58 protein-coding genes and 1 pseudogene (1 of these 59 only partly in view) are annotated in these 54,176 nt (G+C 69.3%); 14 read left to right on the top strand and 45 right to left on the bottom strand.

Features of this window, described 5'->3' with window-relative positions:
• Nucleotides 1–476: 476 nt before the first annotated feature.
• Nucleotides 477–1,682, bottom strand: coding sequence for a bifunctional hydroxymethylpyrimidine kinase/phosphomethylpyrimidine kinase (gene thiD, locus DVH23_RS07945; protein ID WP_114576907.1), 1,206 nt, complete (start codon nucleotides 1,680–1,682; stop codon nucleotides 477–479).
• Between the two features lie 68 nt (nucleotides 1,683–1,750).
• The gene (locus DVH23_RS07940) at nucleotides 1,751–2,761 is read right to left on the bottom strand and encodes an AIR synthase-related protein (RefSeq protein ID WP_114576906.1); all 1,011 of its coding nucleotides are present in this window, start codon (nucleotides 2,759–2,761) and stop codon (nucleotides 1,751–1,753) included.
• A 168-nt stretch (nucleotides 2,762–2,929) separates the two neighbouring features.
• Here DVH23_RS07940 and DVH23_RS07935 point away from each other — a divergent pair, with 168 nt between their 5' ends.
• The gene (locus DVH23_RS07935; RefSeq protein ID WP_114576905.1) at nucleotides 2,930–3,445 is read left to right on the top strand and encodes a hypothetical protein; all 516 of its coding nucleotides are present in this window, start codon (nucleotides 2,930–2,932) and stop codon (nucleotides 3,443–3,445) included.
• On the opposite strand, the gene rdgB is transcribed toward DVH23_RS07935, so the two are convergent.
• Both rdgB and DVH23_RS07925 read right to left on the bottom strand, forming a co-directional pair.
• A complete protein-coding gene (gene rdgB, locus DVH23_RS07930; protein WP_114576904.1) occupies nucleotides 3,446–3,991 on the bottom strand; it encodes an RdgB/HAM1 family non-canonical purine NTP pyrophosphatase in 546 nt (181 codons plus the stop codon).
• Between the two features lie 78 nt (nucleotides 3,992–4,069).
• Nucleotides 4,070–4,348 carry a DUF5808 domain-containing protein gene (locus DVH23_RS07925; protein ID WP_114576903.1) on the bottom strand — a complete coding sequence of 93 codons (279 nt, stop codon included), beginning with the start codon at nucleotides 4,346–4,348 and terminating at the stop codon, nucleotides 4,070–4,072.
• A gap of 99 nt (nucleotides 4,349–4,447) precedes the next feature.
• Here DVH23_RS07925 and DVH23_RS07920 point away from each other — a divergent pair, with 99 nt between their 5' ends.
• Nucleotides 4,448–6,463, top strand: a complete 2,016-nt coding sequence (locus tag DVH23_RS07920; RefSeq protein ID WP_114576902.1) for a hydantoinase/oxoprolinase family protein — start codon at nucleotides 4,448–4,450, stop codon at nucleotides 6,461–6,463.
• The gene (locus DVH23_RS07915; RefSeq protein WP_114576901.1) at nucleotides 6,460–8,097 is read left to right on the top strand and encodes a hydantoinase B/oxoprolinase family protein; all 1,638 of its coding nucleotides are present in this window, start codon (nucleotides 6,460–6,462) and stop codon (nucleotides 8,095–8,097) included. Before DVH23_RS07920 ends, DVH23_RS07915 begins: the two co-directional genes overlap by 4 nt.
• 61 nt (nucleotides 8,098–8,158) lie before the next feature.
• Here the strand turns inward: DVH23_RS07915 and DVH23_RS24975 are convergent, their stop codons facing one another.
• The 16 genes from DVH23_RS24975 to DVH23_RS07840 form a co-directional block, all read right to left on the bottom strand.
• Nucleotides 8,159–8,290: a hypothetical protein gene (locus DVH23_RS24975; RefSeq protein ID WP_255565231.1), complete on the bottom strand. Its 132-nt coding sequence runs from the start codon at nucleotides 8,288–8,290 to the stop codon at nucleotides 8,159–8,161.
• 106 nt (nucleotides 8,291–8,396) lie between these two features.
• A complete protein-coding gene (locus DVH23_RS07910; RefSeq protein ID WP_114576900.1) occupies nucleotides 8,397–10,061 on the bottom strand; it encodes a bifunctional N(6)-L-threonylcarbamoyladenine synthase/serine/threonine protein kinase in 1,665 nt (554 codons plus the stop codon).
• A gap of 30 nt (nucleotides 10,062–10,091) precedes the next feature.
• Entirely contained in the window at nucleotides 10,092–10,226 is a 135-nt protein-coding gene (locus DVH23_RS07905) for a 30S ribosomal protein S27ae (protein WP_114576899.1), read from the bottom strand.
• Between the two features lies 1 nt (nucleotide 10,227).
• On the bottom strand, nucleotides 10,228–10,542 hold the full coding sequence (locus DVH23_RS07900) for a 30S ribosomal protein S24e (protein ID WP_114576898.1): 315 nt from the start codon (nucleotides 10,540–10,542) through the stop codon (nucleotides 10,228–10,230).
• 75 nt (nucleotides 10,543–10,617) lie between these two features.
• Nucleotides 10,618–11,967, bottom strand: a complete 1,350-nt coding sequence (locus tag DVH23_RS07895) for an ABC transporter ATP-binding protein (protein ID WP_114576897.1) — start codon at nucleotides 11,965–11,967, stop codon at nucleotides 10,618–10,620.
• Nucleotides 11,960–13,000: an ABC transporter ATP-binding protein gene (locus DVH23_RS07890; RefSeq protein WP_114576896.1), complete on the bottom strand. Its 1,041-nt coding sequence runs from the start codon at nucleotides 12,998–13,000 to the stop codon at nucleotides 11,960–11,962. Before DVH23_RS07890 ends, DVH23_RS07895 begins: the two co-directional genes overlap by 8 nt.
• Nucleotides 12,997–14,184, bottom strand: a complete 1,188-nt coding sequence (locus DVH23_RS07885) for an ABC transporter permease (RefSeq protein WP_114576895.1) — start codon at nucleotides 14,182–14,184, stop codon at nucleotides 12,997–12,999. Before DVH23_RS07885 ends, DVH23_RS07890 begins: the two co-directional genes overlap by 4 nt.
• 2 nt (nucleotides 14,185–14,186) lie before the next feature.
• A complete protein-coding gene (locus DVH23_RS07880; RefSeq protein WP_114576894.1) occupies nucleotides 14,187–15,161 on the bottom strand; it encodes an ABC transporter permease in 975 nt (324 codons plus the stop codon).
• 63 nt (nucleotides 15,162–15,224) lie between these two features.
• Complete coding sequence (locus DVH23_RS07875) at nucleotides 15,225–17,249, bottom strand: ABC transporter substrate-binding protein (protein WP_114576893.1); 2,025 nt, start codon at nucleotides 17,247–17,249, stop codon at nucleotides 15,225–15,227.
• Between the two features lie 223 nt (nucleotides 17,250–17,472).
• Entirely contained in the window at nucleotides 17,473–18,456 is a 984-nt protein-coding gene (locus tag DVH23_RS07870) for a hypothetical protein (RefSeq protein ID WP_114576892.1), read from the bottom strand.
• 55 nt (nucleotides 18,457–18,511) lie between these two features.
• Entirely contained in the window at nucleotides 18,512–18,913 is a 402-nt protein-coding gene (locus DVH23_RS07865) for a hypothetical protein (RefSeq protein ID WP_114576891.1), read from the bottom strand.
• Between the two features lie 51 nt (nucleotides 18,914–18,964).
• Nucleotides 18,965–21,928 carry an excinuclease ABC subunit UvrA gene (gene uvrA / locus DVH23_RS07860; RefSeq protein ID WP_114576890.1) on the bottom strand — a complete coding sequence of 988 codons (2,964 nt, stop codon included), beginning with the start codon at nucleotides 21,926–21,928 and terminating at the stop codon, nucleotides 18,965–18,967.
• A 113-nt stretch (nucleotides 21,929–22,041) separates the two neighbouring features.
• Nucleotides 22,042–22,299 (bottom strand): hypothetical protein, encoded by a 258-nt coding sequence (locus tag DVH23_RS07855; RefSeq protein ID WP_114576889.1) that lies wholly within the window; start codon nucleotides 22,297–22,299, stop codon nucleotides 22,042–22,044.
• Between the two features lie 128 nt (nucleotides 22,300–22,427).
• Nucleotides 22,428–22,676, bottom strand: a complete 249-nt coding sequence (locus tag DVH23_RS07850; RefSeq protein ID WP_114576888.1) for a hypothetical protein — start codon at nucleotides 22,674–22,676, stop codon at nucleotides 22,428–22,430.
• Nucleotides 22,677–22,758: 82 nt separating this feature from the next.
• Nucleotides 22,759–23,190 (bottom strand): PPOX class F420-dependent oxidoreductase, encoded by a 432-nt coding sequence (locus DVH23_RS07845; protein ID WP_114576887.1) that lies wholly within the window; start codon nucleotides 23,188–23,190, stop codon nucleotides 22,759–22,761.
• A 93-nt stretch (nucleotides 23,191–23,283) separates the two neighbouring features.
• Nucleotides 23,284–24,024, bottom strand: coding sequence for an SDR family NAD(P)-dependent oxidoreductase (locus DVH23_RS07840; protein ID WP_114576886.1), 741 nt, complete (start codon nucleotides 24,022–24,024; stop codon nucleotides 23,284–23,286).
• A 98-nt stretch (nucleotides 24,025–24,122) separates the two neighbouring features.
• Here DVH23_RS07840 and DVH23_RS07835 point away from each other — a divergent pair, with 98 nt between their 5' ends.
• The 4 genes from DVH23_RS07835 to DVH23_RS07815 all read left to right on the top strand — a co-directional run bounded on the left by DVH23_RS07835 (nucleotide 24,123) and on the right by DVH23_RS07815 (nucleotide 27,858).
• Nucleotides 24,123–24,572: a universal stress protein gene (locus DVH23_RS07835; RefSeq protein WP_114576885.1), complete on the top strand. Its 450-nt coding sequence runs from the start codon at nucleotides 24,123–24,125 to the stop codon at nucleotides 24,570–24,572.
• Nucleotides 24,573–24,649: 77 nt separating this feature from the next.
• A complete protein-coding gene (locus DVH23_RS07830) occupies nucleotides 24,650–25,618 on the top strand; it encodes an ROK family protein (RefSeq protein ID WP_114576884.1) in 969 nt (322 codons plus the stop codon).
• Between the two features lie 43 nt (nucleotides 25,619–25,661).
• Complete coding sequence (locus DVH23_RS07820; protein WP_232833714.1) at nucleotides 25,662–27,431, top strand: LVIVD repeat-containing protein; 1,770 nt, start codon at nucleotides 25,662–25,664, stop codon at nucleotides 27,429–27,431.
• Between the two features lie 61 nt (nucleotides 27,432–27,492).
• On the top strand, nucleotides 27,493–27,858 hold the full coding sequence (locus DVH23_RS07815) for a NifU family protein (protein ID WP_114576883.1): 366 nt from the start codon (nucleotides 27,493–27,495) through the stop codon (nucleotides 27,856–27,858).
• Nucleotides 27,859–27,949: 91 nt separating this feature from the next.
• On the opposite strand, the gene DVH23_RS07810 is transcribed toward DVH23_RS07815, so the two are convergent.
• Entirely contained in the window at nucleotides 27,950–29,197 is a 1,248-nt protein-coding gene (locus DVH23_RS07810; protein WP_114576882.1) for an aminotransferase class V-fold PLP-dependent enzyme, read from the bottom strand.
• A 116-nt stretch (nucleotides 29,198–29,313) separates the two neighbouring features.
• On the opposite strand from DVH23_RS07810, the gene DVH23_RS07805 reads away from it, so the two are divergent.
• Complete coding sequence (locus tag DVH23_RS07805) at nucleotides 29,314–29,583, top strand: hypothetical protein (protein WP_114576881.1); 270 nt, start codon at nucleotides 29,314–29,316, stop codon at nucleotides 29,581–29,583.
• On the opposite strand, the gene DVH23_RS07800 is transcribed toward DVH23_RS07805, so the two are convergent.
• From DVH23_RS07800 to DVH23_RS07785, 4 genes are read right to left on the bottom strand one after another with little or no spacing between them, the layout of a single operon-like run.
• A complete protein-coding gene (locus tag DVH23_RS07800) occupies nucleotides 29,584–30,516 on the bottom strand; it encodes an alpha/beta fold hydrolase (protein ID WP_114576880.1) in 933 nt (310 codons plus the stop codon).
• Nucleotides 30,513–31,343 carry a 3-methyl-2-oxobutanoate hydroxymethyltransferase gene (panB, locus tag DVH23_RS07795; RefSeq protein WP_114576879.1) on the bottom strand — a complete coding sequence of 277 codons (831 nt, stop codon included), beginning with the start codon at nucleotides 31,341–31,343 and terminating at the stop codon, nucleotides 30,513–30,515. Before panB ends, DVH23_RS07800 begins: the two co-directional genes overlap by 4 nt.
• A gap of 40 nt (nucleotides 31,344–31,383) precedes the next feature.
• On the bottom strand, nucleotides 31,384–31,578 hold the full coding sequence (locus DVH23_RS07790; RefSeq protein ID WP_114576878.1) for a DUF1328 domain-containing protein: 195 nt from the start codon (nucleotides 31,576–31,578) through the stop codon (nucleotides 31,384–31,386).
• 42 nt (nucleotides 31,579–31,620) lie between these two features.
• On the bottom strand, nucleotides 31,621–33,483 hold the full coding sequence (locus DVH23_RS07785; RefSeq protein WP_114576877.1) for a bacterio-opsin activator domain-containing protein: 1,863 nt from the start codon (nucleotides 33,481–33,483) through the stop codon (nucleotides 31,621–31,623).
• Nucleotides 33,484–33,561: 78 nt separating this feature from the next.
• Between DVH23_RS07785 and DVH23_RS07780 the strand changes: the two genes are divergently transcribed.
• Nucleotides 33,562–33,777 carry an HVO_0649 family zinc finger protein gene (locus tag DVH23_RS07780; protein WP_114576876.1) on the top strand — a complete coding sequence of 72 codons (216 nt, stop codon included), beginning with the start codon at nucleotides 33,562–33,564 and terminating at the stop codon, nucleotides 33,775–33,777.
• Here DVH23_RS07780 and DVH23_RS07775 read toward each other — a convergent pair.
• A complete protein-coding gene (locus DVH23_RS07775; RefSeq protein ID WP_114576875.1) occupies nucleotides 33,759–34,019 on the bottom strand; it encodes a hypothetical protein in 261 nt (86 codons plus the stop codon). The two genes, DVH23_RS07780 and DVH23_RS07775, sit on opposite strands and share 19 nt — an antisense overlap.
• 80 nt (nucleotides 34,020–34,099) lie before the next feature.
• Here DVH23_RS07775 and DVH23_RS07770 point away from each other — a divergent pair, with 80 nt between their 5' ends.
• Nucleotides 34,100–35,194, top strand: coding sequence for an archaeosine biosynthesis radical SAM protein RaSEA (locus tag DVH23_RS07770; RefSeq protein WP_114576874.1), 1,095 nt, complete (start codon nucleotides 34,100–34,102; stop codon nucleotides 35,192–35,194).
• A 1-nt stretch (nucleotide 35,195) separates the two neighbouring features.
• Here the strand turns inward: DVH23_RS07770 and DVH23_RS07765 are convergent, their stop codons facing one another.
• From DVH23_RS07765 to DVH23_RS07715, 11 genes are all read right to left on the bottom strand, one after another.
• Nucleotides 35,196–37,478, bottom strand: a complete 2,283-nt coding sequence (locus DVH23_RS07765) for a PAS domain S-box protein (RefSeq protein ID WP_114576873.1) — start codon at nucleotides 37,476–37,478, stop codon at nucleotides 35,196–35,198.
• 152 nt (nucleotides 37,479–37,630) lie between these two features.
• On the bottom strand, nucleotides 37,631–38,305 hold the full coding sequence (gene purQ, locus DVH23_RS07760) for a phosphoribosylformylglycinamidine synthase I (protein ID WP_114576872.1): 675 nt from the start codon (nucleotides 38,303–38,305) through the stop codon (nucleotides 37,631–37,633).
• A gap of 34 nt (nucleotides 38,306–38,339) precedes the next feature.
• Nucleotides 38,340–38,591, bottom strand: a complete 252-nt coding sequence (gene purS, locus DVH23_RS07755) for a phosphoribosylformylglycinamidine synthase subunit PurS (protein ID WP_114576871.1) — start codon at nucleotides 38,589–38,591, stop codon at nucleotides 38,340–38,342.
• An 83-nt stretch (nucleotides 38,592–38,674) separates the two neighbouring features.
• The gene (ftsY, locus tag DVH23_RS07750; protein ID WP_114576870.1) at nucleotides 38,675–40,147 is read right to left on the bottom strand and encodes a signal recognition particle-docking protein FtsY; all 1,473 of its coding nucleotides are present in this window, start codon (nucleotides 40,145–40,147) and stop codon (nucleotides 38,675–38,677) included.
• A 9-nt stretch (nucleotides 40,148–40,156) separates the two neighbouring features.
• Nucleotides 40,157–40,627 (bottom strand): prefoldin subunit alpha, encoded by a 471-nt coding sequence (pfdA, locus tag DVH23_RS07745; protein ID WP_114576869.1) that lies wholly within the window; start codon nucleotides 40,625–40,627, stop codon nucleotides 40,157–40,159.
• A 123-nt stretch (nucleotides 40,628–40,750) separates the two neighbouring features.
• Nucleotides 40,751–41,416, bottom strand: coding sequence for a translation initiation factor IF-6 (locus DVH23_RS07740; protein ID WP_114576868.1), 666 nt, complete (start codon nucleotides 41,414–41,416; stop codon nucleotides 40,751–40,753).
• Between the two features lie 5 nt (nucleotides 41,417–41,421).
• The gene (locus tag DVH23_RS07735; protein ID WP_114576867.1) at nucleotides 41,422–41,700 is read right to left on the bottom strand and encodes a 50S ribosomal protein L31e; all 279 of its coding nucleotides are present in this window, start codon (nucleotides 41,698–41,700) and stop codon (nucleotides 41,422–41,424) included.
• A gap of 2 nt (nucleotides 41,701–41,702) precedes the next feature.
• Complete coding sequence (locus DVH23_RS07730; protein WP_114576866.1) at nucleotides 41,703–41,855, bottom strand: 50S ribosomal protein L39e; 153 nt, start codon at nucleotides 41,853–41,855, stop codon at nucleotides 41,703–41,705.
• Between the two features lie 82 nt (nucleotides 41,856–41,937).
• A complete protein-coding gene (locus DVH23_RS07725) occupies nucleotides 41,938–42,990 on the bottom strand; it encodes an AI-2E family transporter (protein ID WP_114576865.1) in 1,053 nt (350 codons plus the stop codon).
• Nucleotides 42,991–43,038: 48 nt separating this feature from the next.
• Nucleotides 43,039–43,536, bottom strand: a complete 498-nt coding sequence (locus tag DVH23_RS07720) for a DUF5813 family protein (RefSeq protein WP_114576864.1) — start codon at nucleotides 43,534–43,536, stop codon at nucleotides 43,039–43,041.
• A 40-nt stretch (nucleotides 43,537–43,576) separates the two neighbouring features.
• Entirely contained in the window at nucleotides 43,577–43,966 is a 390-nt protein-coding gene (locus DVH23_RS07715) for a hypothetical protein (RefSeq protein ID WP_114576863.1), read from the bottom strand.
• 118 nt (nucleotides 43,967–44,084) lie between these two features.
• Here DVH23_RS07715 and DVH23_RS07710 point away from each other — a divergent pair, with 118 nt between their 5' ends.
• On the top strand, nucleotides 44,085–44,816 hold the full coding sequence (locus tag DVH23_RS07710; protein ID WP_114576862.1) for an Sjogren's syndrome/scleroderma autoantigen 1 family protein: 732 nt from the start codon (nucleotides 44,085–44,087) through the stop codon (nucleotides 44,814–44,816).
• 96 nt (nucleotides 44,817–44,912) lie between these two features.
• Nucleotides 44,913–45,764: a phosphatase PAP2 family protein gene (locus DVH23_RS07705; RefSeq protein WP_114576861.1), complete on the top strand. Its 852-nt coding sequence runs from the start codon at nucleotides 44,913–44,915 to the stop codon at nucleotides 45,762–45,764.
• A gap of 19 nt (nucleotides 45,765–45,783) precedes the next feature.
• Here DVH23_RS07705 and DVH23_RS07700 read toward each other — a convergent pair whose 3' ends face one another.
• Nucleotides 45,784–48,186, bottom strand: a complete 2,403-nt coding sequence (locus DVH23_RS07700; RefSeq protein ID WP_114576860.1) for a DEAD/DEAH box helicase — start codon at nucleotides 48,184–48,186, stop codon at nucleotides 45,784–45,786.
• 124 nt (nucleotides 48,187–48,310) lie between these two features.
• Between DVH23_RS07700 and DVH23_RS07695 the strand changes: the two genes are divergently transcribed.
• On the top strand, nucleotides 48,311–48,781 hold the full coding sequence (locus DVH23_RS07695) for a TspO/MBR family protein (protein ID WP_114576859.1): 471 nt from the start codon (nucleotides 48,311–48,313) through the stop codon (nucleotides 48,779–48,781).
• Here DVH23_RS07695 and DVH23_RS07690 read toward each other — a convergent pair whose 3' ends face one another.
• From DVH23_RS07690 to DVH23_RS07675, 4 genes are all read right to left on the bottom strand, one after another.
• Nucleotides 48,782–48,994, bottom strand: a complete 213-nt coding sequence (locus tag DVH23_RS07690) for a hypothetical protein (RefSeq protein WP_114576858.1) — start codon at nucleotides 48,992–48,994, stop codon at nucleotides 48,782–48,784.
• A gap of 40 nt (nucleotides 48,995–49,034) precedes the next feature.
• Nucleotides 49,035–49,610 carry a dolichol kinase gene (locus DVH23_RS07685; RefSeq protein WP_114576857.1) on the bottom strand — a complete coding sequence of 192 codons (576 nt, stop codon included), beginning with the start codon at nucleotides 49,608–49,610 and terminating at the stop codon, nucleotides 49,035–49,037.
• A 54-nt stretch (nucleotides 49,611–49,664) separates the two neighbouring features.
• Entirely contained in the window at nucleotides 49,665–51,413 is a 1,749-nt protein-coding gene (glyS, locus tag DVH23_RS07680; RefSeq protein ID WP_114576856.1) for a glycine--tRNA ligase, read from the bottom strand.
• A 170-nt stretch (nucleotides 51,414–51,583) separates the two neighbouring features.
• Nucleotides 51,584–52,435 (bottom strand): CBS domain-containing protein, encoded by an 852-nt coding sequence (locus DVH23_RS07675; RefSeq protein ID WP_114576855.1) that lies wholly within the window; start codon nucleotides 52,433–52,435, stop codon nucleotides 51,584–51,586.
• Between the two features lie 95 nt (nucleotides 52,436–52,530).
• On the opposite strand from DVH23_RS07675, the gene DVH23_RS24180 reads away from it, so the two are divergent.
• Complete coding sequence (locus tag DVH23_RS24180; protein WP_198667872.1) at nucleotides 52,531–52,707, top strand: hypothetical protein; 177 nt, start codon at nucleotides 52,531–52,533, stop codon at nucleotides 52,705–52,707.
• A 34-nt stretch (nucleotides 52,708–52,741) separates the two neighbouring features.
• On the opposite strand, the gene DVH23_RS07670 is transcribed toward DVH23_RS24180, so the two are convergent.
• From DVH23_RS07670 to DVH23_RS07660, 3 genes and pseudogenes are all read right to left on the bottom strand, one after another.
• Entirely contained in the window at nucleotides 52,742–53,263 is a 522-nt protein-coding gene (locus tag DVH23_RS07670) for a hypothetical protein (protein WP_114576854.1), read from the bottom strand.
• A gap of 38 nt (nucleotides 53,264–53,301) precedes the next feature.
• Entirely contained in the window at nucleotides 53,302–53,736 is a 435-nt protein-coding gene (locus tag DVH23_RS07665; RefSeq protein ID WP_114576853.1) for a hypothetical protein, read from the bottom strand.
• A 2-nt stretch (nucleotides 53,737–53,738) separates the two neighbouring features.
• Nucleotides 53,739–54,176 (bottom strand): annotated as a pseudogene (locus DVH23_RS07660) (ABC transporter ATP-binding protein) (it continues 902 nt past the right edge of the window).

Raw genomic sequence — 54,176 nt, 5'->3', positions numbered from 1 at the left:
CTCCAGAGGTCGGGACCGGTGGTGATTTCGTCGCCATCGCCGCCCGTCCAGACGACCCCCTGGAGGACTGCGCCCTAGTGAAAGAAATATTATTTCTCGTCGAACACACCTATTCTAATATATTAACCGAGTCCATGGCGCCGAGGATCCGAGACGTCGTGAGGACAACACCAACCACGAACGGTGGTGATCGTCGAACGGTCGATAGAGGGGCTCGGTCCAACGGTCCGGGAGGTCCCGGGGAGTTTCGCGAAACAAATCGACAAGCTGCCCGCCCCCTCTATCCGTGTTCGTACGCTTCCGGCGTTCGTCCGTTCCGGTGGAGCGCAGAAGACGGGGCGAGAGAACGTCCCACGACTCCCCAACGCTGGTCTCGGTTCCCACGTTTCGACGTTTTCCCCGCCCTATATGACTGTTTTTAAATATAGATCGAATTCGTATGTTTCTTCGACTGGAGGGGAGTTCGCCGGCCCTCGCTACCGCTCGGAGGGGTCGGCGACGGCCCGCCGGAGCTCCCCGGCATCGGCGGCGAACAGGACCGTCCGTTCGGCCCCGGCCACCGCGACCGGGGATCGGTCGCCAGGGAGGTCGAACGGCCCCTCCGAGGGGTCGGTATCGCTCTCTACGACCGGCCGGGCGGGAGCCGCGCGTCTCCCGCCGACGATGGCCACAAAGCGGAGGTCGGGCCGTTCCTCCCGGGCAGCGAGCAGCGCGTTCGCGGCGTCGGTCTCGAGGCCGAACCGGGGTCGAGCGCCGTCCGCGACGGCGACGTCGTCGACGTTCGCGGCATACGGCGTCGCGCCGGCGACCGCGACGCACTCGCCGTCCGGCTCGGCCAGTGCACCGACCGCCTCCGCGACGTCGGCTCTCGCGGCCGCGTTCCGGAGTTCGAGTGCGTGGTTGACCGCGCCCGGCCCCCCTCCGACGTCGTAGTGAAAGCGGACGGCCCGCGAGAGGGCGGCGACGGCCGCCTCGACGGCCGCCCGGAGGTCGTCGCCGGCCGCCAGCCGGGCGGCGACCGCCGCCGAGAGCGCACAGCCCGAGCCGTGGGTCGCGTCCGTGTCGATCCGGGGATGCTCCATGGTTCGTGCGCCCTCGCCGTCGACGAGGACGTCCGAGATTCGCTCTCCGGGAAGGTGGCCGCCGGTGACGAGAGCGGCCCCCGCGCCGAGGTCGCGGAGGTCCTCGCCGGCCGCACGCGCGTCCGCCGGACTCGTGATCGTTCGACCAGTGAGAACCTCGGCCTCGTCGGCGTTCGGCGTGACGAGCGCCGCCTCGGCGATCAACTCCTCGTAGGCGCGTTCGGCCGCGGGCTCGAGCAGCCGGTCGCCGGAGCTCGCGACCATCACGGGGTCGACGACGAGCGGGAACCCGAACTCTCCCGCTCGCTCGGCGACCGACTCGACGATCTCGGCCGTCGCGAGCATCCCCGTCTTCGCGCCGGTGATCGCGAAGTCGTCGCGGACGGCCGAAAGCTGGGCGGCGACCTCCTCGGCGGGCAACGGAAACGAGCCCTCGACGCCGCGGGTGTGTTGGGCGGTGATCGCTGTGACGACGGAGGTGCCGTAGACCTCCTGGCCCGCCATCGCGGCGAGGTCGGCCTGGATCCCCGCGCCGCCGCCGGAGTCGCTGCCGGCGATCGTGAGCGCGACCGGTCGGGAGTCGGGATGGGGTGGGAGCATGGCTGCCCTAATCTCCGGTTGTACAAGTCAGTGGTGGTCGCGCTCGCGCCGACGGGGAACCGACGCGGCTACGACCCCGCCGCGAGCGCGGCGTACACCGCCCAGGAGGGGTCGCGCTCCGGGGGAGCGACTCGCTCGCCGTCGGCGACGACGCCCTCGCCCTCCTGGACGCGGCCGATCTCGGCGACGGCAGTGTCCCGGGCCTCGAGGGCCTCGACGACTCGCTCGACCCCCGAAGGGTCGACCGCGAGCAGGAGGGTGCCACAGGAGGTCGCCGCCCAGGGGTCGAAGTCGAAGTGGTCCGCGACCTCCTCGACGCCCGGCCGGAGCACGACGGCGTCCCGATCGATCTCGAAGCGGACGCCCGCGCCCGCCGCCATCTCGTTCATCGCGCCCGCGATCCCGCCCTCCGTGGCGTCGTGCATCGCGCTTACCGGACCTGCCGCGGCGGCCGCGAGGGCGTCTCTGGCACAGTGGACGTCCTCGATACGGTCGCGAGCAGCCGAGAGAACCGAGTCGGGAAGATCGATCCGGTCGGAAAAGAGCGTCGCGAGCACGCCGACGGCCTCCGCGGCCGGACCCGTCGTCAGCAGCAGGCGGTCGCCGGGGCGGGCGCCGTCGGGGCGGATCAGCTCCTCGGGGTCACCGACGCCGAACACCGTGGCCGCGCCGATCCAGGGGTACGAACACTCGGAGTAGCGGGCGGTGTGGCCGGTCGCGACGGCGATCCCCATCTCCCGGCACTCCCGGTCTACCGTCTCCCAGACGGTCGCGAACTCCTCGTCGTCCATCTCCGGCGGGAGGGTAAACGAGATCGAGAGATGCGAGGGCGCCAGGCCGCTCACCGCGACGTCGGCGATCACGAGGTCGAGCGCGAACCGTGTCGCGCGTTCGAACCCGAGCACGGGGAGAATCGAGATCGGGTCGGTCGCGACGGCGACCGCGCGGCCGCCGACCGAGAGCAACCCGAAGTCGATGCCGTGGGTCGGACCGATGCGGACGTCCTCGCGGTCGGCACCCAACTTCGGGGCGATCCGGTCTTCAAAGAACGCGCGGTCTACCTTGCCGAGGTCGGTCACGCCCGAACCGAGGCAGGGGGGCGCCTTCACCCTATCGACGGAACGCTTTTTCGCCCGCCCCACCCACGACCCGTATGGATAGCTGGGCGGCGCTGTTCGAGCGGGCGGCCGACGTCGAGGTAGACGCCGCGAGGATCCAGGAGGCGATCCGCGAGCGCGAGGGGAGCGATGGCTGAGGGAGCCGACGGCGATCGTTTCGACGACGCCGGGCGCGACGACCGGCCGGACCCGACCCGCGTCGTCGCCGACAGCGGGGTCCTCGCCGCGGACCTCCTCGTGGGAGGTGCCGCCCGCGAGGCCCTCGATCACGTTCGGGCCCACTCCTGGATGGGCCTGGTCGCGAGCGACCCGCTCCTCGAGGAAACCGAAGAGCTCGTCGCCACCCTCGCCGACGCGGACCTCGCGGCCGCCCACCACGAGCGTCTGGAGGCCGACCGGGTCGCGGTCACCCATCCCGAGGACGACCACCCGGCGCTGGCCTCCGCGTATCACGGAAACGCAGCCCACCTGCTCACCGAGAGCGAGGAGCTCGCCTCGCCGGGGGCCGGCATCGCCCTCCAACCCCACGTGCGGGTGAGCGTCCGCCCGCCCGACGCCTTCGCCCGGCTGTTCGACCCCGAGTCGCTCTACGAGGCCGAACGCGGGGGCGAGTATCCGGGCCCCGACTGCGATCCCCGGGCCTGACTACCGCTCGCGACCGGCGTACCACTCCGCGAACGCCTCGAGGGCGCGCCCGCGATGGGAGACGGCGTTCTTTTCGGCGGTGCTCATCTCCGCGAACGTCCGTCCGTCGTACTCGAAGACCGGATCGTAGCCGAACCCGTCCTCGCCCCGCGGAGAAACGATCGTTCCGCCGACCGAGCCCTCGAACGTCTCGACCCCCTCGCCGTCGGCGTAGGCGACGACCGTCCGGAAGCGTGCCCGGCGATCCGCGTCGTCCTCCAGCAGCCGCGGGATCGCCTCGATCCCCAGCGTGTCCTCGACGTACGCCGAGTACGGCCCCGGGAACCCGCCGAGGGCCTCGACGGAGAGCCCGGTGTCGTCGACGACGACCCCCTCCTCGCCGCCGAGGTCCGCGAACGCCTCCCTCGCTCCTCGTGACGCGATCACGCCGACGTCGTCGGCCTGGATCTCGGGATAGTCGTAGTCGACCTGCTCGACGGCCTCCGTGAGATACTCGCCGGCCTCCCGTACTTTCCCCTCGTTTCCCGTGACGAACCGAACGGTCATGGGTGAAGTCGGACGGGTCGACCCAAGTCGGCTTCGGTCCCGCCGTCGGCCGACGGCGCCCGGTAGAAAGGCGTCGCCTTACTCGTCGTCGACGATGACCTCGACGGGCTCTTCCTCGTCGGGGACCTCGCCGGCGGCGTCGGTCCCGCCTTCCTGCCAGAGGAGGACAGCGGCGACGCCCAGCACGATCCAGGAGCGCCAGTTCGCCATGTTGAGGGTGTAGCCGACGCCGAAGGGCTTCTCGACTAACATCCCCTGGCCGGGCTGCCAGTACGCGGAGAGCATCCGTCCCAGGCTCGGTCGGTCGAAGTTGTACGGCACGCCGAAGATCTCGCCGGACGTCGGTTTCTCCACCATACCCTGCATTGAACCTCCCCCGATATGAGTATTCGGTTGTCCGCGGGCGGGTCGGGGCCGGTGGGACACGTTTTTGTCCCGGAGCCTCCCGGATATCCCATGGAAACCGGGACCGCCCGAATCGGGGTCGACGTCGGCGGGACCTTCACCGACGTCACCCTCCGGACCGGCGACGGCTTGGTCACCGCCAAGGTGGCGACGACGCCCGAGCAGGCCGACGGCGTCATGCGGGGGATCGAGGTCGCCTGCGAGCGGGGCGGAATCGTCCCCGCGGGGATCGGCGAGTTCACCCACGCGACGACCGTCCCCGTCAACGCCCTCCTGGAGCGGGCGGGCGCGCAGACAGCCCTGGTCACCACCGAGGGGTTCCGTGACGTCGTCGAGATCGGCCGCCAGGACCGGCCCGATCTGTACGACCGGAGTGTCGAGCGACCGGATCCCCTGATCCCGCGCCGGCGCCGGCTCGAGGTCGACGAACGCGCCACCCCCGAAGGCGTCGAGCGGCCCGTGACCGAGGAGGCGATCGAGCGGGTCGCAGGCGAGATCCGCGAGACGGGAGCCGAAAGCATCGCGGTCGCGCTGCTACACGCCTACGCGACGCCCGACAACGAGGCCCGGCTCGCAGAGGGACTGCGCGACCGGCTCCCGATCCCGGTCTCGGTCTCCCACGAGGTGCTCGCGGCGTTCCGGGAGTACGAGCGGACAGCGACGACAGCGGCCGACGCCTACGTCCGGCCGGCGGTAGACGCCTACCTCGGCGACCTGATCGAGCAGGTCCGAGCGGCTGGCGTCCCGACCCCGCAGGTGATGGGAGGAAACGGCGGGGTCGCGGGCGCCGACCGGGCCAGAGAGCGGGCGGCGACGACGGTGCTCTCGGGGCCCGCGGCGGGCGTCGTCGGCGCCGCCCGAGCAGCCGAAGGGGTCGCTGCCGACCGCGACCTCGCGGGCCTGGTGACCTTCGACATGGGCGGCACCTCAAGCGACGTGAGCCTCGTCCGGGACGGCGAGGCCGAACGGACGGCCGAGACGACCGTCGGCGGAGTGCCGATCCACCTCCCGATGGTCGACGTGACCACCGTCGGCTCGGGCGGCGGGAGCGTCGCCCGGGTCGATAGCGGGGGGGCGCTCCGGGTCGGTCCCCGCTCTGCGGGCGCCGAGCCCGGCCCCGCCTGCTACGGCCGCGGCGGCGAGGAGCCGACCGTCACCGACGCCGCCGTCGAGCTGGGATACGCCGGGGGGAAGTTGGGGGGAGAGCTCGCCCTCGAGCCCGATCGGGCGACGGCGGTTCTCGCGGAACTCGCGGAGGCTGGCGGGTTCGATACCGCTGCCGAGGCCGCCGCGGGGATCTACCGGGTCGCAGCGGCGACGATGACCCGGACGATCCGGGAGGTCACCGTCGAGGCTGGCCACGACCCCCGCGAGTTCGGGCTGGTCGCCTTCGGCGGCGCCGGCCCGCTGTTCGGGGCGGCGCTGGCCGACCGGCTGGGGATCGGAACCGTCGTCGTCCCGCTCCAAGCGGGAGTGCTCTCGGCGATGGGGCTGCTCGCGGCCGACGAGGAGGTGGACGCCGTCCGAACGCTCCGGACCCGCCTCGCGGAGGCCGACCTCGAGGCGGTCGAAGCGGCGTTCGCGGCGGTCGGCGAGCGAGCCCGGAAAGGGCTCCGCGACCCCGATCGGGGAACCGTCGATCGGGTCGCGGACTGCCGGTACGCCGGCCAGAGCTTCGAGCTCTCGGTGCCCGCTCCCGACCCGTTCGATCCCGAGATCGTCCGCGATCGGTTCGAGGACGCCCACGAACGGGCCTACGGCTACCGGACCGACGACCCCGTCGAACTGGTGACGCTGCGGGCCAGGGCGAGCGTCGGCCGGGAGCTGGGACCGATCCCCTACGAGGGAGAGGAGAGCTTCGAGCGGGGAACCCGCAAGGCGCGCTTTGGCGACGACGTTCACGAGACCGCGGTCCACGACAGGCGGGGACCGCCCATCGGAACCACTATCGACGGCCCGGCCGTCCTCGAGGGCCGCGAGTCGACGACGCTCGTTCCCCCCGAATGGACGGCGACCGTCCGGGGGGACGGGACGCTCGTGCTCACTGAAGGGGGTGAGTCGGCGTGAGCGGCGTCGATCCGGTCACCCTCGAGGTCGTCCGCAACCAGTTGGAGGGGGTCGCGACCGAGATGGGCCAGGTGTTGATCCGCAGCGCCCGCTCGCCGAACATCAAGGAGCGCCGGGACTGCTCGACGGCGCTGTTCGACCGCGAGGGCCGAATGGTCGCCCAGGCCGAGCACATCCCGGTCCACCTCGGGGCGATGCCCCGGGCGGTCGAGACGGTTCTCGATCGGGACCTCGTCCCCGGCGACGTCGTCGCGCTGAACGACCCCTTCGCGGGGGGGACGCACCTCCCCGACGTCACCCTCGTCGCGCCGATCGCCGTGGCGGGAGAAGTCACGGGCTACGCGGTCTCCCGGGCCCACCACGCCGACGTCGGCGGGGCGACCCCGGGAAGCATGCCCGCCGGGGCGACCGAGATCTACGAGGAGGGCCTGCGGATTCCGGGGGTTCGGCTCGTCCGCGGGGGCGAGATGGATGAGGACCTCCTCGAGACGGTCCTCGCGAACGTCCGGGACCCCGAGGAGCGTCGGGCGGATCTCCGGGCCCAGATCGCGGCGACCGACCGGGCCGGCGAGCGGATTCGGGAACTGGCCGCCGAGAGCGAGGTCGGGCTCGAGACGGCCTTCGACGCCGTGATCGACTACTCCCGCGAGCGGATCGAAGGCGAGTTGGAGGGATTTCCGGACGGCGAGTACTGCGCTCGCGACGTCATGGAGGGCGACGGCCGCACCGACGAGGAGATCCCGATCGAGGCGACGGTGCGGATCGACGGACGCCGGATGGAGGTCGATTTCGCGGGGACCGCGAGCCAAGTTGCGGGCAACGTCAACGCCCCGCTCGCGGTCGCGACCAGCGCGGTCTACTTCGTCCTCCGGTCGGTGACCGATCCGGAGATCCCGCCCAACCACGGCTGTTACGCGCCGGTCAGCGTCGAGGCGCCCGAAGGATCGCTGCTGAACCCGCGACCGCCGGCGGCGGTCGTCGGCGGCAACGTCGAGACCAGCCAGCGGGTGACCGACGTCGTCCTCGCGGCCCTCGAAGAGTGCGTTCCGGATCGCGTTCCGGCCCAGGGGCAGGGGACGATGAACAACTTCGTGATCGGCGGGCGCGGGGGAGGGGGCTCGAGCGGAGACGTCGACGGCACGGGCGAGGAAGGGTTTACCTACTACGAGACGATCGGCGGCGGCCTCGGCGGCCGGGCGGACTCCGATGGAATCGACGGCGTCCAGGTCGGGATGACCAACACGCTCAACACGCCGGTCGAGGCCCTGGAGACCGAGTACCCCCTCAGGGTCGAGCGCTACGGCCTCCGGCCCGACACCGGCGGCGACGGCGAGTTTCGGGGCGGGCTGGGAATCGAGCGGGCCGTGAGAGTCGAGACCGACGCCGTCGTCTCCCTGCTCTCCGAACGCCGACGGACCCGACCGGCGGGCGCCGCGGGCGGCGAACCGGGCGCGACCGGGGAGAACCTGATCGATGGGCGGACCGTCGGAGCGAAGACGACGGAATCGGTGTCGGCAGGCGCGACGGTCACGGTCCGGACGCCCGGCGGCGGCGGGTACGGTGATCCCACGGAACGGGACCCGGAGGCTCGCGAGCGTGATCGTGAGGACGGGAAGGTGAGCGACGGCGAGTGAGACGTCGCCGGAGGACGATGACCGCCTGCCTGCTCCCGGCGATGGGAGGGAGACGTTTCGGTTACCGAGGTTCGTCAGCCACCGACCGCTCCCCCTCGTCTTCCTCGTCGGAAAAGACCTTCTCGTAGAACGTCAAACACAGGTCGATGGCGAGTTCGCCCCCCTTGGCGACCGCGACGAGGATCTCGTCCATGGGAGTGCGGTTCGGTCGTCCGTGTGATAACGGTAACCGTGCCCGTCCGGACGACCGGCGAAGGAACGACGAGCGAGCCGACGCCGACCGGCGGGTCGGACCGGATTCAGGGTTCCGAGACGTACCGCCCGCGGGACTCGATCTCGGCGAGCCGATTTAGAACTCGCTCGTCGCCGGCCGCGCGGTAGCTCTCCCGGAGCGTCGCTCGAAGCGGGTCGGGGTCGTCGGCCGTGCCGACGAGGCTCCCCTCCGCGACGTGGAGGTCCATCGCGTAGTCCTCGACGTGGTCGGTGTGGTAGCCCAGCCCGAAGTCGATGAGATAGGTTCGACCCCCTGCATCGTCCCCATCGCCGTCCGTCCCGGCGCCGACCCGGACGTTCCGCGTCGTCGGATCGCCGTGGACGAATCCCGCGCCGTGGATCGTCGCCAGGTGCGCCCCGACCTCCCGGACCCGCTGCTCGGTGAGAGCGTCCCGGAGGTCGGCGGTCCCGACGCGTTCGAACTCGAGGGTCGCCTCCCGCGGATCGACGTCGGAGAGGACGGGCGTCGACACGCCCTCGCGGCGCGCGAGGCTCGTCAGCCGGGCCTCCCCCGCGGTCCGCTCTCGGCGCAGGCGGTCGTCGAGGTCGGGATGACGGTAGGACTTGGGCAGGCGACGTTTGACCACGCGGTCGCCCTCGGGGGTCACGACCGCCTCGGCGCCCCGAACCGCCTCTCCCTCGGCTCGCCTCGGGGCCGGCTCGGGCGCCTCCCGCCAGGTGACGGGCACCTGGTCGGGCCGGAAGTCGGGATCGACGCGGGAGTCGGCGATCTCGAGGGTGTCGCCGGCCGCGTACATCTTCGCGCCCAACACCGCGATCATCCCCGCGTTGTCCCGCAGGAATCGCGGGTCGGGCGCGTGGAAGCTGGCGCCCCTCGCCTCGCACATCTCCGCGAGCATCCCCCGCAGGCGGGCGTTCTGGCCGACCCCACCCCCCAACACGAGTTCCTCCCGTCCAGTGAGCGAGAGCGCGCGTTCGGCGACCTCCGCGAGCATCGCGAAGACGTTCTCCTGGAGCGAACAGCAAACGTCCTCGACGTCCTCACCCCCGTCGTAGGCCTCCTTCGCCGCCGTCATGATCCCCGAAAACGAGAAGTCCATCCCCTTGACGACGTAGGGGAGGTCGAGCAGCTCCTCGCCCTCCGCGCGGGCGGCCGCCTCCTCGACTTTTGGCCCGCCGGGATGCGACCAGCCGACGTGGCGAGTGAACTTGTCGATGGCGTTGCCGACGCCGGTGTCCATCGTCTCGCCGAGCACGCGATACCGGCCGTTGCGGTAGGCGAGCAGGTGGGCGTTCGCGCCGCTGGCGTTCAGACACACTGGAGAATTGAACTCCGAGGTGTGGCGTCCGATCTCGAGGTGGGCGACCATATGGTTGACCCCGACCAGGGGAACCTCCAGTGTCTGCGCGAGCGCCCGCGCGGCCGTCGCGACGATCCGCAGACAGGGGCCCAATCCGGGTCCCCGGGAGAAGGCGACCGCGTCGACGGGCGGCTCACTGGCGGGTCCATCGACCGTCTCCCGGGCGTGTGAGAGCGCCGTCTCGACGACCCGCGGGATCGCCCCGTGCATGTGTTCGGCGGCCTCGCGAGGGTGGATGCCGCCGCTGTCGGGGAGGTAGGCGTCAGTCTCGATGAAAACGTCCCCGCTTCCGGCGTCGTAGACGGCCGCGCTGGCGGCCCACGCGGTGCCCTCGACGGCGAGGACGCGGATCGACGAATCGTGACTCACGGCGTCCGGAAGGGCGTCAGAACGTGCTCGCTACTCCCACTCGGTGTAGCTACACTTCCCGCAGTGGCGCCGGTCGCCGTGGTCTGCGAGAAACGAGTCGCCACAGCGGGGACACTCCTCGCGTTCGGCCGCGCCGTCGTCGCCGTAGACCTCGTGGTGGGCCATCTCAGGCCTCCTCCGCGTCGGCCTCGCTCTCCTCGTCGGCCGCGATCTTGTTTCGCTCGAGCATGTGGTCCTGTTCGACGTCGCCCGCGTGAGCGGCCGTCTCGTAGACCTTCGCCGAGCCGACGGTCTTTCGCATCCCGAACTTGGTGTCGAGTTCCCGGACGACGACCTCGCCTGCGTCCTTGTTCAGCTTCGCCGCCAGGCTGTCCCGGACCTGGAGCCGGGAGGGTGTGGCGTCGTCGTGGGTCAGTTCGAACGTGACGTCCGTCCGGTGCAACATCGGGTTCTCCTCTTCGGAAACGATTGCGACGTCCATGTGTCCAGTTACCCTACTATCCCGCCGTGGCGCCTAAAAGGATTTCGAAGCCGCGAACGACGGGTTCGCGCCCGCTCACTGGGGCACGTTCTCGACGCCGATCCGCGAGTCGGGCCCGTCGTCGACGTGGAGCAGACACGCCGACTTGTGGTCCGCGTCGTGGTCGACGAACTCCGGGTGCGTGGTCTCACACGGGGTGGTAAACGAAGACGACAGCACCTCCTCGGCCCCGTCGGCGTCGCCGGAGACGAGCCGGTCGAGGGCGGTTTCGAGGGTCTCCTCGGCGGTCGCCGAACCGAGGGGGGCCTCGAGTTCGAACTCGGATCTGAGCTGGGACTTGATCGCCTCGTCCGAGAGGTCGTCGGGTTCGTCGTCGAGAGCGAGGTTCTCGGTCGCCTGCTCGACGTCGACCTCCCGGGATTCAATCCGTTTGCGCAGTGTCAGCAGCCGGCGCCACTCCGCTTGGTCCATCTCCATGTCCTCGGGTTGGATGACCCGGTGACATCGCGTGTGGAACCGACAGCCCGAGGGAGGATCCGTCGGGCTCGGGACGGTGCCCGTCAGCTCGATCTCGTCCAGCGTCGCCCGCGGATCGGGCGTCGGGATCGAGGAGAGCAACGCCTCGGTGTAGGGGTGTTCGGGCCCGTGGAAGACCTCCTCGGTCGGTCCGAGTTCGACGATCTCGCCGAGATACATCACCGCGACCCTGTCACATATCTCACGGATGACGGACATGTCGTGGCTGATAAAGAGCAGGGAGAGGCCGAACTCCGCCTGGAGGTCGTCGATCAGCGAGAGGACCTCGGCTTTGACCGAGACGTCGAGCGCCGACACCGGTTCGTCGGCGATGATCAGGTCGGGGTCGAGTACGAGCGCGCGGGCCAGCGCCAGGCGCTGTTTCTGCCCACCCGAGAACTCGTGGGGATACCGGTCGTAGTCGGACGCCGAGAGATCGACGCGTTCGATCAGGTCCTCGACGATCCGGCGGCGCCGGCCCCGGTCTGTCATCCCGTGGATGGAGAGCAGTTCGGCGATCGTCGCCCCGACGGTCATCCGCGGATCGAAGCTCGAGGAGGGGTCCTGGAAGATCATCTGGGCGTCCCGCCGGAACGCCTTCAGCTCTCCCTTGTCGAACCGGGTGACGTCGTTGGGGTGGGTCCCGTCGTCGTTTCGGGTCGCGCCGCGGCGGTCCCCGCCGTTGAACAGGACCTCGCCGGCGGTCGGCTCCTCTAAACGGATCGCGGAGGTCGCGACCGTCGACTTCCCACAACCGGATTCGCCGACGAGCCCGAGGGTTTCGCCGGGCGCGATGTCGAAGCTGACGCCGTCGACCGCGCGTGCGGCGCCGACCTGGCGGTTCAGGAGCCCCTTCTTGATCGGGTAGTGTTTCTTCAGGTCGCGAACCGACAGCAGGGGCTCAGTCATCGCCCACCCCCCGGGAGGTTTCGGCGTCGCCGGTATCGGCCTCAACGACCGAGGCGTCGTAGCCCGACTGGTAGTAGACACACGAGACGGCCTGGCCGGGCCGAACCTCGACCTCCCGAGGTTGCCCGCCGGCCTCGCAGTCGGCGACGGCGTGCTCACACCGGGGGGCGAACCGACAGCCATCGGGCGGATCGGTCGGCGAGGGAAGCGAGCCGGGGATCCCCCCGATCGAGTCGCTCGTTCCGGGGAGACATTCGAGGAGTTGCTGGGTGTAGGGGTGGGCGGGCCGGTCGAAGACGTCGTAGACGTCGCCTCGCTCCATCACCTTGCCGGCGTACATGACGACGATCCGGTCCGCGATCTGGGCGACGACGCCGAGGTCGTGGGTCACGAAGAGGATGCCCATGTCGAACTCCTCCTGGAGATCGTCGAGCAGCTTGAGGATCTGACCCTGGACGGTGACGTCGAGGGCGGTCGTGGGCTCGTCGGCGATCAGGAGGTCGGGGTCGCCGACCAGCGCCATCGCGATCATCACCCGCTGTTTCTGGCCACCGGAGAACTCGTGGGGGTAGTCGTCGAACCGGGAGCTGGCGTTGGCGATGCCGACGCGGTCCAGCAGATCGATCGCCTTCGCGCGTGCCTCCTCCTGTGAGGCGTCGGTATGGATCGTCAGCGCCTCCGTGATCTGCCAGCCGACGCTGTAGCAGTGGTTCATCGCCTCCTGTGGGTTCTGGAAGATGTGGGCGATGTTGTAGCCACGGATCTCCCGGAGGCGTTCCTCGCTCGCCTCGAGGAGGTCCTCGCCGTCGAACCGGACGCTGCCGGTGACGGTGGCGGGCGGGGACTTGACCAGTCGGGTGATCGACTCGGTCGCGACGGTCTTTCCCGAGCCGGACTCGCCGACGATACAGACGGTCTCGCCGGCGTCGATCGAGAAGTCGATGCCGTCGACGGCGACGAGTTCGCCGCCGTCGGTGTCGAACGTCGTCCGGAGGTTCGCTACCTCGAGCAGTGGGTCGGTGTCAGGAGTCATTGGTCTGTCTCCGCTTGCGCTTCGGGGTTGAGCGCGTCGAGCAGGGCGTCGCCGAGGAAGTTGAACGCGAGGATCGTCAGGAAGAGGACGATCCCGGGGGCCAGGACGATCCAGGGGGCGAAGGCCAGATCGCTCCGGCCCGCCGAGATCAGCTGTCCCCACGTCGGGACCTCGGTGTCGCCGATCCCGAGGAAGGCGAGCTGGGCCTCGAACAGCAGGAAGCCGGGGATGAGCAGCGTCAGCTGGGTGATGATGCTGCTCGCGGTGTTGGGAACGACGTGGCGACGGACGACCCCGTACGTGTTCGCCCCGCTGATCCGACAGGCCTTGATGTACTCCTCCTCGGAGATCGACAGCGCCTTGCTCCGGACGTACCGGGCCGTTCCGCCCCAGGCGAACCCCGAGAACACCAGGATGAACATCCCGATCCCGGCGCCGTAGATGTAGAGGATCAACAGGAACATGAGGAAGGTCGGAAAGGAGAGCACGACGTCGGTGATCCGCATGAGAACCTCGTCGACCCAGCCGCCGGCGTAGGCGCTTACCGTCCCGACGGAGATGCCGACCACGGCGACGATCGTCGTCGCGATGAACGCGATCTGCATGGTGGTCGTCATCCCGTAGACGATCCCCGTCAGGACGTCCCGTCCGCCGTTGGTGGTCCCGAGCGGGTACTCCCAGGTGCCGTGACACCGGCCGTTTGCGATCTCGCCAACACAGTTGGCGACGTTGGCCTGGTCGACCGAGAGGTAGACCGGGGGCTGGTGGCTGATCAGGATGTCCTGTTGGGGCGCGTTCATGAGCAGCGGGCCGATCAACCCGCCGACGAAGACGATCGCCAGCCAGACGAGACTCACGACGGCGGGCCGGTTCCGTTTGAACTCCGTCCAGTAGTGTTTCGTCCGTCTCGGGTTCTGATACAGCGGCAAGACGAGGTAGAACGCGAACAGGAGGAGCGTGAACACGAAGAGGTACTCGAGGCTCGTGATATCGATATCGTAGCCGATCGCCCCGAACGTCGCCTCCCGTTCGTCGACCAGCCGCCAGTCGTAGAGTCCCAGTAGCGCGAGCGGAACGGCGAACGCGAGCATGCCGAGCGTGTTGACCGAGAGGTCGCGTCCGCGGGAGGCGGCGATCTCGTCCCAGTCGACCCGATCGAACCGGTCCTGGTTTTCAGTTGCCATTTTTATCGATCGTCGTAGCTGATACGCGGGTCGAGGACGGTGAAGACGATGTCTTCCAGCAGGTTACCGACGACCGCGATGAACGTGAAAAAGAGGGTCGTCCCCAACACGAGGTTCGTGTCCTGTGCGACCAGCGCCTCGTAGGTGATCCGTCCCAGCCCCGGAATGCCGAAGACGATCTCGACGAGCAGCGACGAGCCCAGAAACAGGGCGAGCAACTGGCCGACGATCGTCGTCGACAGCGGGACCATCGTGGGCCGCAGGACGTGGTACAGGTACGCCCGGATCGGCGAGACGCCCTTGGCCCTGGCCGTCTTCATGAACTCGGAGTTCTGGAACTCCGCGGACTCGTTTCTGGAGACGCGCATGATGCCCCCGATCGAGCCGGTGACGAGGACGAACACCGGCAGGATCAGCTGTCTCACGTTCTCGAGGCTGAAGACGGCGGCGTTGGCGTTGTAGACGACGGGGATCCACTCGAGCCAGACCGCGAACACCAACAGGAGGATGATCGCGAAGAAGAAGTTCGGGATCGCGTAGCCGAAGAAGGCAAACCCCGTCGCGGCGTGGTCCTTCCAGCTGTACATGTTGGCCGCCGAGTAGAGCCCGACGAGCGGGCCGAGAACGAGCGTCAGGATCGTCCAGGGCACCGAGTACTGTGCGGTGTAGTAGAGCCCCTCGTACACCGCCTCCGTGACCGGCTGGCTGCGGTACTGGGACCAGCCCCAGTCTAACGTGTAGACGCTCTGGAGGAAGTCCATGTATCTGACGTGGAGCGGCTCGTTGAGCCCGCGGAGCTCGCGCTCGCGTTCGGCCGCGGCGGCGGGATCGCCGCCCTGGAGGGCCGCCTGTGTCGCCGCCTCCTGGATCGAGGGGTTCGGGGCGAACGAGAGCAACACGAACGTGACCGTGACGATTATGAACGATACTAGCGCCGCCCACAGCATCCTGGCAGTGACGTATGTGGCAAATCCCATATTGTGACCGTCTGAATCTCTGTATCCCGCGAGTACGGTAGCCGCGATCGCTCGAACGGACCCTTACTCCTCGATGTACCAGCCGGGGAAGTCCCAGCCGTTCGCGAAGTTCTCGATCGGTCCGACGAGCCCGTCGTTGTAGCCGATGATGTCGTCGCTAAAGACCAGCATGATGTAGGGCTGCTCCTCGGCGAGGTTGACGAAGATCTCCTGGAACGCCTCCCGGAGTTCCTCCTGGCCCCCGGCGTTGCGAGCCTGTTCGAGGAGGCCCGCGGCGTCGAACTCGGGGTAGTAGCCGACGGGGTTGTACTGGGCAGTGGCGCCGTCGAAGAACACCTCGTTCGTCAGCGGGTTCAAGGGGTAGGTGTTCAGCCCGTACACGAGCGACATGTCCCAGCTCTCGTTTGCGGTCACCGAGCGCGGCCCCGGATTGTTCGGGCCGGGGGACTCCCAGACGACCTCCTCGCCGTCGATCTCGGCGGTGAGTTCCTCCTCGCTTTCGGCCGGCGTGGCGGTCCAGAACTCCTCGCCGAAGCGAGTGCCGTCGATCGCGCTGACCTCGAGGTTGATCCCGAGGTTCTCGGCTAGCTCCTGGGCGATGAACTCCGCGGTGTTTCTCGAGACCTCCTGGCCGGAGCTGTGGAGGACCTCGAGGGTGACCTGGTCGCCGTCGGGGTTGACCATCTGGTCGCCGTCGAAGGCGTAGTCGTGGTCGGACTGCTCGAAGGCGTCCTCGGCGAGGCTACGGGCCATCTCCGAGCCGTACTGGTCGCCGCTCCCGAACGTCGGAATCGAGTCGTCGCCGGGGTAGAAGTCCGAAAAGCGGGGCTGCCAGGTGTAGTGGGGCTCGGCGAGACCGCGATAGATCCCCTCGATCAGGTCGTCCTTGCTGACGGCGACGTTGAGCGCCTGCCGGAACGGGATGTGCCGGAAGAGGTTACCCGGGCCGGCGTTCCAGCCGTTGTCGCGCATGTTGACCGAGAGGATAGTGTTGTACGGCTGTGGGATCTCGTTGACCTGTACCCCATCGAGGTTCCGGAACTCCTCGACGCGTTCCGGCGGGATGCTCGCGGAGTCGGCCTCCCCGGTCTCCAGGGCACCGAGGCGGGAGGCCTGTTCCTCGACGACGCTGATCGTGGCGCTCTCGAAGTACGGCGCGTTACCGAAGCTGTCGGGACCCTCCTCGATGTCCTGGATGTAGTAGTTCTCGTTGCGGCTGTAGCTCGTCCCGGCACCACGGTTCCATTCGTCTAGGACGTACGCGCCGAGGTTACCGGTGAACTGGAGCTCGAGAAGCTCCTCGTCCTGTTGGAGGCCTTCGGCGTCCTCCTCCTCGACGTAGGGCGAAAGGAGGTCCTGGGGAATGGGGTACAGAAGCGGGTCGTAGCTCTCGGGCCAGAGCAGGCTCGGCTCGGGAAGCGTCGCCTGGAACTCGTAGTCGCCAGTCTCCTCGACCTCGACGCCGGCCCAGGAGGTCGCCGCCGCGGTCGCCGCCCACTCGCTCTGGTGGACCTCCTGGATGAGATAGACGAACGTGGAGGCGGTCACCTCGCCGTAAGGGTCGCCGAACTCGAGGCCCTCGCGGACGGTGAACGTCCAGACGGAGCCGTCCTCGGTGGACATGTCGTACAGCAGGGGGAAGTACTCGCTGTTCTCGTCGAACGTGTACCCCTGATCCAGGGCGTAACCGATCGCGGTCCCCGCGCCCGACTCCGTGTTATAGATCGGGTTGAGGGTCTCGAACGACGCGGAGGTGACGTCGTCGTAGGAGTCGGACATCGTGGGCTCGCCCGACCCGCCATCGCTCTCGTTGGTCTCGTTTCCGCCGTCGCTCTCGTTGGTCCCGTTCGTTTCGTTCCCCGTCTCCGTTTCGTCGGCGCTCTCGTTCGTGTCGCCGTTGCCGTTCCCGTTCCCATTGCCGTTGCCGTTTCCATTCCCGTTGCCATTGCCGTTCCCGTTCCCGTTGCCACCGTCGCCGCCCATACAGCCGGCGAGACCGCCGACCCCGCCGACGCCGAGAGCAGCGAGCCACTGTCGGCGGTTGATAACCGTTTCGTCGTCCCGTTGATCGTGAAATCGTCGCGGCATACGCTAACAGAAGCCCACTTTCATAAAAGCTTATTGATTGACGAGCGGCCGCTTCCACGGGGAGATGTTGCTCATGCGTTCGTTTACGAGTCTAAATTGTCGTTTATCGTAACTCATACGGCGATACTACTGAAAATATGCTCTCCGGGAAAGTCGATTAGGAAAAATTAATAAAATTATATATCCTGAAGATATCGCCATCGGTGCCGGGTCGAACCGGTAGTCAGGAAACGACGACGAACCCCCGCGGCGCCAACGCCTCCAGGTCCTCGTCCCACTCGAGCCCGACGCGCTCCCAGGAGTCGCCGAAATCGGGGGAGCGAAAGACGCCACGATTCGTCACGCCGTAGACCACACCGCCGTGGGTCGAGAACTCCGCCCGGACGACGCCCTCGCCCGTCGGGAACTCCCCCTCGAGGCGCTCCCACCGCCCACCGAGGCCCCCACAGCGGTAGACGTAGGCCTCCGCGCGCTCGGCGGTGTGAGCCGAGGAGGCGCCGCTCGCGCTCGAGAGAAGGACTCGGTCTGGGTCGTCGGGATCGGGGACGACCGACCAGCAGTAGCGATGATCGAGTCCCTCCTGTGGGTGGGTCCATGAGTCGCCGCCGTCATCCGAAACCGCGAAGCCGTCGCCCGCGGCCGAGTAGACCCGACCCTCCCGGCCGGGGTGGGTCGCCAGGCTGTGGTTGTCCCGGCGCGACCCCGGCGGGCGCTCGCGCCAGGAGTCGCCGCCGTCCTCGCTGATCAGGAGTGCGCCGGCCTCGATGCCGACGTAGAGGCGGTCGGGATCGAAGGGATCGACCTCGATCCAGCGGGTGTGGTGGGTGTCCGGACGGGGCGGGAAGTACCATTCCTCCTCGGAGGGGAGATCGGCGATCCCCTCGAGACGGGTCCAGCTCCCGCCGCCGTCGTCGCTGCGGTAGACCCGGCTCGGTTCGGTGCCGGCGTAGACGGTATCGGGGTCGTGGGGGCTCACGGCCAGCGACAGCACCGCGTCGCTCACGAAATCGGCCTCGAGGCGCTCGAACGATCGCCCGCCGTCGGTCGAACGCTGGAGCCCGTTCTCGAAGGTTCCCACGAACACGCGGTCGGGTTCCGCGGGCGAGCAGGCGAGACACTGGAGGTCGTACCCCTCCAGCGTCCGGGTGGTCTCCCCGTCCTCGTAGCTCACGAGCACCTCGTCCATCGCCGCGTGGATCCGTGCCATACGCGGGGTAGGCGGCCAGCGGTGAGAAAGCTTCGCCCGCTCGCCCCAGTAGGGCTCAGACCTCCGGCTCCAGCCCGACGCGCTCCGAGCCGCGGGCGTACTGGACACCGATCCAGCAGAGACAGAGACCGGCGGCGGTCGGAAGGAGGACGCCGAACACGAGACTGCCGCTGGTGGACGCGAACGCGCCCGTGAGCACGTATCCCCCGAGGCTGACGAACCCCGATCCGATCAGCCCGTACCAGAGGAGAGTCAGCGGACCGACCGAGACCGAATCGAGGACGTTTCCGAGGACGAGGAGGAGGCCCGAAGCGGCCAGACAGACGCCCCGACGATTTCGAGCGATGTCGTCGGAAGACCGTCGGCGGGAGTCACCACGACGGCAACGGCGATCAGTACCGCACCGCCAACCAACATCGGGCGTCGCCGAGCCATGTACCGACGCGTCTGCGAGCACTCATAACTGTGCGGGCCGACCGCCGTTCGTGGCGAGCGTCATCGGGCCCGGTCAGTCGTCGTCCATCGTCGGCGCCGCGGGTTCCGGGCGGTCGTCGCCGCTCCGGGGCCCCTCGAGATCGACCCGCGGAAGGAGGTCCCGGAGATACCTGCCGGTGTGGGAGTCCTCGGTCCGGGCGACCGCCTCGGGGGTACCCGTCGCGACGACGCGCCCCCCGTGCTCGCCGCCCTCGGGACCGAGGTCGACGACGTGATCCGCGTTCTTGACGAGGTCGAGTTCGTGCTCGATGACGACCACGGTGTTGCCGTCGTCGGTCAGCCGGTGGAGGACGTCGATCAGTTTGCGCTCGTCCTCGCTGTGGAGCCCGGTCGTCGGCTCGTCGAGCAGGTACAGCGTCTCGCCGGTGTCTTTCTTCCCCAGTTCCTCGGCGAGTTTGATCCGCTGGGCCTCGCCCCCCGAGAGGGTGGTCGAGGGCTGGCCGAGCGTCATGTAGTCGAGGCCGACGTCCTTCAGGAGCTCGAGCCGGCGACGGATCTGGGAGTTGGCCTCGAAGAAGTCGTAGGCCTCGCCGACCTCCATCTCGAGGACGTCGGCGATCGTCTTCCCCTTGTACTCCACGTCGAGGGTCGCGTCGTTGTACCGGGCGCCGTCGCAGGCCTCGCAGGGGACGTGGACGTCCGAGAGGAAGTTCATCTCGATTTTTACCGTCCCTTGCCCGCCACACTCCTCGCAGCGCCCGCCTTTGACGTTAAAGGAGAAGCGGCCCTTCTCGTAGCCCCGCTGTTGGGCGAGTTTGGTCTCCGCAAAGAGGTCCCGGACGTAGTCGAAGACGTTCGTGTACGTCGCCGGGTTCGACCTGGGAGTGCGCCCGATGGGACTCTGGTCGATCAGCCTGACGGTCTCGATCGCATCGAGGCCGTCGAGGCCATCGTGGTCGCCCGGGATCACCGAGGTGTTGTCGTTCATCCGGCGGGCGAGCCCCTTGTAGAGGACGTCGTGCATCAGGGTGGACTTCCCGGAGCCGGAGACGCCGGTGATCGCGGTGAAACAGCCCAGGGGAAGCGAGACGTCGACGTCCGCGAGGTTGTGCTGGCGGGCCCCGCGGATCGTCAACTCGCCCGCTCGCTCGCGGCGGTCCCCGGGGACCGGGATCGCCCGACGCCCCGAGAGGTAGTCGCCGGTGATGGAGTCCTCGCAGGCTTTCAGTTCGTCGACGGGGCCGTTGACGACGACGTCGCCGCCCCGCGAGCCGGGGCCGGGGCCCATGTCGATGACGTTGTCCGCCCGGCGCATCGTCTCCTCGTCGTGTTCGACCACCAGGAGGGTGTTGCCCAGGTCCCGCAGCTCCTGGAGGGTGTCGAGCAGGCGGTCGTTGTCGCGCTGGTGGAGCCCGATCGAGGGCTCGTCGAGCACGTACAACACGCCGACGAGCCCCGACCCGATCTGGGTCGCGAGTCGGATGCGCTGGCTCTCGCCGCCCGAGAGGGTGGCGGCCTCGCGGTCCAGCGTGAGGTACTCGAGCCCGACTTCACACATGAATCCGAGGCGGGCGCGGATCTCCTTTAAGATCTCCTCGGCGATCACCTTCTCGCGTTCGGTGAGGTCGGCCTCCATCGCCTCGAAGCGCTCGCGGGCGTCGCCGATGCTCATCCGGTTGACCTCGGTGATCGCCGTGCCGTCTACGAGCACCGCACGCGAGGCCGGCTGGAGCCGGGTGCCCTCACAGACCGGACACGTCGTCGCGCCCATGTAGTCCTCGATGTGCTCGCGGGTCGATTCGGAGTCGGTCTCGAGGTAGCGCCGTTCGAGATTTGGGATGATCCCCTCGAACCGTTTGCGCTTTCGCCGGGTGCCGTTCTTGGTCTGGCGCTTGAACAGCACCTCCTCATTCGTTCCGTACAGAAACGCCTGCTGGGTCTCGCTGTCGAGTTCCTCGAACGGCGTCGAGAGCGGGAGGTCGAAGTGCTCCGCGACGGCGTCCAGTCTGGTCCGGTAGTACGACCGGTTGTAGCTCCAGGGTTCGAACACCGACTTCAGCGGCTTCGATTCGTCCACGACGACGAGGCTCTCGTCGATCTCCTTGGTCTCGCCCAGACCCTCGCACTCGGGACAGGCGCCGTGGGGGGAGTTGAAGGAAAACGACCGGGTTTCGAGTTCGGGAACGTCGATCCCGCAGTGGGTACACGCGAGGTCCTTCGAGAACTCGACGACCGTGCGGTCCTCTTCCGCGACCTCGTCGCCGAGCGCGCCCGTCGACCGGGCTTCGTTCCCGAGATCGGCCTCCTCGGGCGGGTCGGGGAGGATCAGCTTAAGGACGCCCTCCGCCTCGTCGAGGGCGGTCTCGACGCTGTCGACGATCCGCGGACGGTCCTCGGCGCTGACCGTCACGCGGTCGACGACGACGTCGATCGTGTGGTCGTAGTTCTCGTCTAAGTCGGGGCGGTCGGTCGTCAGGTCGTGTTCCTCGCCGTCGACCTCGACGCGGGCATAGCCCTCCGAGACGAGTTCGTCGAAGAGGTCCTCGAAGGCGCCCTTCTGGTCGCGGACGACGGGCGCGGCGATCTTCGCGCGGGTCCCCTCGGGGAGCTCAAGGATGCGCTCGACCATGTTCTGTGCGCTCTGTTCGCCGACCTCGCGGCCACACTCGGGACAGTGGGGCGTGCCGACGCGGGCATACAGCAGGCGGAGGTAGTCGTGGAGTTCGGTGACGGTGCCGACCGTCGACCGGGGGTTGTTCGCGGCGTTCTTCTGGTCGATGCTGATCGCAGGGGAGAGTCCTTCGACGGTCTCGACCTGGGGCTTGTCCATCTGGCCCAGGAAGTTTCTGGCGTACGCCGAGAGGCTCTCGATGTACCGGCGCTGGCCCTCGGCGTACACCGTCTCGAAGGCGAGTGAGGACTTCCCCGACCCCGACAGCCCCGTGACGACGGTCAGGGCCTCACGGGGGATCTCCACGTCGAGGTCCTGCAGGTTGTGCTCCTCTGCACCCCGCACCTCGATGTACTCCGTGCTCATCTACCGGGTTACAGCGGACCGAGTAATGAAGGGCTGTCGGTTGCGTACGCCACCGGGGCGAAAGTGGTTCGTCCGACGGTTCGACGCGGCTCCCGCAGGCGACGCGGTCGCCGTCAGGAGCGGCGGCCGTGGCTCCCGGTCGGGATCGAGCGGTCGGCGTCCGGGAGGTCGACGGCGACCCGCGCTCGGGCCGCGGCGACCGCCCGCGGAACCGCCAGTGCGACGACAGCGCCGAAGACGGCGGCCGCCGCCGGGAGCGGGTAGGAGACGGCGACCATGAGCCCGAAGAACGCGACGACCGTCGCCGAGGCGACGGCGGCGGTCTCGAGCGGGGAGCGATCCGTGGCGGGGTGGATGCCTCGAGGTCTCATACATGTGGTTCCACGTACCGACCCCGCATAAGTGTAATCTGAAACTCATTTCTGTAACCCATCCTACTGAACTCGAGTTCAGTAACGCGGCGGTACGGTCGGGTGGTACTCCGGGAACGACCCGGGTGCTAGAGGTTCCCGCGGAGAATGATCTCGTCGTTGCCCTCGTCGAAGCGGTCGATCATCTCCTCGGTGACGGTGTAGTCCTCCTCGTCTTCCCCTTCCCAGCCGATCTTCGCCATGACGTGTTCGGCGACGCTCGGGTTCGGATCGACCGCGGCCCGCTCGTGTTCCACTTTCGCGACGATGCCGAGTTCCTTTCCTTCCGCGTCGATCACTTTCTTGCCGACGTCGTCGTCGGTCAGCGTTCGTGCCATGCCCGTCGTTCGAAGAGGGGGAGAATAAGTCGGCTGCCTGCAGGGAACTACGTCCGCGGTTGCGATGGGGTCGTCCCCGTGACTACTCGTTGCCGCCTCGCGTGACGACGCGGTCGGCCGGCACGCGGACGATCACGCGCGAGCCCTCCTCGCCGTCCCGGTAGGGGTACTCCTCGACGTCCATGTACTTCTCCGCGAGCATGTCGATGTGGTCGTCGGCGCCCTCCTCGGTCATCGTGGCCTCGCCCCGGATCGAGAGATAGCGGTAGGGGTCGTCCGGATCGGTCACCGAGACGGTGACGCGGGGGTCCTCGCGCATGTTCCGCTCTTTCTTGCGGCCCTCGAGCGTGTTGAAGAGGAGCGCCTCGCCGTCGTCGTGGTCGACCCAGACCGGGGTGACCTGCGCCCAGCCGTCGGACTCGAGGGTCGCGACGTGGCCGAACGCCTTCTTCTCTAGGATCTCGACGTACGACTCGGGGATCGTTCCGCTATGGATGTCCGCGGGATCGCTCATTACGTGGGTACCGACGTGACCGGGGCCAATCGGCGTTTCGCTTTCGAACACCCTGTCGGCGGCCGGACGGGGCCGACGACGCGCGGCCGCCGACTACACGTCCTCGGGGAGCCAGCCGCCGTCGACCTCGACGTTCTCGCCGCTCAGGTAGTCGCTATCGGCGTCGAGGAAGAAGAGCACGGGCCGGACGACGTCCGCGAAGGCCGCAGGCCGGCCACGGGGCAGGTCCTCGGGGAAGACGTCGCTGTTCTCGATCACGTACGGCGAAACGGCGTTGACGGTGATCCCGTCCTCGCTGGTGTCCCCGGCAAGCATCCGGGTGAACATCAGGACGCCGGCTTTCGCGACGAAGTACGGGAAGTTCTCGGGGGCGACGAGGCCCTTCTCCGCGGAGGCGTAGCCGACGTTGACGATCCGGCCGAAGCCCGCCTCGCGCATCGCCGGCAGCGCCCGCTTCGCACAGAGGTAGGTGCCGTTGAGGTTCGTCTCGATCACCCGGTTCCAGGTCGCGAGATCGAGGTCCTCCCAGTGGGCCGGCGCGAAATCGCCGACGTTGTTGACGAGCCCGTTCACCGGCCCGAGATCGGACTCGACCGCCGAGAACAGCCCGTCGACGCTCTCGGGATCGGTGACGTCACCCTGGACCGCCGTCGTCGCCGCCGCCCCGCGCTCGTCGGCCTCGCTCGCGACCTCGCGGGCCGCGTCGGCGCTCGAGTGGTAGTGGACGGCGACGCTCGCCCCGCGGTCGGCCGCCGCGAGCGCGATCGCCCGGCCGAGACCGCGGGCGCTGCCGGTGACGAGGACGGTCCGACCCTCGAGGGCTGTGTCGTCCATAGCGGGAGGTGGGCCGGCGGCGGTTTATACGGCGCGATGCCCGAAGTCGTCGACGGGCCGACAAATGAACTAAGCCGGTCGAGACGCAGGGAGAGAGTATGGCACTCGAGACGATCCTGCTGGCGGTCGGACCGGGCGACGCGGATCGAACGGACGAACTCGCGGCCGCGGTCGTCGAGGTCGCGGGGCCGGCCGGCGCGACGGTCGACCTCGCACACGTCTTCACCGAGTCGGAGTACGAGGACGTGTTGGACCGGCTCGATTTCGACGCCGACCTCGACATCCATCCCGACGAGGTCGCCTCCCGGCACGCGACGATCCGGGAGATCGGTAATCGGCTCGACGACGCCGGCGTCGACTACGAGGTCCACGGCGCCGTCGGCGACCACGGCTCCTCGATCGTCGACCTCGCGGGGGAGGTCGATGCCGACCGGGTCGTCGTCGGCGGGCGCTCGCGTTCGCCCGCGGGGAAGGCGGTCTTCGGCTCGACCGCCCAGGAGGTACTGCTCTCCTCGCCGTGTCCCGTCACGTTCGTCCGTGGCGAGTAGGCGGAGTGCGAACGACCCACTCGCGGGCGGATAAAGATGTGCAGTTAAGTGGGGCCGTGCCCCTCTAACTGGCACGGATGGACTACTACGCCGGCGTCGACCTCGGGGCGACCAACGTCCGGGCCGTCGTCGCCGAGGACGACGGGACGGTCATCGGCTCCACCCGCACGGAGACCCCCCAGGGGCCCACGGGAATCGACGTCACCGAGGCGGTCCTGGCGACGGTCCGTGGCGCCATCGACGACGCGGGCGTCGCCTCCGAGGCGATCCGGGCGGCCGGCATCGGTTCGATCGGCCCGTTCGACCTCGCGGAGGGCGCCGTCGTCGGCCCCGCGAACTTCCCCGACACCGTCGGGCGGATCCCCCTGACCGGCCCGGTCGGGAAGCTGATCGGCTCCGAGGACGTCTACCTCCACAACGACACCAACGCCGGCGTCATCGGCGAGCGCTTTCACTCCGATCGCAACCCCGACGACATGGTCTACATCACCATCTCCTCGGGGATCGGCGCCGGCGTCTGCTGTGACGGCCAGATTCTCGGCGGCTGGGACGGCAACGCCGGCGAGGTCGGCCACTGCGTCGTCGACCCCGCGGGCCGGATGCCCTGTGGCTGTGGCCACGACGGCCACTGGGAGGCCTACTGCTCGGGCAACAACATCCCCGACTACGCGGCGATGCTCGCCGCCGAGGAGGGACTATCGACGGAGCTTCCCCTCGAGTCGGAGTCGTTTACCGCCCGAGACGTCTTCGCGGCCGAGGGCGATCCCGTAGCCGAGCGCACCATCGAGCGGGTCGCCGACTGGAACGCCCTCGGGGTGACGAACGTCGTCCACTCCTTTGCCCCCATCGTCGTCTCCTTCGGCGGCGCCGTCGCCCTGAACAACCCCGAGCAGGTCGTCGATCCGATCCGCGAGCGGGTCGGCGACAGCGTGATGACGAACGTCCCCGAGATCACCGTCACCGACCTCGGCGACGACGTCGTCGTCGAGGGCGCCCTCGCGAGCGCGATGACTGAGGGCACCGGCGACCGGCGGCTGCTGGGGTAGGGGAGAGCCCCACGCTTATTGCTCGCCCGCCCGGAGCGCGGATATGGATCTCTCCCGGCGGACGCTCCTAGCCTCGGTCCCCGCCTCGGCCACGGCCGCCGGCCTCGGGTCGCGGCCGGTCACCGGAAACGGCGTCCAGGCGGACTGGGAGCCCCTCGGTCGGCTCCGGTTGACGGGCGCCGCCGAGGCCGTCGTGAGCGACGGGACGGCCTACGTCGCGACCGTCGACGGCTTCGCAGTCGTCGACCTCGCCGACCCCGCGGGGCCGGAACTCCTCGCCGAACGACGGGGCCTCCGGGTCGCCGACGGCGACCTGCTCGAGGGCGACGGCGCGAACGGGGACGTCGGCGGGAACCCCTCGGATCCGACCGGTGGCGGGGAGAACGACGCGAGCGAGGACGGCGACGGCGATGACGCCGGGACGGCGGAGTCTAGCGGGAACGACACCGCAGGGGAGGACGGCGACCCCGAGAGCAACGATACCGCCGGCGCCGGAACGGCCGACGCCGGCGAGGCGCTCACGGAGATCCTCGACCTCTCGGTCGCGGGCGACCGGCTCGTCGTCCCGGGACCCGCGAACCCCGCCCGGGACGTCTTCACCGGGTTCGCGCTCTACGACGTGAGCGATCCCGCCGACCCCGAGCCCCTCGCAACCCACGAGACCGACTTTCACATCCACAACTCCACGCTCCACGAGGGCTACTGCTATCTCGTCGGCAACGACGGCGAGCGGAACCCGCTCGTGATCGTGGACGTGAGCGGCGACGAGCCCCGCGAGGTCGGGCGGTGGTCCCTGCTCGACCACGAGCCCCGGTGGGCGGACGTCGACCCCTTTCTGTGGTACCTCCACGACGTCACCCTCTCGGACGACATCGCCGTGCTCGCCTACTGGAACGCCGGCACCTACCTGGTGGACGTCAGCGATCCCACGAGCCCGTCGTACGTCGGCCACGTCGCCGAGACCGACGTCGAAGCACAGCTCGAGGTCCCCGCGACGGGCGTCACCGAGGCCCAGCAGACCCTCCCGGGCAACGACCACCACGCGCGGCTCGCGGGCGACCTGCTCGCGGTCGGCCGGGAGGCCTGGGCCGCCGAGGCGGGCGATCCCGAGGGCAGCGGCGGGATCGACCTCTACGACGCGAGCGACCGGCCGGAGATCGACCACCTGGCGACGATCGAGGCGCCGCCGACGGAGGATGCCTCCTACGCGGCCGGCGAGTGGACGACCTCCCACAACTTCTCGCTCCGGGACGGCCGGCTCTACGCCTCCTGGTATCGCGGCGGGGTCTCGGTTCACGACGTGAGCGAGCCCGCGAATCCGGCGGAGATCGCCCGCTTCGAGGACCGTGAGCGGGCGGCGTTCTGGACCGCCCACGCCGCCGACGGGATCGTCGTCGCGCCCTCGACGCCGCTGGTGCCGAACGCACCCACGGAGGGCGCACTCTACACGTTCCCGGCCTCGCTCGAGGGCGAGAGCACGGACAGCGAGGACGGGGCCGCCGGGACCGAAAACGAAACCGAAACCGACGCAGAAGGGGACGAGGAGGGAGCGGGCGGCGACGACGCCGGAACCGAGGCGGAGGGCGGGGGGAGCAACGGCGAGGGTGAAACCGACGACGGGGAGAACGGAACTGACGCGCCGCCGGAGGAGGGGAACGAATCGGCCGCCGACGCCGACGGCGGGAACGGGCTCCCCAGCCTCGAGATCGGGGCCGCGGTCACCGGGGGCGTCGCCGCCGGCGGCGCGGCGGTCCTCGCATGGCTCCGCCTGCGTGGGTCCGGCGGGGCGAGCGAGGACGCCGGGGACCGGTGACCCGCCCGCGAACCGCGTGCGGACCCGAAACTATTCACCCGTCGATTCCCTAGAGGGGGCGATGAGTGACTCCGAGGGAGAGGCGACGCTCAGAGAGCGCGTCGAGCGCTGGCTCGCTCGAGAGATGCCGATCATTCAGATGCACGGGGGAACCAGCGCCGTCCGGAAGGCCGACCCCGAGAGCGGCGAGGTGATCGTCGAACTCGGCGGCGGCTGCAAGGGCTGTTCGGTCAGCGACGTGACGACGGGCAACATCGAGTCAGAACTGATCCAGTGGCCCGAGATCGACGACGTGACGATCCGGGTGCCCGACGCCCGCGAGAGCCTCGGCGGTCCCGACCAGGCCGAGTCGATCATGGGCGTCGACCGGACCGAGGGCGGGCGTGGCGACTGGGGCTCCTCGAACCCCGGCAAGGACCACCTCTAAGCCATCAGTCGGGAACTCGTCTCGAGTCGACCGACCGGGCCGTTCCTCTCCGTTCGTATCTCCGTGCTTCGCTCGTGGCGAAGCACGCTCTCTACGCGAACAGTTCGCGGGCGTCGTCGATCCCCTCCAGCAGGGCGTCTACCTCCTCGCGGGTGTTGTAGAGGTAGAAGGAGGCCCGCGCGGAGGCCGCGACGCCCAGTTCGTCGTGGAGGGGCTGGGTGCAGTGGTCGCCCGCCCGGATCGCGACCGCGTGGTCGTTCATGATCGAGGCCAGGTCGTGAGCGTGGACGCCGTCGATGTTGAAGCTGACCAGTCCGCCTCGGTCGGGACCGGGTTCGGGGCCGTAGATCTCGACGTCGTCGTGTTCGGTGAGCCGATCGTAGGCATAGGTCACGAGTTGGTTCTCGTGTTCGCGGATCCGTTCGAGGCCGATACCATCGAGGTAGTCGGCGGCGGCGTGGATGCCGACGGCCTCGGCGATGGGGGGCGTGCCGGGCTCGAACTTCCAGGGGACCTCGTCCCAGGTCGAGTCCTCGAAGGTGACCTTCCGGATCATCCCGCCGCCGTAGAGGTAGGGCTCCATTTCCTCCAGCAGGTGGGATTTCCCGTAGAGACAGCCGATCCCCGTCGGGCCGGCCATCTTGTGGCCCGAGAAGGCGTAGAAGTCGGCGTCGATCGCCTCGACGTCGACGGGCTGGTTGGGCACCGCCTGGGCGCCGTCGACGAAGATATAGGAGTCGTTCGCGTGGGCGAGGTCGGCGAGCTCCGAGACCGGGTTGATCGTGCCGAGAGTGTTCGAGACGTGGACGGCCGAGACCATCTCGGTGTCCTCGCCGATCAGTTCCTCGGCGTGGTCCATGTCGAGTCGGCCGTCGTCGTCCACGCGGATGTACCGACAGTCGGCGCCCGTTCGTTTGGCGATCTGTTGCCAGGTCACGAGCGAGGCGTGGTGTTCCATCTCCGTCAGAACGACCTCGTCGCCGGGGCCGAGTTCGCGCATTCCCCAGGCGTAGGCCACGAGGTTCTCGCTTTCGGTCGTGTTCTTCGTAAAGACCATCTCCTCGCGACCCCCGGAGGCGCCGACGAACTCGGCGAGGCGGTCGTGGGCGTCCTCGTAAGCGACCGATGCCTCCTGGCTCAGGTGGTGGATCCCCCGGTGGACGTTGGCGTTTTGCTCCCGGTAGTAGTCGCTCATCGCGGAGACGACCGGCTCGGGCGTCTGGGTCGTGGCCGCGTTGTCGAGGTAGACGAGGTCCTCGCCGTCGAACTCCCGCTCGAGGATCGGGTACTCCTCGCGGATCGCCTCGACGTCTACCGTCTCGGCGGTTTGCCGGCTCATTGGCCACAAGGAGGGGCCGAAGACAAAACACTCCTTCGGTCGAGGGGGCACGCGGTCGCGACGGCCCGCTCGCGGGATCCATAGCTTCAACCCCGCCGGGTGGCTACGGCCGGCACATGGACACCGCCGACGCCGACGCGCGGGCACTGACTGCCCGGCTCACCCTCCACAGCGGCAGCGACACGACCGCCCGCGACGACGCCCGCGAGCGCGTCGAGTCGGCGCTCGAAGGGCTCGACGGCTGGCGGATCGAGGGGTGCGAGATCGTCGAGCCGCCGGCAGCCCCCTTCGAGCCCCACACGCTCGCCGTCCGGGTCGTCGCCGACGCCGGAACGACGGACGACGCCGAGGAGGCGCTCGCACGGAACGGGATCGAGGTCGTGTAGTCAGGGAAGGTGTGCGAGGATCGCCCTCGTCACCTCCTCGGGACGGTCCCGGTGGACCCAGTGGCTCGCCCCCGGGAAGCGCTCGATCCGCAGGTCCGTGGCGTAGCGGTCCAGTCCGTCGAGCCGGTCGGTCGAGAGCGCGGCGTCCCGTTCGCCCCAGCAGACCAGCGTCGGGGCGGCCACGGGCTCGACTGGATCGGGGCTGGTGACCGGCGAGAGTCGTCCGCGAAGCTCCGTGCGGACGGTGTGGCGGGCGAACGCCCGGTAGTAAGAAAGCATCGACGCCATGGCACCCGGACGGCAGGCCGCTCGCCGGAACCGGGCGATCTCGCGCTCGGTGAAGGCGCCGGGCTCGGCGGGCCCCTCCCGGAGGACCCTCCCGATCGCCCGACACTCGCGGGCGCCGAGGAGAACCTCGGGAAGCCACGGGAGCTGGATCGCGGCGGCGTACCACGATCGCAGCGCCTGCTCCGCGGTGAGCCCGCGGACGTACTCGACCGGATGGGGTGCGTTCAGGACGACCAGCCGGGAGACGGAATCGTACTCCATCGCCGCTTTCCACGCCACGACCCCGCCCCAGTCGTGGCCGACCAGCGACGCCTCCTCGGAGCCGAGTTCGGAGACGAGTCCCTCGATATCGGCGGCGAGTTCCGGCAGGCGGTAGGCATCGGTCCCGCGCGGTTTCTCCGAGCGGTTGTATCCCCGCAAATCGGGCGCGACGACGCGGTAGCCAGCCGCCGCGAGCGCGGGAAGCTGGCGACGCCAGGTGTACCAGCACTCGGGGAAGCCGTGGAGCAAGACGACGAGGTCGCCGTCGGCGGGTCCGGCGGTGGCATAGTGGAGCCGGACGCCGTTGGTGATCGCCTCCCCGTGGGCCACCGGACCCTCCCCGAAAGCGAACTCCTCGCCGCCCGCGGTCTCGCCGCCAGTCACTGCTCGTCGATCGGCTCGTAGGTGTTCTCCCGAGCCGGGAACCGCCCGGACTCGACGTCCTCGACGTAGTCGGCGACCGCGTCCTCGATGATGCCGTCAAGGTCGGCGTACTGCTTCGAGAGGCTGTAGCCCTCGCCGCCCAGACCCAGGACGTCGGTGATGACGAGCACCTGGCCGTCGACGTGCCGGCCCGCCCCGATCCCGATCGTCGGGACCGAAACGGCCTCGGAGATCCGCTTTGCGACCGCCTCGGTGAGCCCCTCGAGCACCAACGAGAAGATCCCCGCCGCCTCCAGGGCGCGAGCGGTCTCGACCAGCTCGTCGGCAGCCGCGCTTTCCGCGCCCTCCCGGCCCTGGATCACCGCGCCCCCGAGCTGGTTCATTCGCTGGGGCGTGAGCCCGAGATGGCCCTGGACCGGGATGCCCAGTTCCGTACAGCGGGAGACGACCTCGACGGTGGCCTCGCCGCCCGGCGCGGTCTCTAACTTGACCGCGTCGGCGCCAGCCTCCTTCAGGAAGCGCCCGGCGTTCTCGACCGATTTCTCGAGGGAGGTGCCGTAGGACAGAAAGGGGAGGTCGCCGATCACCAGCGCCTCCTCGGCCGCGCGGGCGACCGCCGCAGTATTGGAGAGTTGATCCTCCATCGTCACGGGGAGAGTGCCGTCGTAGCCGAGGTGGTTGTGGCCGGCGCTGTCGCCGACGAGGATCATGTCCACTCCGCCCCGATCGACCAACCGGGCGATCGGGGCGTCGTAGGCCGTCAGCATCGTCAGGGCCTCGCCCTCGTCGTACTTCCACTGGAGGTCGCGGATCGTCGTCTCGCTCATGGCTCCCCTTCGCCCCGGGGGATCGTAGGGGTGTCGCCCGTTACAGCACCAGCGAGATGATCGCGAGCACGATGAAGATCAACACGAAGATGCGTGCGATCTCCATCGTGATCCCGGCGACGCCCTGGGCCCCGACGACCGCGGCGATGATCGCGAGCACGAAGAACACGATCGCCAGCTCGAGGAAGCCGCCGCCGCCGATCTGGAGTGGGATCGTCGTGATAGCATCGAACATACCTCGCCTACGGAGACCGGGAATATAAACGTCGGTGCCGTCCTATGCCGTGTCTCCGGGCTCGTCGCCCTCGAAGAGGGCCGCACACAGCTTCCGTTCTGCGGTGCGGAGGTGCTCGTGGAACGTCGGGCGGGCGACCCCCATCGACTCGGCGAGGTCCTCGCCGGTCGTCGGCCGGGGCCACTCGAAGTAGCCCCCGAGATACGCCCGCCGCAGGGCGGCGAGCTGGCGGTCGGTCAGGTCGGCCTCCAGCCGGCTCGCGAACTCCGCGCGGGTCTCGCCGGCCCGCTCGTGCCGGCGGATCGACCGGGTGTCGGTCCCCGGATGGCGCTCCTCGATCGCCTCGACGACCGCCCGGACGTCGGCCGCCGCCGGGAGCTCGAGGGCCACGTCCGCCTCGCCGTCCCCGGCGGAGATCGAGCGAACGACCCCGCCCCGGGTCGAGAGCCACTCGACGAACCCCGGCTCCTCGGTCCTGAGTTCGACGAGCAGCTCCGGACTCCCCTCGGTCCCCCGCTCGACGACCGTCCGGACCGAGACCCCCTCCAGGTTCGCCGCGGCGTCCTCGAGGGCCCCGGGCGTCGCCCCCGAGACGGTAAACAGGGCGGCGGGCTCCTCGGCGAGATGGGTCGAGCGGCGGTACTCAAGGCGACAGTCGGCCGCCGCCGAGAGCGCCGCCGGTACGAACCCCCGGTCGTCGATCCGGAGGGAAACGGCGACGATCGCGTCGGTCTCGAGGATACGGCTCGTCTCGCGGGCGTTGATCCCGCTTGCGACCGCGCGGGAAAGCGCCGAGAGGATCGCCCGCTCGCGGTCGTCTATCGCCCCGCCCCGGACGACCAACACGCCGTACTCGACGTCGTTGTGGACGAGCGGGAACGCGGCCTCCTCGGGGCCGAGACGGGCCTCGCCCTCGCCGATCGCTTCGGGCGCCGGATGGTCCGCGTTCAGCGGGAGGGCCTCGGGATCGATCCCGGCGCTCGCCCGTACCTCGATCGTCCCCCGGCCGGCGTCGCGCTCGCCGATCCAGACGCCCTCGTAGCCCGCCTCCTCGGCGATCCGCTCGCAGACCGCCGTCTCGAGGGTCGGCCGGTCGGTCGCGCCCGCGGCCGCGGCGGTCACGTCCCGCACCAGCCCCTCGATCCGCGAGAGGACGTGCTCGAGTTCCGCCGTGCGGCGCTCGAGGGCGAGTTCGGCGCGTTTGCGCTTGGTGACGTCGTTCTGAAAGCCGACGAAGTGGGTCAGTTCGCCCGCCTCGCGGACGGGCGCGATCGTCACCTCGTTCCAGAAGGAGGTGCCGTCCTTCCGGTAGTTGACGAGTTCGACGGTGACGGGTTCGGCCTCCTCGACGGCCCGCCACATCGCCTCGATCGCCTCGGGGTCGGACTCCTCGCCCTGGAGAAATCGGCAGTTCTGCCCGACGACCTCCGAGACGGGGTAGCCCGTCACGCGCTCGAAGGCCTCGTTGGCGTACACCAGGGGGACGTCCTCGCTCCCGGCGTCGGCGATCGTGATCCCGACGGGCGCCTCGTTCATCGCGCGGTCTTTGACCGCACGGTCGCGGGCCGGCGGCCCGCCGTCGCCGTCGAACGCGATCGTCGCGCCGCCGTCCCGGCGGTGGATCCGCGCGGGCGCGGGAAGGGTCTCCCCCGACACCTCGCGGGCGGTCCCGATCGTCGCCTCCCGGATCTCGGGCTCGACGGCCGTCCACCACGGCAGGTCCGTCGCGGACCCTCCCGCGGGGTCGGGCGGGAGGTCGAACGCCTCGACGGCGGCCGCGTTGGCGTAGCTCAGCCGTCCCTCCTCGACCGCCACGACCGGATCGACAAGCGAGTCGAGCGCCGCGCGCGCGGCCCCCGGCTCGCCCGATCCCCGTCCGCCGGGCGTTCCGTCGATATTGGCCATGACCCTCCATACGGAGGGGTGGGCCTAAAGATGGGGGCCACGCATAGCTTTATGATCGATAATGATATATGGTACCATATGGCAGTCCAACGAGCGCGCTCGCCGTTCGACAGGCTCCGGCAACGCCTCGAGGACGACGAACTCCGATGTCGGGCGTGTGGCCACCGCGACCCCGACGGCGGCTGGCGGGTGACCGCCGCGGGTAGCCGCGTCCGGTACGAGTATGCCTGTCCGTCGTGTGGCGCCCACGAGACGAAGACGGTGCGTCTGGACGGCTACACCGGCCGCCGGTAGTCACAGCTCGGACACGAGAGCATCCCCTCGCGGTAGAGCAACAGGCTCCGCCCGCACCGACAGGGCACGGTGACCGACGTCCCCCGTTCGCGGGCGACGCCGTCGAGGGCGTTCCGGAGCCGCTCGAGATCCCGTTCGGTCGCCTCGAGGCGGTCGGAAAGCTCCGCGACGCGTGCCTCCGTCGCCGACCGTGCCGTCCGCCGGTCGGTCCGTCGATTCGCCGGCCTCGGGAGCGGTGTCATGGGCATCGGTACGTCGCCAGTGAGCTTAACCGCCACGGCGGGACGAAGCCGCTTTAGGCCCGCGGGCGCTTTCTCCGGCAATGAGTCAACCCACGCCCGAGGTCTACGAGCAGGGGAAGGGAATGGACGCTCACAACCGGGCGATGCGGGAGATCCGCGCCCGGCGCGAGGAGAGCTACGACCCCCACGAGCCGACCCGCGTCTGGGTCGACGAGGACAACACCCCCGGGGGCGTCATGGAGAGCCTGACGATCATCCTGAACACGGGCGGCTGTCGGTGGGCCCGCGCCGGCGGCTGTACGATGTGTGGCTACGTCGCCGAGAGCGTCGAGGGCGGCAGCGTTTCCCACGACGCCCTGATGGACCAGATCCAGGTCTGTCTCGATCACGAAGCCGAGGAGGCCGACGAGCCCGCCGACCTCATCAAGATCTACACCTCCGGCTCCTTTCTCGACGAGCGGGAGGTCGGCGCACGTTCCCGGAAGGCGATCGCCGACGCCTTTGCCGACCGCGAGCGGATCGTCGTCGAGAGCCTGCCGGACTTCGTCGAGAGAGAGAAGATCGCCGACTTCACCGGGCACGGCCTGGACACGGACGTCGCCGTGGGCCTCGAGACCGCGACCGATCGGGTGCGCCAGGACTGCGTCAACAAGTACTTCGAGTTCGCCGACTTCGAGGACGCCTGCGCCGAGGCCGCCGTGGCCGACGCCGAGGCCGACGCCACGGCCGGAATCAAGGCCTACCTCTTGATGAAACCGCCCTTCCTCGCCGAGCCCGAGGCGGTCGCGGACATGATCTCCTCGATCGAGCGCTGTAGCGAGGTTCCGGGCTGTCACACCGTCTCGATGAACCCGTGTAACGTCCAGCGCTACACGATGGTCGACGATCTGCACTTCCGGGACGGCTACCGGCCGCCGTGGCTCTGGTCGGTCGCCCACGTTCTGGAGGAAACAGCCGACGCCGACGCCATCGTCGTCTCCGACCCCGTCGGCCACGGCTCCGACCGGGGCGCCCACAACTGCGGGGAGTGTGACGACCGCGTCCAGACCGCGATCAAGGACTTCGATCTCCGTCAGGACCCCTCGGTGTTCGAGCAGGTCTCCTGTGACTGCGAGGCGACCTGGGACGCCGTGATGAGCCTCGAGACGGGCTACAACCAGCCCCTCGTCCGCTGAGTCAGCCCGCCCCGTCCGGTCCGCCGGTCGCGCGCTCTCCCGGCGGATCGGCCGCGGGCACCTCGAGCGTGACGACCGTCCCGCGGGGGTCGTTCTCCGAAAAGGAGAGCTCACCGCCCGACTGGCCGACGGCCCACTTGACGAGCCACAGCCCCAGCCCGCTGGCGTGGCGGAGCTGGGTGATCTCCCCGCCCGCGAGGATCTCGCGTTCGACCTCCGGGACGCCCGGACCGTCGTCGGCGACCGATATCGTGACCGTCTCGTCGGTCGTCTCGACGCGAACCTCGACCGTCGGCGCCTCGCCGGCGTGTTCGACGGCGTTCTCGATCACGTGGGCGATCGCCGTCGACAAGACCCCGCCCGCACGCGCTTCGGCCCGATCGGGAAGCGACGCCTCGATCCGTGCCCCGGGAGCCGTCGCCGTGGCCCGGTCGATCCCCTCCCTGACGGCGGCGACCACGTCGACCGGGCCCGCAGCCGCGGGGGCGCGATCGAAGCTCCGCTCGATGTCGCGGGTCGTCTCGGCGAGCTCGAGGAGGTCGCCCGCGCGCTCGCGGATCGTCTCGACGTACTCCCGATCGTCGTCGTCGACGGACTCGGCGAGGGTCACGGCGGAGCCGTCGATGACGTTCAGTCCGTTTCTGAGATCGTGGCGGAGCACGCGGTTCAACACCTCGAGACGCTGCCGGCGGCGTTTCCGTTCGGTGATGTCGGTGTAGACGCCGAACGAGCGGCTCGTCTCCCTGTCGGTCTCGATCGGGACGATCTCGAGGCGAAACTCGCGGATCCCCGCCGCCGTCCGCCGGCGGACCTCCCGCTCGACGACCGCGCCGTCGGCGCCCGCACGGTTGACCGCCTCGGCCTCCTCGTCGTCCCCGTCGGGAACGACGAACCGATCGAGAGGTTCGCCGGCGATCGTCGACTCGTCGTAGCCGAAGACCCGCTCGAAGGCGGGGTTGACCCGTTCGACGATCGCCTCGTCTCCCTCGTGACGGACGCTCGCGACCGCGTCGGGGACGTTCTCGAACAGTGCGGCGAACCGGTCGCGTTCCTCGCGAAGGCGCGACTCGAAGGCCATCCGATCCAGGGCGTCGGCGACGTGGGCGACGAGCAGTTCGGCGAGCTCCCGGTCGCTCCGGTCGAACGCGTCGGGTTCGGTCGAAACGGTCTGGAAGACGCCCCACTCGCCGATCGGGACGCTCAACACCGACCGGAACTCCTCGCCGGCCGGCACCGCGTCCGGATCGGAGGCGACGTCGCCGATCCGGTAGGTCCGGCCGTTCCGGTAGGTCTTCCCGACGATCCCCTCGTCGATCGAGAACTCCCGCCTGATGTCGGCGTCCGTCAGCTTCGAGGAGAGTGCCGCCTTCACGAGCCGGTCGCCCTCAACGCGGTCGATCGCACAGACGTCGAAGTTCAGGACCTCCTCGGCGGCCGCGACGGCCGTCTCGAACACCTCCGCCTCGCTGCCACAGTCCTCCAGAGTCGAGGCGACCTCGTGGAGCGCGGTCGTCTTTCGCCTTCGGGCCCACAGCTCCCGTTCGATCTCGACTCTGTCGCGGACGTCCCTGATGACCGCCGCGATCCCGACGACCGCACCTCCCTCCCGGAGCAGGGCTGCCGTCACCTCGCAGGGAATCCGCTCGCCCGACCGGGTCTCGATGGTCTGCTCGTAGGTCACGGCGGACTGCTCGCCCGCTCTCAGGGTCGCGATCTCGCTTCGTCCCCGCTCCAAACTCTCCGCGGTGAGCATCGTCGAGACGTGTGCGCCGACGAGTTCCTCGCGCGGGTAGCCCGAAAGCGAGGCGAGCGTGTCGTTGACCCGGCGGATGACCTCCTCCCGGTCGAGCACGCAGATGGCGTCGCCGATCGCCTCGACGATCCCCGAGGCGTACGCGTCGTCGAGATCGTCCGCCCCGGAGTCGAGGCCGGTCGCCACCTGCTCGGTCACCCCGGCAACCCGCTCGGCGAGCGTCCCGACCCCCGCCGACTTCGGGACGTAGCCGTCCGCACCCGCCGCGATCACCTCGCCCGCGAGCACGTCCGTTCCGTCGGTCCAGACCACGAGCGGGACGCCCGGACGCGTCTCCCGGATCGCCTCGACGACTTCGGGTCCGGTCGCGTCGGACAGCGGGGAGTCGACGACGACGCAGTCGTAGCCGTTGTCCTCCAAGGCCGAGAGACACGCGGCAAGCGTCCGGACGCAGTCGACGCTCTCGAAGACCTCGGCGACGACCTCCCGCGGGGACGGGCCGACGGAAAGGACGCGTGCCGGTCGTGTCATCGATACCGTCGTCCGTCGCTCATCTTCCGTCGGGCCAGGACCGCGGTTCACTTAAACCACCTGGAAAATCCGGCCGAGCGGACAGACGGGCCGCCACGAGCCGGTTCCGACCCGCCCGGAAGCGGGTCGCGGGTGGACCGCCTCGAGCGGTCCTAGGCGAACCCGCGGAGGATTCCCCCGCCGTCGGTGGTGCCGACGGAGGGCAGCGTCGCCCGTTCGGGGTGGGGCATCAACACCGCCACGGTCTCGCGCTCGCCGAGGACGCCCGCGACCGCGCCCCGCGAGCCGTTGGGGTTCGCCGACGGCGCCACCTCGCCCTCGGGCGTACAGTACCGAAAGAGGACGCGGTCGTCGGCCTCGAGTTCGGCCAGGCGGTCCTCGCGGATCTCGTAGCGACCCTCGCCGTGGGCGATGGGGATCTCCAACACGTCGCCCGCCTCGTAGCGGGCCGTCCAGGGCGTGTCGGCGCGTTCGATCCGGAGGTGGACCGGCTCACACTGGAAGCGCGCGCTCTCGTTGGTCGTGAACGCGCCGGGGGTGAGCCCCGACTCACAGCCGATCTGGGCGCCGTTACAGATCCCGAGCACCGGAACTCCCGCGTCGGCGGCCTCCCGGACCTCCCGCATGATCGGGGAACGTGCCGCCATCGCCCCTGCCCGGAGGTAGTCGCCGTACGAAAAGCCCCCGGGGAGGACGACACCCGTGACGTCCTCCGGGAGCCCGTCCTCGTGCCAGACGACCTCGCGCTCGATGCCGAGATACGAGAGCGCGCGGGCGGCGTCGCGGTCGCAGTTCGATCCGCCGAAGCGGACGACGGCGACCGTCACAGTCGTCCCCCCCTCGGTACCGCGACCACCCGAATCATCGCCCCTCGACTTCCACGCTGTAGTCGTGGATCGTCGGGTTCGCGAGCAGCCGTTCGGCCATCTCGTCGGCCCGATCCGCGGCCTCCTCTTCCGAATCCGCGTCGAGATCGATCTCGAATCGGTCGGCCGCCCGGAGCTCCTCGAGGTCGAACCCCAGGCGCTCGAGGGCCTTCCGGGTCGTCTCGGCCTCCGGGTCGAGGACGCCGCGTTTGAGCCGGACCGTCACCGTCGCGGTGTAGGCGGTCATTACTCGAACCCCCGCGAGCGTGCTCAAAAACGCTTTCGGCTCGCTCGGAGGATGCACGAACGTGTATCCCGCGGCGCCGTCGACTACTCCTCGTCGTCCAGAAGCCGGTCGATCATCCGGTCGGGCTCGAACCGCTCTAGATCGTCGTAGCCCTGGCCGGTTCCCAGGAAGAGCACGGGGTTGCCGGTGACGTGGGCGATCGAGATCGCCGCACCGCCGTTGGAGTCGGCGTCGGCCTTCGTGAGGACGGCGCCGTCGAAGGGGGCGGCCGCGTCGAACTCCCTCGCACGGTTGACCGCGTCCTGGCCCGCGACGGCCTCGTCGACGAAGATCGCCATGTCGGGACCGACCACGCGATCTATCTTCTCGAGTTGGTCCATCAGCCCCTCGTCGGTGTGGAGCCGACCCGCCGTGTCCCCGAGGACGACGTCGACGTCGTTCGCCTCGGCGTACTCGACGGCGTCGTAGAGCACCGCCGCGGGGTCGCCGCCCTGGTCGTGGGCGATCAGCCGCCGATCGAGGGCCGCGGCGTGCTCACGGATCTGCTCGTTGGCGCCCGCACGATACGTGTCGCCGTTGGCGAGCACCGACGAGAAGCCCCGGTCCTCCAGGTACCGGCTCAGCTTCGCGATCGTCGTCGTCTTCCCGACGCCGTTGACGCCCGTAAAGACGATCACGAGAGGCTTGTCGGCGTCGGCGACCCGCTGCTCGAAGTCGAACTGGCCGACGCTGATCACGTCGCGGATCGCCTCGCGCAGCGCCTCCTCGACGACCTCGCCGGTCGACTCCCGGAACCGTCGGGTCTCGCCGATCAGCTCCTCGCGGATGTTCTCGAGGATCTCCTCCGTGACCCCCATCTCGACGTCGCTCGAGAGGAGCGCGAGCTCGAGGTCTTCCAGGGGCTCCTCGATGTCTTCTTCCTCGATGACGAACTTCCCGCGGACGAGCGAGCGGGCCTTCCGGCCGAAACCGACCGACCCACCCTCCTCCGCCTCGGGTTCGTCGACTTCGCCGCCCTCGTCCGCGGCCGCCTCTTCGCTCTCGGCGACCGCTTCCGTGTCGTCCCCGCGCCCGTCGGCGTCCCCGGCGGGATCCTCGATCCCCTCGGGCTCCGCCCCGCCCGCGACGTCGGGATCGATCGACGGCGCCGCGCCGCCCTCCGCAGGCCCTTCGACGGAGTCCTCGACTGCGAGCCCGGAGTCGGCGGCTGCCGTCGCGTCGGTCCCGCTGTCTGGCTCCGTCCCGGCCGCCGTCGGTCCCGGCTCGTCGGTACCGGGTGCGGGCGCCGACTCCGGATCGGGGTCGTTCCGCTCGTGATCGGCGCCGGCTCCCGCTCCGGGTTCGGCCGTCGCGTCCGACTCGGGACCCGCCTCGCCAACTCCGACCCCGTCGTCGGGGGCGGCGTCCGGCTCGTCGGAGGCGGCATCGAGATCCGTTTCGGGGAGTGTGTCCGCGTCGCCCTCGTCGGTGTCTTCGACCGGCTCGGCCTTCTCCTCGGCGGTCTCCTCGACGTCGTCGCGGAAGCTCCCGAGCTTCTCCTTTAGACTATCGAACATGGCTGGCGGTTACTGCTCGTCGGGACCGCCCGCGCCGGGCCCGCCCTGACCGCCCATCTGTTGCATCTGCTGTTGCATCGCCTGCTGTTGGGCCTGCTGGGCCTGCTGTTCGAGCTGGGCGCTCTCGGCTTCGAGCTCGGAGATCTGTTCGGTGACCTCCTCGATCCGGTCTTCCAGGTTCTCCTGTTTGCTCTCGAGGGCGTCGATCGCCCCCTCCTGTTCGAACTCCGCGGCGTAGTCGGCGCCGAGTTCGACGATCACTTCGTCGATGTCGGCGACCTCCGCACGGACGTAGGCGCCCCCGCCGAGGGGGACCTGAACCGTCGAGCCCGACTCGAGGGTCTCGATCGCCTCGATCGCCTCGTCGGCCTCGTTCTGTTCTTCCCGGATGGACTCGACGGTCGCCTGGAGTCCCTCGATCTCGCCTTCGACCTCCTCGAGTTGCTGGGAGAGCTGCTGGAGCTCCTGTCGGCCGCTCATCGGTCGGACACCCCGACGACGGTCCGGAGCTGGCGTCGTGATTCCGCGGCGAGTTGGATCGTACTCATACGCCTACCTGCGGCGGGCAGTCGGAAGAATCTTCCCTTCCGTCGGGATCGGCCGTCAGTCGATGTAGCCGAGCGCGTCCTCGATCCGACCCAGTTCCGGTCCCGTCGTCCCCTCGCCGACGACGTAGCCGGCCTCGGTCGCGAGCAGGCCCGAGCCCACCAGCGGACCGCCGTAGTTGATCGTCCCGACGTCCGCGCGGACGTCCAGGGCCTCCTCGACGGCGTCGAGTTCGGCGTCGGTGGCCTTCGGGTGACAGAGCGCCCCCCGGTTGGTGGCGACCGCCGCCGTCCCCACCGTTCGGACCCCCGCGAGGTCGCCGCGTTCAACGGGGACCTCCAGGGCGTCCTCGATCGCCGTAATCGCCTCCCGCGGGAGGTCGGGGTGGACGTAGGCGCCGTAGTCGTTGGCGAGGACCACGTTCCCGGCGGCGTTGATCGAGCCCGGCAGCTCCGTGATCGGCCGATCGATCGCCTCCTCGAGTCGGTCGCGTTCGTACTCGAGGACGCGGCTGCTCACGAGTAGGCCGTTCTCGTTGCCGGTCGCGAGCGCGCCGACCGTCGAGGAGCCCCCGACGGTCGTCGCGACTGCGGGGGCCGCGAGCTCGTCGGCGATCGACTCGATGACGTCCTCGTCGGCGTCGGGACGGACGAGGACAGCGCTTTCCGTCGCGCTCGCGAAGACGCCGACGTACGACGAGCCGGCGAAGGTGGTGCGAAGCACGCGGGTTAGTCGGCGAACTCGGCCTCGACGACGGCCTCGCCGGCCTCGTCGAACCGCGCGGCGCGAACCCGGAGCTTCCGTGGCGGGTTCGACCGGCCGTTGGCCCAGACGGCCTCGTTGATCGAGGGGTCTAAGCGGACGGCCTCTTCCTCGACCGCGAAGTGTTTCGCGATGTGCTCGCGGACGATGGTCATCGCCCGGTCGGCGGCCTCGTGGTTCGCCCCCTTCTTGACGTCGCGGAGGGGAACGGTGACGACGCGTTCCTCGAAGTCACTGGCGCTCATGGTTACTCGTCGGTGTCGTTGCGCCGCCAGTTACGCCGCTTCGGGTTGCGCCGGGTGTTCATGTCGGTCTTGAGCATGACCCACGCCGGGACGCGGCTGTTCTCGTTTTCGAGTTTCGCGAGCCGCTTTTTCTTGCTCTTGGATTTCTTGCCCATAGTGGCCACTCGTAGCCCGCGCCGGCATAAAATCTTGTCCATCCCGCTTACCGCTCGCGGGCCGCCGTCGCCGGCGTCGGGACTACGGGTCGTCGGGGGCGGGCGTCCCCAGCCCCTCGAGGCCGTAGCGGGCGTAGAGGTCGATCCCGACCTTCGCTGCGCCGACGACGACGGGGCCGACGAAGAGGCCGACGGCGCCGAACACGGAGACACCCCCGAAGATGCCGACGACGATCACCGCCGCGCTCAGCGGGCCGCTCCGGCCGATGAGCGCGGGCCGGAGGTAGGTGTCGGAGGCGCTGACCAGCGAGCCGTAGACGACGAGGGCGGCGGCGGCTCCCGGCCGCCCGATCACGAGCAGGTAGACCGAGACCGGGACCCAGACCCCGAAGGCGCCGATCAGCGGCAGGAGCGCGAGCACGAAGGTGACGACGGTCAGAAAGACGACCCCCGGCACCGAGAGCGCCCAGAGACCGATCCCCAGCGCGATCGCCTGGATCGCCGAGACGGCGACGTTGCCGACGACCGAGGCCCACATCAGCCGGTCGAGTTCGGCGAGCAGTTCGGCCTGGACCGCCGGCCGGATCGGGGCGACCTCCCGGAGCCACCCCATCAGCCGGTCGCCGTCCCGGAGCAGCGAAAAGAGCACGAAGACGGTGACCGTGAGCCCGAAGACGATCGCGGGGATCCCCCCCACGACGTCGAAGACGCCCGTCACCAGCCCCTGGATCCCCGTTCCGATCTCCTCCTCGTAGTCGGCGACGGCGGTCCGGAGCACGTCGGGATCGATCCGGTAGCCGCTCCCCTCGAGCTGGCGTTCGATCGCCGTCGGGTCGAACCCCTGTTGCTGGACCGCACCCAGGAGCCCGGAGGCCTGCCGGATCGCCACCACGAGGACGTAGACGACCGGGAGGATGAGAACGACGACCACGGCACTGATGAGGCCCACCGCCGCGGTCGTCGAACCCACGTGGCTCTCCAAGCTCCGCTGGGCGGGCGCGAGTACGTACGCGAGCAGGGCCCCGAGCAGGACGTACTGGACGTACGGCAGGACGACGGCGACGGCGAGGGCGACGCTCGCGAGCGCGAATATCCCCAGTGCGGTCCGTTCGGACCGCCCGGCGCGTGCGACCATGGTCCCCCCAGGGCGATCCACCACCAAAAGCGCCCGTGATACACGATCTCAGACCGGCGGCTCCGACCCCTCCCCGGCCGACTCCGCCCCCTGCTCGCCCCGTTCCTTGGCGGCCGCAAGGAGCGCCCCGGCCGGCCCGCGATACTCGTAGCCCGGGATCAGCCCCTGGACGTAGGTGCCCTCGACGTACTCGATCAGCGCCTTCGCGTCGGCGGCCGGCCGCGGGGAGTCGTACGCGAAGCGGACCCGGATCTCGCGGGCGCCGCGTTCGACCGTCGGCCCCTCGCCCTCCCCGCTTGCGACCCGGTAGGCATCGGCGAGGCGACGCTCGAGGGTCTCGAACCAGCCGTCGGCGACGACGTCGGCGACCGTCTCGCCGGCGACGGCGGCGTCCAGGCCCGGCACCGTCACCGTGATCTCGACACCCTCCTGGGGCCGGACCGCCGTCTCGAGGACGGTCGTCGTCAGGTCGTACCCCTCCCGGTCGTCCTCACGGCGCTCGAAGGCCTCGTGGCGCGCGAACGCGTCCGCAGAGTCGTCGGTCATGCTCCCATCGAGGGTCGGTTCGGCCAAGGACCTTGCGCTCCTACGGCCGATCTCGCTCCGCCAGCACCGACCGGAGGGCGGTCGCGACCTCCTCGAAGTCCTTCATCGTGAGCCCGTCGGTCGTCGCGAACACGCCCTCGCGGTCGGAGGTGACCCGGATGAGAAAGCCGTTGTCGAAGACGCGGATCGTGTAGCGGTAATCCCCGAGCTCGGAGCCCTCGTAGGCGGTCTGGGCCGTCTTGAAGCCGCGCCACTCGTGGCCGATGAACGTCGAGAGGTCGGCGTCGCGCTCCAGGTCGCTTCGGAGATAGAGCTGCTCGAAGTCGTCGCGGGTGAAGTAGGTCACCGACCGGAGGCTGTCGCCGACCGCCGTCCGGGAGGTCGTCACGATGCGCTCTGCGATCTCGTCCGGAAGTAACCCCGAATCCATGCCCCGACGTTCGCCCGGAGGGGTCTTATAGGGTCGGATGTGCCTACTCTCGTGGCTCCACGCAATCCCCCCGCGAGGGGTCGGAGGTTTTTCGACGCTCGAGCCCGTCCCGGCGCGTATGAGCGACGAGTTCGACAAGGAGGCCGAACGCGAGAAGCTCCGAGAGAAGTACGGCGACGACGCCGAAGACCGACAGGCGACCGAGCGGATGAGCGACCTCCTCCTGAAGGGTGCGACGATGACCAACACCCACTGTGGCACCTGTGGCGACCCCCTCTTTCGCCAGAACGGCGTCACCTTCTGTCCGTCCTGTCACGGCGGACCCGAGGGCGTCGAGGGCACCGGCGTCGAGGAGGCAGAGAACCAGGCCGGAGGAAAGCTTCAGGGGCAGGGAGCCCCAACGGGGCCCGGGAACGCAGGCGGGGCGACCGAGATCGACGTCTCGAGCCCGGGCGAGGGCGAGGAGGGTCGGGCCGCCGAACCCGGGGGCCAGTCGGGGGGATCCGAGCCGGCCCCGCCCGGAGCCGACGAGCGGGCGACTCCGCCCCACGGGAACCGCCCCGAGACGAGTCCGTCGGACCCGGGTCAGCGGGCCGACCGGGGCGGACCGCGGGCGACGCCCTCCCGGGACGCCTCCCCGCCGGATCGGTCCGGAGCGTCGAGGGCCCCGACGGAACCGGCTGCCGACCGGACGCCCGCCGGCGGGAGCGAGGCCGACGCCCGCGAGTCGCTGATCGCCGCCCTGGAGCGCTTTTCGGCGGAGGCCGCGGCGACCGACGACCCCCGCTACGCCAAGGAGTGTCTCGCGGCCGCCCGCGAGGCGAGCGAGGCGCTCGCGGCGCTTCGCTGATCGGCGGGGCCCGCACGCGCCGGCTCCGGAGCGTGCCGCTACATGTCGTTCGTAATAGATATCTTTAACTGAGTGGGTCGGCCGATCGGATGACGTATGGCGTTCATCCCGATCGCGGTACTGACTGCCCTGGTCGTCCTCACCGGGCTGTCGATGACGTGTGCGCTCTGTCTGACCCCCCGACAGCTCCGCTCGGTCGGCGTCGGAGATCGGCTCCGGGACGTCTCGCCGTATCTCGGGGCCGCCGCCGTCTGCTTTCTGGCCAAGCGGGCGACGGACGGCTACAGTCTGCGGATCTCGCGCGCACTGGGCTGGGACGTCACCGACGAACTCCACGCCATCGAGGGCGGGTTCGTCCCCGCGTTCCAGGAGGTCGTCCCCGGAGCGACCCTGGAGTTCTTCGCGGCGATGTACATGTTCGGGTTCCCGTTTCTGATCGCGACCGCGCCGGTGCTTTACTTCCTCTCGCCCACCGGGCGCCGTCTCAAGGAACTCCTCGTCGCGTACCTCCTGAACTACGTGGTCGGCGCGATCTGTTACACCCTCGTCATCGCCTACGGCCCGCGGAACCACTTGGCCTCCGTCGAGGGGCTGATGTACGTCGCCTACCCGGCGACCCAGGACCTCACGGCGGCGATGTCGGCGAACACGGACGTCTTCCCGTCGCTGCACACGTCGCTCGCGGTCGTCGTCGTCTGCTTCGCGTGGTGGTCCCGCCGGGAGTACCCCCGGTGGTACCCCATCGCCGCAGTCGTGGGATCGGGCGTCGTCCTCTCGACGATGTACCTGGGCATCCACTGGCTGGTCGACGTCGTGGCCGGCGTCGCCCTCGGCGTCGGCTCCGTCCACGCGGCCCGCCGCCTCGTCGCCCGGCTCGAGGACGGCGCCGGCGGGGTTTCGATCCCCGCCGACCACGGCGAGGGGATCCCTTCCGACGCGGGCGATTGATGCGGTCGGAGACGAGAACTCACCCGGCGTACTCGCTGCCGACGACCTCGCGGATCCGCTCGGCGGTGACCTCGCCGACGCCCTCGACGTCCCGTAGCTCCGCCTCGCTGGCGTCCATCACGGCCTCGACGCTGCCCAGCTCCGAGAGCAACGCGCGGGCGGTGACGGGGCCGATCTCGGCGATCGAACTCACGACGTACTCCTGTTGTTCGCCGAGCGTCTTCGCGCCCTTCTCGCCGTGGACGGAGACCTCCCGGTCGCTCGCGTCCTGTTCGCGCCCAGCGATCACCGCGAGCAGTTCGGTCGTATCGGCTTCGTCCTCCGTTCGCAGGACGCTCGCCCCGAAATCGACCGCGAGCGAGGAGAGCGCACCCCGAACCGCGTTCGGGTGGATATCGCGTTGTTCGTACAGCCCCTCGCCCTCGACGACGACGATGGGCCGGCCGTAGCCCCTGGCCATCGCGCCGACCTGCTCGAACACCGACCGGTCGCCGCCGACGAGCGAATCGACGAAGTCCGCCGTCGATTTGCGCTCGACGACCGCGCGATCCGAGAGGACGTAGTCCCCTACTTCGAGAGTCTCGAGGCGGACCTCGATCCCCTCGCGTTTCGAGAGTTCGCGGGCGATGTTCGCATCCATCTCCCGGCTGTCGGCGACGACCTCGATTCCCTCGCCCTCGGGGACCGGCGTCTCCGACGGCTCGACCGGCTCCTCGTCCGGATCGTCGTCGGGAGCGAACGCCTGGAGGCCGGGCTGGCCCGCCGTCCCGTTCGCGCTCTCGGTTGCGTCGTCGCCCCCGTCCCCGCCGCCTCCCGCCGACGCCTCCGCGTCGAACGCCGACAGCGACTGCTGCGCGTCGTCCAGCTCCTCTTCGAGCTCGCTCGCCATCCCCTTTAGCTCGCGCAGCTCCGACTCCATCTCCTTTTCGCGTCGCCGCGAGATCCAGAAGTAGGCCTCGTCGCGGGTGTCCTCGGCCATCAGGACGACGACCCGGCCCTCCGACTGGCGGCCCGTCCGCCCCTTCCGTTGAATGGAGCGGATCGCGGTCGGCACTGGCTCGTAGAAGAGGACGAGATCGACGTCGGGGACGTCGAGACCCTCCTCGGCGACGGACGTCGAGACCAGCACCTCGAACTCCCCCGCGCGGAAGGCGTCCAGGGTCTCCTGTTGTTGGATCTGGGTCATTCCATCCGACCCTTCGCGGTCGCCCTGGCCGACGAACCGCCGGGCGTCGAAGCTGGTGTTCAGAAACTCGGTCAGTGCCTCCGCCGTGTCCCGGGACTCGGTGAAGACGATGACGCGGTCGCCGCCCTCCAGACCGAGAGTCTCGGCCAGCAGCATCCGCGTCTTGCGGTATTTGGGGTGAAGCTCGTCGAAGCTCTCGGCTTTGCGCATCGCCTCCCGAACTTTGGGGTCGCTGACGAGGCGCTGGCTCGCCTTCGAGGCCCCCGAGGTCTTCGCCTGGTTTCGCTGGCGTTCGAAATATCGTCTGAGAGCCTCGACGCTCTGGGTCTCGACCAGCGTGACGGCCTGGCGGAGCTTCATCACCTCCGCGTGGACGGACATCCCCGAGTAGCCCTCCGACTGGTCGTTGTTGATCAGCTTCTGGAGTTCGGCGCGCATCCGGTTGAGATCCTTCTGGGACTGGTCGGGCTGGGTCGAGCGGGCGACCCCGAGTTCCTTCAGTTTCTCCAGCCTGTCGGTGATGACCTCGTTCAGCGCGTCCCGGATCGCGAGGACTTCGTCGGGAAGCTCGATCCGTTCCCACTCGACCTCCGTATCGTGGGTGAACTCGTCCACGTCCGCGTCCTCCTCGGTCATCACCTCCACCTCACCGATACCGAGGTTCTCGCAGACCTCGAGGATCGCCTCCTCGTCGTCGCCCGGCGAGGCGCTCATTCCGGTGACGAGGGGGTCGTCGGCGTCCCCGTGATACCGCTCGGCGATGTAGTTGTAGGCGTAGTCGCCGGTCGCGCGGTGGCACTCGTCGAACGTGATATGAGTGACGTCGGAGAGAGAGATTCTGCTCCCGACGAGGTCGTTCTCGATGACCTGCGGGGTCGCCATCACGACGGTCGCCTCCGCCCACAGCTGCGCCCGGTCGTCGGGACTGACCTCGCCGGTGAAGACGACGATCTCCTCGTCGGGCACCTCGAGGGCCTCCCGATAGAACTCGGCGTGTTGGGTCACGAGCGGTTTCGTCGGTGCGAGCAGGAGGGCGGTTCCGCCGACCTCCTCCAGCCGGCGGGCGGTCACGAGCAGGCTCACCGTCGTCTTCCCCAGCCCTGTCGGGAGACAGACGAGGGTGTCGTCCTCGCACGCGGTCCCCGCGAGCCGGAGCTGGTAGAGCCGGCGCTCCAAGACCCCCGGCGCGAGCAGCGGGTGGTCGATCGTCGGCGGCTCCTCCTCGGTCGCTGCCATCGGGCCGATTTCGGGCCCCGCGAGGTTAAGCGTTCCCGGACCGGAGCGGAAGTGAACGCGCTCCACGGAGGACCCCGCCGGTGTCCGTCGGCAGTCCTTTGCCCGGTCGTCGCCTACTTCCGGCATGGCCTCCGCCCGGAGCGCCGGTCGGCTCGTCGCGGCTGTCCTGGCGGTAAACGCCGTCGGTGCCGCCCCGAGCCTCGTCTCCTCGCCCGACACCCCCTGGTTCGAGAGTCTGGAAGAGCCCGCCATCTACCCGCCCGAGATCGCCTTTCCCGTCGTCTGGACGGTTCTCTTTACGCTGCTCGGGATCGCCCTCTGGCTCGTCTGGGAGCGGACGGGCGACGGCCGCCGTCTCGCGCTCTCCCTGTTCGCGCTCCAGATGCTCGTCAACGTCGCCTGGACGCCCGCCTTCTTCTCGCTGCAGGCGCCGGGGGTCGCCCTCGGGATCATCGTCGCGCTCTGGGTCCTGGTCGTCGCGACGATCGCCGCCTTCGCCCGGGTCGATCGGCGTGCGGCGGCGCTGCTCGTCCCCTACCTCGCCTGGATCACGTTCGCGACGGTCCTGAACTTCGAGCTCTGGCGGCTGAACTGATCACCGGAGCCCGCGCTGGATCGCCCGGGCCACCGAGGAGACGGCCGCGACGGCGACGGCGATACCGATCGCGGCGAGGAATCCGAGGACGATCGACACCGCGATGCGTCCGGTCGAGAGGTACGCGAGGACGAACCCGCAGACGACGACGGCGAGGACGGCGATCCGCCACGCCATCGGTCCGTCGATCTCGTGGCCCGAGACGGTCGGCATGACCGGTCGTGGGGGCGCGGGGCCGAAAAGCGTTCCCGGTTCAGGCCGCGAGCGCGAGCCAGGCCGCGATCGCCGCGTACGGCGGGATCGTCAGATTGTCGTCGACGACGTAGGTGGCGATCCGCAGCGTCACCCCGTCGGCGACGGTCGCACCGGCGGCCGCCGCGAGCGCCGCCGTCGTCGGCAGGAAGGGAACGGCGAGGAGCGTACAGACCGAAAACATCGCCAGGAGCACTTTCGGGGGCTTGACCCGCTCCAAGCGATCCGCCGAAACCGCGCCGCTGACCGGATCGCCGATCGCGAGCATGAGCATTGCGGGGAGGGCAATCTCGGGGTCGAAGACGAGGACGACCGCGGCCATGCTTATCAGGTAGAGGGCATAGCCGGCGGGGTTGTTCCGCTCGTAGTCGCGGGTGAGGACGTCGTAGACCCGCCAGTCGAGACCGACGTACAGCCTGAAGAACTCGAGGACGAGCGCGCCGGCCGCAAGGACGGCCATCAGGAGCCGGAATCGGGGCCACGTCAGCGGGAGGTCCAGAAAGCGGGCCAGCAAGTAGAACGCGACCAGCCCGGAGCCGCTGGCGTGGACCAGTCGGCGCTTGAGTTCGTCAGCCACGGCTCGCCCCTCTACGGCCCGGGTAATCAGTTCGTCGGTACCGCGGTCGGGCGGTCAGCCCGAAAGCTCCCCGAACTCGAGGTCGCCCTCCCGGAGTGCCGACAGCGTCCCCGGGAGGTCGTCGATCGGGAGCCGGACCTGGTCGGTGGAGTCGCGCTCCCGGAGCGTTACTGCGCTGTCCTCCCGGCTCTCGTAGTCGACGGTGACACAAAAGGGCGTACCGACCTCGTCCTGGCGGCGGTACCGGCGCCCGATCGCGCCCGAGTCGTCGTACGTCACCGACAGCCCCTCCGCCCGCAGGGACGCCGCGATCCCCTCGGCCTCGCTCTCGAGTTCGGCGTCGCTCTGGAGGGGAAAGACGCCGACGAAGGTGGGCGCGACCTCGGGGTCGAGTTCGAGGTAGGTCCGTTCCTCGCCGTCGACCTCGTCCTCGCGATAAGCGTGCTCTAGGATCGTGTAGACGAGTCGGTCGACGCCGAAGGAGGGTTCGATCACGTGCGGGACGACGTGTTCGCCCGATTCGGTGCGCTCCTCGACGGCGAAGCCGGTCTTCTCGACGGGGATCTCGTGGCTCTCGCCGTCGATCTCGACGGTGACGGTCTCATCCTCGAAAGCGGCCCGGTCCCGCTCGGCCAGCTCCTCCAAGCCAGAGACGATGTCCCCCGCGTCGCCGCCGAACTCGGGACCGAGATAGCTCATGTCGGGGTCGACCGCGGCGCGCTCGACGGTCTTTGGCTCGTCGTACTGCCGGAAGACCGTGAAGCGCTCGTCGCTGTGGGCCTGGTGTTTCGAGAGGTCGTAATCGCCCCGGTGGGCGAAGCCCGCGAGTTCGATCCAGTTGCCTCCCACCTCGCCCTCGGCGTCCCAGCAGTCGGCGGCGTAGTGGGCGCGCTCGCCCGCGAGGTGCTGGCGGAAGCGAAAGCGATCCATGTCGACGCCCACCGACTCGTACCACTCGCGAGCGACCCCGAGGAAGTACGCGACCCACGGGTCGGCGATCGTGCCGTCGGCGACCGCTTCGCCCACGGTCGTCTCGACCTCGTCGCCCTCCTCGGCCTGCTGCTCGCTCGCGGGGTACAACCGGACCGGAACGTCCTCGACCGCCGAGAGGTCCGGGCCGTCGCCCTCTGGATCGACGAACAGCTCGAGTTCGGCCTGGGTGAACTCCCGGGTCCGGATGATCGACCGGCGGGGGCTAATCTCGTTTCTGTACGCCCGGCCGACCTGGGTGACGCCGAACGGAAGCTGGCCGCGGGCGTACTCCTTCAGCCGGGGGAACTCGACGAAGATGCCCTGGGCGGTCTCCGGCCGGAGGTAGCCCGGCTGGCCGTCGCCGGGGCCGACCTGCGTCTCGAACATGAGGTTGAACTCCTCGATGGCCGCGCCCGCGAGGGGTGCGCCACACTCCGGGCAGACGAGTTCGTACTCGGCGACGATCTCCTCGACCTCGGGGATCGGGAAGCTTTCGGCGTCCTCGTACTCCGTGTTGTCCTCGACGACGTGGTCGGCCCGGCTGCTCTCGCCGCAGTCGGGACACTCGACCAACATGTCGTCGAAGGTGTCGAGGTGGCCCGAGGCCTCGAAGACCGGCTCGGGCATGATCGTCGGCGCGTCGATCTCCATGTGGCCCTCGCCGACGGCGAACCGGTCGCGCCAGGCCTCCTCGACGTTGCCCTTCAGCGCCGCGCCCTGCGGGCCGAACGTGTAGAAGCCGCCGACGCCGCCGTAGGCCGACGAGGACCGGAAGAAGTAGCCCCGCCGCTTGGCGAGCTCGACTACCTTCTCGCCGGTGTCCTCAGACATGGTTCGGTGACGGCCGCGGTCGGTCGGTCGCTCGCGGCGTTCGAGGCCGCGAGTCGGGCGCTACTGTCATCGTGTCCTCCCGTCGGCCCCCCGTACAAAAATCAGTTTCGAGGGGGAGCCAACGGTCCACACGGTATCGGACGGACGGTCCGACGTACCGGCCGACGACGTCAGTCCCGCAGCGCCCGGAGCAGGTCGACGTCACGGACGATGCCGACGAGCTGGTCGCCGCTGACCATCGGGATCTGCTCGATGTCGTTGCTGATCATGAGCTGGGCAGCCTCCTGGACGGACTTGCGAGCCGAGACCGTGACGACGTCGTCGGTCATGAAACTCGAGACGGGCTCGGCGGGGATCTCGACGTTTCGGGTCGGCAAGTAGCGGCTCCCGACGGCCTTGATCCCCTCCCATGACCACTCGGAGTCCTGGTCGGGAAAGTTGTCCCCCGTCTCCTCTTCCCCTTCGACGATCCGGGCGACGTCGAGGACGTCCACTTCGGTGAGGAGGCCGCTCATCCGGCCGTCGTCGCCGAGCGCGATGGTGTAGGGGACGTTCGCGTAGGAGAGTTCGCGTTCGGCGACCGGCAGCGGCGCGCCCTCGTAGGTGGTGTTTACGTCCTCGGTCGCGTAGTCGCCGACGACCGCCTCGACGGGCTGGTCGCCCGCCGCGATCGCGTGGACGACGTCGGTGACGGTAACGATTCCCTCGAAGTCGCCGTCGACGACGGGCACGCGCCGGGCGACCTCCCCGACCATCAACTCGGCGACCTCCACCAGGCTGGCGTCTCTGGTCGTCGTCGGCACGTCGTCCATCAGCATGACGAGCTGGTCCTCGTCGGGCTGTTCGATCAGGGCGTCACGCGAGATCAGTCCCCGGTACTCGGTGCCGTCGTCGGTCTCCTTGACGACGGGAACCGAGGAGAACGCCCGCTCCTGGAGGTACTCGAGGACGTCCGTCCGGGTGCCCGGCAGCTCGGCGGTCACGACCTCCTCGCGGGGCGTCATCGCGTCGGCCACGTTCATGTCCCCTCCGTAGGGCCAAACCGAGTATAAACCCCATGTTTCAGCACTCGAACCGTTCCGACGCGTTTATACGTCGGTATGATAAGTGGACACATATGCCACCGGATACTGGTGTCCGGCCCGGCGGCGACGCGGGAGAAGACGACACCGTCGTCGGTTCGATCGACACCGCCGCAGCCGAGGAGACGTTCGTCATCGCCGACATCTCCGCCGACGGCGCCTGGCTCTCGATGCCCGCCGCGGAGGCGCCGACGCTGCTGCGGTGGCGGTAGCTCCCGGCAGGCGGTTTTTCGGGGACGAGCCCGGCTAGCTCTCGTCGCCGTCGTGCTCTAGGCCCGGAACGAACGGGGTGAGGAGTTCGTGGCGGATCGAGCCGAGAAGGGTGCCGTCGATCGTCTTGACGTGGGTGTAGATGGCTTCCGTTTCCATCGCCGCCGAGATCATTCCCTCCGCGAGCGAGAAGTCGTACCGGCCACGGATCAGGACGACCGTCTTCGTCTCGGGGTCGACGAGTTCGGTGACCACGAAGACGTTTCCCTCGACCTCGTTGCGGTAGACCTCGAACTCCGGGAACTCGCCGGCCTCGAAGGCGTCCGTGAACGCCTCGGCGTGGTTGTCGGGGACGACGTGGACCAGTCCGGGCTGGTCCTCTGCCTCTCTGGGCTCGCCGGTCGGCGAGGTGTGGACGGTCGGAATCGTGACCGCCTCCCACCCCTGCTCGCGGCGCTCGTCGGCGATCAGTTCGGTCTCCTCGATGGTCCGCTCCCAGGCCTCGTTGACCGCGCCCGAGCGCTCGCGGATCCGCGCGTCGTCGGGGGGCTGGCTCATACCCGCATTCGGACCACGAGCCGGTTAGACCTTTCGAGTCAGACGACGCCGAAGACGGTCTCCATCAGGTAGGAGGCCAGCAGAACCAGCAGACTTCCGAGAAAGAGCTTCCCGGCAGGACTGAGCTGGCTTCCGGGCGGCGGCGAGGGCAGCCATCGCAGCGGCGGCAACGCCCGCACCAGCGACTGGAACCGCGTCCGCTCGCCCGGCGACGGGAGCGAGTCGGCGACCCCGCGCTCTACGTCCTCGGGCGAGGTCGGCCACAGCCGGATCGTCGCGTACCCCATCAGGACGAAGCCGACGACGAAGAGCAGCGCCTTCCCGCGGACGAGGCCGCCACCCGAGACGACGGCGGCGGCGAGGGCGGCGGCGACCGAGACCACCGCCACGACCACCGCGTAGCCGACGGCGTCGACCCAGACCACTACCGCGGCGCGGAGCCGCCGCGTCCACTCGTCGGCTCCCGTCGGCATCGTCAGCCGTGGCGTTCGTCCAGAACCTCGGCGGGCGAGCGATACTCGTCGCCGTGGCGGTGACAGAAGCTCTCCCGGCCGGCGTCGCCGACCGTGTAGTAGTCGGGCGCCTCGGCCTCACAGACGGCCCCGAAGGCCTCGAAGAGGACCTCGAGGGCGCTCGCCTCGTCACCCGCCCGGACGTGGTCGGCGGCCTCGTCCAACGGCTCCTCGGCCTCGGGCGGGACCGTGAGCTCCCCGAACACCTCCTCGTAGATCTCGTCGATCGTCCCGAAACGGCTCTCGCGGCCGAGCAACTCGCGGATCCGGTCGGTGGTCGTGCGGTCGGCCCGTTCGCGCTCGCGGAGCACCTCCCGGAGCGTGTTGATCGCCGTCCAGAGCTCGTCGTCGAGATGACCGAACTCGTCGGGACGGATCCGAACGGGACACCGGGTGCTAAA

The organism is Saliphagus sp. LR7, assembly GCF_003344565.1.
Lineage (GTDB): Archaea > Halobacteriota > Halobacteria > Halobacteriales > Natrialbaceae > Saliphagus > Saliphagus infecundisoli.
This window is presented reverse-complemented; position numbering and strand designations above follow the sequence as displayed.

What these genes read in the sequence shown, in the direction of transcription:
- thiD (WP_114576907.1), bottom strand. Translation starts at nt 1,682, where the DNA reads ATGCTCCCACCCCATCCCGACTCCCGACCGGTCGCGCTCACGATCGCC.
- DVH23_RS07935 (WP_114576905.1), top strand. Translation starts at nt 2,930, where the DNA reads ATGGCTGAGGGAGCCGACGGCGATCGTTTCGACGACGCCGGGCGCGAC.
- rdgB (WP_114576904.1), bottom strand. Translation starts at nt 3,991, where the DNA reads ATGACCGTTCGGTTCGTCACGGGAAACGAGGGGAAAGTACGGGAGGCC.
- DVH23_RS07925 (WP_114576903.1), bottom strand. Translation starts at nt 4,348, where the DNA reads ATGGTGGAGAAACCGACGTCCGGCGAGATCTTCGGCGTGCCGTACAAC.
- DVH23_RS07920 (WP_114576902.1), top strand. Translation starts at nt 4,448, where the DNA reads ATGGAAACCGGGACCGCCCGAATCGGGGTCGACGTCGGCGGGACCTTC.
- DVH23_RS24975 (WP_255565231.1), bottom strand. Translation starts at nt 8,290, where the DNA reads ATGGACGAGATCCTCGTCGCGGTCGCCAAGGGGGGCGAACTCGCCATC.
- DVH23_RS07905 (WP_114576899.1), bottom strand. Translation starts at nt 10,226, where the DNA reads ATGGCCCACCACGAGGTCTACGGCGACGACGGCGCGGCCGAACGCGAG.
- DVH23_RS07900 (WP_114576898.1), bottom strand. Translation starts at nt 10,542, where the DNA reads ATGGACGTCGCAATCGTTTCCGAAGAGGAGAACCCGATGTTGCACCGG.
- DVH23_RS07895 (WP_114576897.1), bottom strand. Translation starts at nt 11,967, where the DNA reads ATGACTGAGCCCCTGCTGTCGGTTCGCGACCTGAAGAAACACTACCCG.
- DVH23_RS07890 (WP_114576896.1), bottom strand. Translation starts at nt 13,000, where the DNA reads ATGACTCCTGACACCGACCCACTGCTCGAGGTAGCGAACCTCCGGACG.
- DVH23_RS07885 (WP_114576895.1), bottom strand. Translation starts at nt 14,184, where the DNA reads ATGGCAACTGAAAACCAGGACCGGTTCGATCGGGTCGACTGGGACGAG.
- DVH23_RS07880 (WP_114576894.1), bottom strand. Translation starts at nt 15,161, where the DNA reads ATGGGATTTGCCACATACGTCACTGCCAGGATGCTGTGGGCGGCGCTA.
- DVH23_RS07875 (WP_114576893.1), bottom strand. Translation starts at nt 17,249, where the DNA reads ATGCCGCGACGATTTCACGATCAACGGGACGACGAAACGGTTATCAAC.
- DVH23_RS07870 (WP_114576892.1), bottom strand. Translation starts at nt 18,456, where the DNA reads ATGGCACGGATCCACGCGGCGATGGACGAGGTGCTCGTGAGCTACGAG.
- uvrA (WP_114576890.1), bottom strand. Translation starts at nt 21,928, where the DNA reads ATGAGCACGGAGTACATCGAGGTGCGGGGTGCAGAGGAGCACAACCTG.
- DVH23_RS07855 (WP_114576889.1), bottom strand. Translation starts at nt 22,299, where the DNA reads ATGAGACCTCGAGGCATCCACCCCGCCACGGATCGCTCCCCGCTCGAG.
- DVH23_RS07850 (WP_114576888.1), bottom strand. Translation starts at nt 22,676, where the DNA reads ATGGCACGAACGCTGACCGACGACGACGTCGGCAAGAAAGTGATCGAC.
- DVH23_RS07845 (WP_114576887.1), bottom strand. Translation starts at nt 23,190, where the DNA reads ATGAGCGATCCCGCGGACATCCATAGCGGAACGATCCCCGAGTCGTAC.
- DVH23_RS07840 (WP_114576886.1), bottom strand. Translation starts at nt 24,024, where the DNA reads ATGGACGACACAGCCCTCGAGGGTCGGACCGTCCTCGTCACCGGCAGC.
- DVH23_RS07835 (WP_114576885.1), top strand. Translation starts at nt 24,123, where the DNA reads ATGGCACTCGAGACGATCCTGCTGGCGGTCGGACCGGGCGACGCGGAT.
- DVH23_RS07830 (WP_114576884.1), top strand. Translation starts at nt 24,650, where the DNA reads ATGGACTACTACGCCGGCGTCGACCTCGGGGCGACCAACGTCCGGGCC.
- DVH23_RS07820 (WP_232833714.1), top strand. Translation starts at nt 25,662, where the DNA reads ATGGATCTCTCCCGGCGGACGCTCCTAGCCTCGGTCCCCGCCTCGGCC.
- DVH23_RS07815 (WP_114576883.1), top strand. Translation starts at nt 27,493, where the DNA reads ATGAGTGACTCCGAGGGAGAGGCGACGCTCAGAGAGCGCGTCGAGCGC.
- DVH23_RS07810 (WP_114576882.1), bottom strand. Translation starts at nt 29,197, where the DNA reads ATGAGCCGGCAAACCGCCGAGACGGTAGACGTCGAGGCGATCCGCGAG.
- DVH23_RS07805 (WP_114576881.1), top strand. Translation starts at nt 29,314, where the DNA reads ATGGACACCGCCGACGCCGACGCGCGGGCACTGACTGCCCGGCTCACC.
- panB (WP_114576879.1), bottom strand. Translation starts at nt 31,343, where the DNA reads ATGAGCGAGACGACGATCCGCGACCTCCAGTGGAAGTACGACGAGGGC.
- DVH23_RS07790 (WP_114576878.1), bottom strand. Translation starts at nt 31,578, where the DNA reads ATGTTCGATGCTATCACGACGATCCCACTCCAGATCGGCGGCGGCGGC.
- DVH23_RS07785 (WP_114576877.1), bottom strand. Translation starts at nt 33,483, where the DNA reads ATGGCCAATATCGACGGAACGCCCGGCGGACGGGGATCGGGCGAGCCG.
- DVH23_RS07780 (WP_114576876.1), top strand. Translation starts at nt 33,562, where the DNA reads ATGGCAGTCCAACGAGCGCGCTCGCCGTTCGACAGGCTCCGGCAACGC.
- DVH23_RS07775 (WP_114576875.1), bottom strand. Translation starts at nt 34,019, where the DNA reads ATGACACCGCTCCCGAGGCCGGCGAATCGACGGACCGACCGGCGGACG.
- DVH23_RS07770 (WP_114576874.1), top strand. Translation starts at nt 34,100, where the DNA reads ATGAGTCAACCCACGCCCGAGGTCTACGAGCAGGGGAAGGGAATGGAC.
- DVH23_RS07765 (WP_114576873.1), bottom strand. Translation starts at nt 37,478, where the DNA reads ATGACACGACCGGCACGCGTCCTTTCCGTCGGCCCGTCCCCGCGGGAG.
- purS (WP_114576871.1), bottom strand. Translation starts at nt 38,591, where the DNA reads ATGACCGCCTACACCGCGACGGTGACGGTCCGGCTCAAACGCGGCGTC.
- ftsY (WP_114576870.1), bottom strand. Translation starts at nt 40,147, where the DNA reads ATGTTCGATAGTCTAAAGGAGAAGCTCGGGAGCTTCCGCGACGACGTC.
- pfdA (WP_114576869.1), bottom strand. Translation starts at nt 40,627, where the DNA reads ATGAGCGGCCGACAGGAGCTCCAGCAGCTCTCCCAGCAACTCGAGGAG.
- DVH23_RS07735 (WP_114576867.1), bottom strand. Translation starts at nt 41,700, where the DNA reads ATGAGCGCCAGTGACTTCGAGGAACGCGTCGTCACCGTTCCCCTCCGC.
- DVH23_RS07730 (WP_114576866.1), bottom strand. Translation starts at nt 41,855, where the DNA reads ATGGGCAAGAAATCCAAGAGCAAGAAAAAGCGGCTCGCGAAACTCGAA.
- DVH23_RS07725 (WP_114576865.1), bottom strand. Translation starts at nt 42,990, where the DNA reads ATGGTCGCACGCGCCGGGCGGTCCGAACGGACCGCACTGGGGATATTC.
- DVH23_RS07720 (WP_114576864.1), bottom strand. Translation starts at nt 43,536, where the DNA reads ATGACCGACGACTCTGCGGACGCGTTCGCGCGCCACGAGGCCTTCGAG.
- DVH23_RS07715 (WP_114576863.1), bottom strand. Translation starts at nt 43,966, where the DNA reads ATGGATTCGGGGTTACTTCCGGACGAGATCGCAGAGCGCATCGTGACG.
- DVH23_RS07710 (WP_114576862.1), top strand. Translation starts at nt 44,085, where the DNA reads ATGAGCGACGAGTTCGACAAGGAGGCCGAACGCGAGAAGCTCCGAGAG.
- DVH23_RS07705 (WP_114576861.1), top strand. Translation starts at nt 44,913, where the DNA reads ATGGCGTTCATCCCGATCGCGGTACTGACTGCCCTGGTCGTCCTCACC.
- DVH23_RS07700 (WP_114576860.1), bottom strand. Translation starts at nt 48,186, where the DNA reads ATGGCAGCGACCGAGGAGGAGCCGCCGACGATCGACCACCCGCTGCTC.
- DVH23_RS07695 (WP_114576859.1), top strand. Translation starts at nt 48,311, where the DNA reads ATGGCCTCCGCCCGGAGCGCCGGTCGGCTCGTCGCGGCTGTCCTGGCG.
- DVH23_RS07690 (WP_114576858.1), bottom strand. Translation starts at nt 48,994, where the DNA reads ATGCCGACCGTCTCGGGCCACGAGATCGACGGACCGATGGCGTGGCGG.
- glyS (WP_114576856.1), bottom strand. Translation starts at nt 51,413, where the DNA reads ATGTCTGAGGACACCGGCGAGAAGGTAGTCGAGCTCGCCAAGCGGCGG.
- DVH23_RS07675 (WP_114576855.1), bottom strand. Translation starts at nt 52,435, where the DNA reads ATGAACGTGGCCGACGCGATGACGCCCCGCGAGGAGGTCGTGACCGCC.
- DVH23_RS24180 (WP_198667872.1), top strand. Translation starts at nt 52,531, where the DNA reads ATGCCACCGGATACTGGTGTCCGGCCCGGCGGCGACGCGGGAGAAGAC.
- DVH23_RS07670 (WP_114576854.1), bottom strand. Translation starts at nt 53,263, where the DNA reads ATGAGCCAGCCCCCCGACGACGCGCGGATCCGCGAGCGCTCGGGCGCG.
- DVH23_RS07665 (WP_114576853.1), bottom strand. Translation starts at nt 53,736, where the DNA reads ATGCCGACGGGAGCCGACGAGTGGACGCGGCGGCTCCGCGCCGCGGTA.